Genomic DNA, 56,862 nt, shown 5'->3' with positions numbered 1-56,862 from the left:
GGCGGCCGGCGAGCGTCGGGCCGGTGGTCTGCAGGTGGCAGGCGGCGGTGCCGCCGCCCTCGATGGGCGTCATCTCGGGGGCGACCCGGGAGCAGACGTCCATGGCGTAGGCGCACCGCGTGTGGAACGGGCAACCCGGCGGCGGCGCGGCGGGGTCCGGGAGGTCGCCGCCGAGCAGGATGCGCCCGGTGCCCCTGCGCTTCGGGTCCGGCACCGGGATCGCCGACAGCAGCGCCTGCGTGTAGGGGTGGGCCGGCCGTTCGTAGATGCGCTCCACCGGCCCCGACTCGACGATGTGGCCCAGGTACATCACCGCGACCCGGTGGGAGATGTGGCGGACGACCGCGAGGTCGTGGGCGATGAACAGGTAGGAGAGCCCGAACCGGTCCCGCAGGTCCTCCAGCAGGTTGATGACCTGGTTCTGGGTGGAGACGTCGAGGGCCGACACGGCCTCGTCGCACACGATGAGCCGGGGGTTGATCGCGAGCGCGCGGGCGATCGCCACGCGCTGGCGCTGGCCGCCGGAGAACTCGTACGGGTAGCGGTCGGCGTGGCCGGGGCGCAGCCCGACCAGGTCGAGCAGCTCGAGCACCCGGTCGCGCCGCGCCGCCTTCGACATCCCCTTGTCGTGCACGCGCAGCGGCTCGGCGATGCTCGCGCCCACCGGCGCCGACGGGTCCAGGGAGGAGTACGGGTCCTGGAACACCATCTGCATCTGCCGCCGCAGCCTGCGCAGGGCGGCTCCGCGGTGGGCGGTGACGTCCGCGCCCTCGAACCGGATCGTGCCGGCCTGCACCGGCACGAGCTTCAGCACCGCGCGCCCGGTGGTCGACTTGCCCGACCCGGACTCGCCGACCAGCCCGAGCGTCTCCCCGGGGTCGATGTGCAGGGAGACGTCGTCGACCGCGGTCACGCGGTGCCCGGCCCCGAGGCTGCGCTTGCTGGTGAACGTCACGCGCAGGCCCTCCACCTCCAGCAGGGGAGTCGTCGTCACGGCTGGGCTCCTCGCAGCTCGAGCTCGTCGGTGCGGACGCAGCGGCCGTCCCGGTCCGGGGCGACGGCCAGCAGCGGCACGTCACCCTCGGTGCACTGCGGCTCCGCGTACCGGCAGCGGGGGTGGAAACGGCAACCGTCCGGCATGTTCCACGGCTCCGGCGTCCGGCCGGGGATCGAGGCGAGCCGCCCCTCCCGGGAACCGAGCTGCGGCATCGCGGCGAGCAGCCCCTCCGTGTAGGGCATCCGGGGTCGCTCGAACAGCGCGCCCGCCTCCGCGCGCTCGACCACCTGGCCCGCGTACATCACGACGACCCGGTCGCACACCTGCGCCACCACACCGAGGTCGTGCGTGACGAGCAGGACGCCCATCCCGATCCGGTCCCGCATCGAGATCAGCAGCTCGAGGATCTGCGCCTGGATCGTGACGTCCAGCGCGGTCGTCGGCTCGTCGGCGATGAGGATCTTCGGCTCGCACGCGAGCGCCATCGCGATCATCACCCGCTGGCGCATCCCACCGGAGAACTCGTGGGGATAGGCGTGCACCCGCCGCCCCGCGTTGGGGATCCCGACCACGTCCAGCATCTCGACGGCCCGCGCGGTGGCCGCCCTGCGGCCGCCGCCGCGGTGGCGCCGCACCGTCTCGCCGATCTGGTCCCCGACCGTGAACGCGGGGTTCAGGCTCGTCATCGGCTCCTGGAAGATCATGGAGATCTCGTTGCCGCGCACGTCGCGCAGCGCCCGTTGGTCCAGGGTCGTGAGGTCGCGACCCCGGAACCAGATGCGTCCCCCCGACCGCCTGCCCGGCGGGGTCGGGACCAGGCCGAGTACGGACAGCCCGGTCACGGTCTTGCCGGAACCGGACTCGCCGACGAGCCCGACGATCTCGCGTTCGGCCACCGTGAACGACACGTCGCGCACGACGGTGGCCCAGCCGTGGTCGGTGGCGAAGTCGACGCAGAGGCCGTCGACGTGCAGCAGCGGGCCCACCTCAGTCCGCCTTCCGGGTCTCGCGGCCGAGCGCATCGCGCAGGCCGTCGCCGACGAGGTTGAAAGCCAGGGTCGCGACGGCGATGGCGACCCCCGGCCACACCACGAGCAGCGGGGTCGTCCGGATCTCGGTGAAGCCGCGGCCCAGGAGGTTCCCCCAGCTGGGCGTGGGTGGGACCACGCCGAGCCCGAGCAGGCTGAGCGCCGCCTCGGCCAGCAGCGCCGCGGCCAGCATGAGCGAGACCTGCACGAGCAGCGGGGAGAGGATGTTGGGCAGCACCCGGCGCGCGATGATCCCGGCGGCCGGGGTACCGATGCTCACCGAGGCCTCCACGTAGGTCTCGGCCCGCACTCCCAGCGTCGCGCCACGCACCACGCGGAACAGGCGCGGCGAGTAGACGATGCCGAGGGCGATCATCGCGTTCGTGAGCCCCGGGCCGGTCGCGGCGATGATGGCGATCGCCAGGATCAGCGCCGGGAACGTCATGAGGACGTCGGCCGCCCGGCCCAGCACCCAGTCCGACCACCCACCGAGGTAACCGGCGAGCAGACCGAACGGCACCCCGACGACCACTGCGATCGTCACCGCGATCCCGGCGGCGAACAGGGAGACGCGCCCGGCGTACAGCAGCCGGCTCAGCGTGTCGCGACCGAGCGCGTCGGTGCCGAGCCAGTGTGCGGGGGTCGACCCGGACAGCCGGTTCCGCACGTCGATGGCGTCGGGCTCGAACGGCGCGAGCAGCGGGGCCGCGGCCGATGCGACGACGAGCACGACGAGGACGACGAGGGCGGTGAGCGCCAGGCGGTTGGTGCAGAACCGGCGCCCGAAGCGCCGCAGGCCCGGTGCGGTGACCGGCCGGGGTGGGACGTCTCGTGCTGCATCGACGTTCGTCATGACTGCCGGATCCTCGGGTTGAAGTAGCCGTAGGAGACGTCGACCACGACGTTGACGAGGAGCACCATCACCGCGGCGACCAGCACCACGCCCTGCACGACGGGGAAGTCCCGGCTGAACACGCTCTGGTAGGCGAGCTGCCCCAGGCCGGGGAGCGCGAACAGCTGCTCGATCACGACGGTGCCGCCGATGAGCCGGTTGGCCTCGATGCCGAAGACCGTGACGACCGGGAGGGCGGCGTTCTTCAGCGCGTGCTTGCCGACCACCCGGGCCGGGGCGAGCCCCTTCGCCGTCGCGGTCCGGACGTAGTCCTCGGTCATCACGGTGGCCACCGACGCCCTGGTCTGCCGCGCGATCACGGCGGCCGGGGCCAGCGCGAGCGCCGTGGCGGGGAGGACGAGGTGGGTGAACCACCCCACGGGGTCCTCGGTGAGGGGGACGTACCCGACGGCCGGCAGCAGCGGGTGCTGCAGCGCGAGCAGCAGGACGAGGATCATCCCGACCCAGAAGTAGGGCACGGCGACACCGACGCTGGCCCCGACGGTCGCCACCCGGTCCGTCCACGTCCCCGGGCGCAGGCCGGCGACCGACCCGATGGCGACACCGGCCACCGCCGCCAGGGCGAGGGCGAGGAACGCCAGCGACAGGGTGGTGGGCAGGCGGGCGACGATCGCCGTCCACACCGTCTGGCTCGTGAACAGCGACGTGCCCAGGTCGCCCTGCAGCACGCCGCTGAGCCAGTGCCAGTACTGCACCAGGAACGGGTCGTCGAGCCCGAGGCGTTCCCGCACCGCCTCGATCTGGGCCGGGTCGGGGTTCTGGCCCGCCAGTGCGACGGCCGGGTCGCCCGGCACGAGCACGATGAGACCGAAGACCAGGAAGCTGACGACGAGCAGCAGCGGGATGCTCACCAGCAGCCTGCGTACGAGTAGGCCGAGCACGCGCTCCTCCTGGGGTCAGGGACCGGGTTCGATCCCGACGCCGCGGAACTGGCGCGACGCGTCGGCGTAGATCTCGACGCCGCGCACCGTGTCGTTCATGGCGAACGGCGTGGTCAGGTGGCAGAGGGTGACGTTCGGGTACGCCTCCTCGGTGACGGCCTCGAACAGCTTCGCGTAGGCCGGTGCGCGTTCCTCGGCGGTGGCCCCGTTCATCGCCTCGGCGTGCAGCCGGGTGATCTCCTCGGTGGTCTGGCCACCGGGGTTGTTGAACCCGTCCGCCAGGTAGTAGGAGGCGGTGAGGATGCTCGGGTCCGACTCGGCCTTCTGCTCCGCGAGCGTGGCGTCCACGCTCTTGTTCACCGAGAAGTCCTCGCCGAGCTTCGCGATCTCGACCGGCGTGATCGACATCTGGATGCCGACCTCGGCGAGGTTCTGCTGGAGGACCTCCGCGATCTGCTGGTAGAGGTCGAGGTTGATCACTTCGAGGTCGAACGAGAACCCGTCCGGCAACCCGGCCTGCGCGAGCAGCTGCTTGGCGCGCTCCGGGTCGTACGGGTAGCGCTCCGGCCCGATGTCCGGGTTGGACGCGAAGTAGAACTGCGGGAACAGCTGCACGCCCGGCTCGCAGAACCCGTTCGTCACCGCCGCGACCGCCTGCCGGTCGATGGCGTGGTTGATGGCCTGGCGGACCTCCTTCTTCCCGAACTCCGAGCGCGCCGTGTTGAGGGTGAGGTTGTAGCTCGACAGGCTGGGCGCCTCGCACACCACGAGCCCCGACTCGATCGCCGGCTGGTGCATGCTCGCCCGCAGGAAGGTGACGTCGGCGGCGCCGGTCTGCACGGCGTTGAGCCGGGCGTTGTCGTCGCCCGAGATCAGGAAGACGAGCTTGCCGACGTTGACGGCGCCGGGGTCCCAGTAGTTCGCGACCGGCGTGTACTCGACGCGGTTGCCCGGGACGTAGCTCGTCATCTCATAGGCCCCGGAGCCGCCGGTGGGGGCGATGTCCTCGCCCGGCTTGTCGAACGCCGCCGGGCTCATCATCATCCCGGCCGATCCGCCGAGGACGCCGACGAGCGCACCGGCCCCGCCGCCCGTGACCAGCCGGACGGTGTCGGCGTCCACCACCTCGGCCGCGGTCACGGCCTGCAGCGCGTTGGCGTTGTAGGACCAGGGCTGCTTCTTCCGCTCGATGTTGGCCTTGACCGACTCCGCGTCGAACGGCGTGCCGTCGTGGTAGCTCCAGCCGTCGCGCAGGTCGAGCTCCAGGACCCGGCCGTCGTCGACGAGCCGCCACGACTCGGCGAGCATCGGCTGCGGCGCACCGGTCTCGTCGATGTGCACGAGGCTGTCGTAGACGGGGTAGAGGTACATCTGGCTGTTGTTCGTGGTGATCTTGTCGGGGTCGAAGCTGGTGTTGCCGACGCTGTACATCCAGGTGAACGTCGCGTTCTGGTCCACGCCGTCGGTCAGGGCCGGGCAGGCCGCGGTCTGCGCCTCCCGGTCCACCGGTTGACCTCCGCCGCCCGTGCCGCCGCCGCAGGCGGTGAGCGCGAGCAGCACCACACCGACGATCGCCGGACCGGTGAGCCTCTTCATGCCGTTCCTCCTCGTCGTGCGCCGTTGCACCGGGGATTGCGGTCAGGAGCTGTTGCGTCGCCGCTGGGACCACATCTGGGTGGCCCGCTCGAAGTGGAGCGCCGCCTCCCAGCCGATGCCGGGCGGGCCCAGCTCGGTGCGGAAGGACCGGACCGCCTGGCGGGCGAGCGCGGGGTCCTTCGCGGACCGGGCCGCCAGCTCGAAGGCCAGCTCCTCGACCTCCCCGTCGGGTACGGCGCGCCACGCCATCCCGAGCTGCTCGGCGCGGCGGCCGTCGATCTCCTCGCTGAACAGGCCCATCGCGGCGGTGGCCTCGCGCCCGGCCGTGCGGCCCGCGATCGTGAAGAACCCGCCCCCGGGGTGCAGCCCGATCCGCAGGAACCCGGCCATGATCCGCGCGTTGTCCGCCACCACCCGCATGTCCGTGGCGAGCATCAGGTTGATCCCGGCCCCGACGGCCGCGCCGCGCACGGCCGCGATCGAGGGCACGGCGAGCGCCCCGACCCGCATGAAGGCCCCGTACACGGCGCCCGTGTCGTTGTACGCGGTCTCCTCGGCCTGGTCGACGCCCGGGCGCCAGCGCCGCCGGTCCGCCCCGGAGCAGAACGTGCCGCCCGCTCCGCGGACGACCGCCGCACCGAGCGACTCGTCGGCGTCGATCTCGTCGCACAGCTGCGCGAGCTGCCGGCCCATCTCCGGGGTGAGGCCGTTCTTGACCTCCACCGAGTCGATGGTGAGGACGGCGACCCCGTCCCTGCGCTCCAGGTGAACCTCGCCCATCCGGTCGGCCCTTCCTCTCGTGTCGGCTCCGGTCACTCGCCTGCGGGGACCCCGCCCTCCGCGCCGCGGACGAGCACGTCGACCGCCGTGGCCCCCTCGCCGCGCAGCCCGATGACGAGCGGGTTGACCTCGAACTCGGCGAGCAGGGGGCCCGCCGCCACCGCGGCGTGGCCGACGCGGACCACGGCGTCGACGGCGGCGTGCACGTCCCGCGGGGGCGCCCCGCGGAACCCGGCCAGCAGCGGCCACGCGCGCAGGCCGCGCAGCATCGCCCACGCCTCCTCGGGCGAGACGGGCGCGATGCCGGACGTGACGTCGGCGTAGAGCTCGGTGGTGATCCCGCCGAGCCCCACGGTGACGAGCGGGGGGAAGCCGTCCCGCCCCGCGGTGGCCCCGACCACGAGCTCGGCGCCGGGCGGCACCATCGCCTGGACCAGCACGCCGTCGACCGCCGGGACGCGGTGCGCCGCGGCCGCCGCGAGGAGCTCGTCGAACACGCCCGCGGCGCCGCCCTCGTCGACGTCGAGCCGCACACCCCCGACGTCCGACTTGTGCGCCAGCGTGCCTGCCTGCAGCTTCATCGCCGCCCGGCCGCCGACGGCCGCGACGGCGCCGGGTGCCTGCTCCCGATCGCGTACCACCACCGACACCGGCCGGGCGATCCCCATCGCGTCGAGCAGCGCGGTGCCGTCCGGCTGCCCGGCTCGCGGGGTGAGCAGCGCCCTGATCGGCTCCGGTGCGGGCGCGGTGGGCCGCGGAAGTGTGGCGGCCGGCGGGGTGGGTGTGCGCGGCGGCGCGACGAGCGCCGCGGCGCGGGCGAGGTCCCCGACGGAGCGGAAGACCGGGATCCCGGCGGCGCGGTAGACCGCGCGGCCCTCCGCCGTCTGGTCCTGCCCCGCGAGCCAGGTCACCATCAGCGGCTTGGTGAGCGTGGCAGCGGTGCTCACGAGGTCCTCGGCGAGCGCGGCGCCGGCCTCGCCGACCACCATCGTGAGCACCACGGCGACCGCGTCGACGCCCGGATCGTCGGCCACGATGCGGCAGACGTCGCCGAAGGCGTGCGCGCCGCGGCTGAACAGCTGCGCGGTGACGTCGACCGGGTTGGCGAGCGCGCCGAACGACGGTACGAGCGGCCGGAGCCGGTCCTGGGTGCTGATGCGCAGCTCGGGCAGGTCGAGGTCGGCATCGGTGAGGCGGTCGGCCGCCAGGCTGCCCGCGCCGCCCGACGTCGTCACGATCGCGACCCGCCTGCCCTCGGCCCGCGGCATCGAGGACAGCGTGGCCGCCACCCCGAGCAGCTCGTCCACGTCGTCGACGAGCACGGCGCCGTGCCGCGCCGAGGCGAGCACGAACGCGGTGTCGTCGCCGAGCATCGAACCGGTGTGGGAGGCCGCGGCCCGCCGGCCCGCGCTCGACCGGCCCGACGGCAGCACGACGAGGTGCCTGCCGGCATCGCGCGCCTTGCGGGCCAGCCGCAGGTAGGCGGCGCCGTCGCCGACGGACTCGACGTAGAGCAGGAGGACCCGCACGTCGGCGTCGTCGAGGAGGGTCGAGCCGACCTCGACGAGGTCGAGGTCGGCCTGGTTCCCGGTGCTCGCCCACGCGGTGAGGCCGAGCCCCATCTCGGCGGCCAGGGCGAGGATCGACCCGCCCACCGCGCCGCTCTGGCCGACGTACGCCACCCCGCTCGTGGGGTCGAGCGGCCGGTCGGCGGCAGCGGTGAACGTGGCGACGAGACCCGTCGGCACGTGCAGCAGACCCTGGCAGTTCGGCCCGAGCACGCGCACGCCCGACTCGCGGCCCGCGGCCACGAGCTCGGCCTGCAGCCGCGCGCCCTCGGACCCGGTCTCGGCGAAACCGGACGCGAAGACGACCACGCCCGCGGCGCCGGCCGCGCCCGCCTCCCGGACCACCGACACCGCGGCCGCCGCCGGGACGAGGGCGAGGACGAGGTCGACCGGGCCCGGCACCTGCGCGAGCGAGCCGTGGCACGGCAGGCCGCCGAGCTCGTCGTACCTCGGGTTGACCGGGTAGATCCCACCGTCGAACCCGTGCTCGGTCAGGTAGCGCAGCGGCCGGGCCATGGGGTTGTCCGGCCGGCCCGAGATCCCGACGAGGGCGACGCCGCGCGGCCGCAGCATCCGCTCGATGGCGCCGCGTTCCGGGGCCGTGGGAACCACGGTGAGCGGGGCCGGCCCGCGCTGCACGGGGATCCGCGCGGCGGCCGAGCTCCCGGACGCATCCGCGTCGCTGCGTTGCTCGGGCCCGCGCTGGCTCACGCCTCCGAGTGAAGTTGACACCGATGTCGAAGTCAATACGAAGTCGACATCGACGTCGTATTGCTAGGCTCCGGAGCCCTGCCGACACGACGAACGGACCAGCGGGATGAGCACGACTCCGACGAACGAGCGGACCGACACGGGCGGGACCGGCAGCGTCCGCCGGGCCGCCGTCGGGAGCCAGCCGAACTCCGAGCGGGGCCGGCGCACCCGCCGTCAGCTACTGGTGGCCGCGCGGCAGATCTTCGAGCGGGACGGGTTCCTCGACGCCCGCGTGACCGACATCGCGGCCGCGGCCGGCGCCTCGCACGGCAGCTTCTACACCTACTTCGAGTCCAAGACCGACATCTTCCGGACCCTGTGCTCGGAGGAGATGGACGTCCTCTACGCCAACACCGGCAGCGGCGAGCCGACGGGCGAGGAGCCGGACCCGGTGGAGCGCATCGACCGCTCCAACCGCCGGTTCGTGGAGATCTACAAGGCGAACGCGGCCCTGCTCGGGCTCTTCGAGCAGGTCACGGCCTACGACGCCGAGGTGCGCAAGCTGCGCATGGCCGTGCGCGAGCGCGCGGTCGCCCGCGCACAGCGCAGCATCGCGAAGATGCAGGAGGCGGGCCTCGTCGACCGCGACCTCGAGCCGTTCCACACCGCGAGCGCCCTCGTCACGATGGTCAACAGCACGGTGCACTTCTGGCTGGTGGTGGGCGAACAGTTCGACGAGGAGACGCTCGTGCGCACGCTGACGCAGCTCTGGGCCCGGGCTCTCGGCCTCGGCCGCCCGGAAGGGGGCTACGGGGAGCACCCGCAGCAGCGTCCATGATCGCGACCATCAGCCCTTGGTCACCGCCGCCGGGACCCAGGGCCATGGTTCGAGCGCCATGATCGGCGCGATCGGGACATGAGCCGCATGGGTGCGGTTCATGTCCCGATCCTGCTGATCAGGGCGCTCGCGGAGGCCACCTGCGAGTGCCGGCGCGACGGGGGAGGCGGGCAGGTGGCTTCCAACGGCTCCGCCAGCGGCGAGCGCAGCAGCGTGCGGCCGTCGTCCCAGCGGCGCTGGTGCCAGGCCAGCGGTTTCACCCCGGTGCGCGCCAGCTCGCCGGCGAGCCCGAACCGGTGCAGGATGCGCGACGCGTTGGGGCTGATCTGGATGCCGGCGCCCACCTCGCTCAGCCGGGACGCCTGCTAGAAGACGGTGCGCCTGCCGAGTGCATCAGTGCGTCAGGCCGGTTCGGGCGCGCGTGGTGTCGCGGATCGCTGCGCCCGCGGTCGCGCGCCCGTGCAGGACGAGGGCCCAGGCGAGGCACCCGAAGGCGACGGTGGTGGCGATGGTCCGGACGAGGTGCCAGGCGACCCAGCGGGCCTCGTGGAAGGCGTCGCGCACGGCCGTCGGATCGGCGATGCGGGTGGGGTCGCCCGCGTTCCGGATGATCGCGTTGAGCGGCTCGTGGACCGTCATCGTGATGACGAACGCCGCCAGGTAGAGGCCGAACGCCACCGCGACCCAGGGCAGCACCGAGCGATTCTCGCGCAGGTGGAGGATCGCGGCCGCTCCGGTGAACAACAGCGCTCCCGTGAAGACGAGCATGAACAGGGGGCCCTGGATGGCCCGGTCGAGGCCCTGGAAGGCGCCGACGAACGTGCGGTCGTCGGTCGTGGCGAGGCCGGGCATGATCGTGTGGGCCCAGTCGCCGAACACCCCCGCTGTGAGCCCCGTCGTGACGACGGCAGCCAGCAGTGTGACGATCTGGCGGTTTCGCCGGCTCATGGCGGTCCTCCTCGACGTGGCGGTGATGCACCAGCCACGATCGGCGCACCGGCGGTGGCGATCAACGGCGTAGTGCGCAACGCTCGTTAACCTCGGGATTCACGAACGGCGGAGCAGCGGTGGGGGACCGTGGAGCGGCGCGACATCGAGATCTTCCTGGCGCTGGCCGACGAGCTGCACTTCGGCCGGGCGGCGGAGCGGCTCCGCGTCTCCACCGCCCGGGTCAGCCACGCCCCGCCCTACGAGTGGCGGTTCGTCTGGCCGGCCGCCGCCGAGACCGCCAAGGTCGGGGCCTTCGACCGGGCCGCCACCGAACTGGTCAGGGGCCGGGAGGCGTACCGCAACGGCCGGATCGTCCCTTTCGCCCGGGCACGACGGGACGGGTCCGGTCGTTGAGCCCATGAGACCGCAGGAAATGAGGACACCATGTCGTCGCCCTACGAGCCCTACCAGCGCGATGCCGACACCACGCCGGTCGCGGCTCACTCCGCGAGCAGCCGGGTCGGAGCGATCCTCGCCCACCTGTCGGCGCCGATCGCGGCACTCCTGAGCGCCGGTTCGCTGAGCCTGCTCGGGCCCCTGATCGTGTGGTTGGTGCTGAAGAACGACCCGTTCGCCCGCCGGGCCGCCGCCGGGGCGTTCAACTTCAACCTGAGCTTCTGGCTGCTCTACCTGATCAGCTGGATCCTGATCTTCACCGTGATCGGCGCGGTGATCGGCATCCCGTTGATCATCGTGCTGTTCGTGGTGTCCGCGTGGTGCCACATCAAGGGGGCGATTCGGGCGGCCGACGACCGACCGTACGACTACCCCTTCCAGATCCGGGTGCTGCACTAGCACGGGATCGCGTCCCGAGCATCCGGAGTGCGAGCTCGGCGTAGAAGTCGCCGAGGTCCTCCGGGGAGTCGGCGCCGTCGAGGCGGTACCACCGCACCAGGTCGATCCCCAGCGACAGGATCGCCCGCACCGCGCGGTTGACGTCGGACACGTCGAAGACGCCCTCCCGGCTGCCCCGCTCCACGGCGGACCGCACCAGGACGGCGAACCGTTGCCGCAGGCCGAGGACGGCGTCGAGGTGTTCGGGTGCGAGGGCCGCCAGCTCGTACTGGCAGACGCGCGCCACGGTGTGGTGGCGGGCGTGCCAGGCCACGTGGCCGGCCACCAGCCCCCGGACGAGCTGCCTGCTGTCGCCCTCGCCGGCCCGGGCCTGCAACGCCTCCAGCGCTCGTTCGTGACCCGTCCGGGCGATCTCGAACAGGACGTCCTCCTTCGAGGCGAAGTGGACGTAGAGCGCGCCGGGGCTGAGCCCGACCGCGGCCGTGATGTCGCGGGTGGTGGTGGCGTGGAACCCCTTGCGGGCGAAGCACAGCACGGCCGAGGTCAGCAGGGCGCGGGCGACGGGCGCGGCGTCCTCGGGCCAGAACCGGTCCGGCACCGAGCTGGGTTCGAGGCCGGCCAGGAGTTCGGCGGCGGCAGCCGCCGGAAGCCGCCCGCCGCGGCGACGATCGCTCGGCGGCATCGGTCGACCCTCCTCCCTCTGCCGGGTCCTTGACACGACCCGAGCCTGCGGTAACTATGCGCTCAGTAACTGAACCCGACAAGAAGGCCTTTCGCACTGCCGACGACGACGTACGGGAGACGAGGTCACGATGGGGCAAGGGCAGCCGTCCACCCGGCAGCCGCGGGTCGTGCTCGAGGGGTACTCCTACCTCGAGTGCCCGCGATGGCACGAGGGCCGGCTCTGGGTGTCGGACTTCTACACGAACCAGGTGCTGTCCACCGACGGCCGCGGAGGCACCGAGGTCGTGGCCGAGGTGCCCGGCCAGCCGTCCGGGCTCGGGTTCCTGCCCGACGGGCGAGCGCTGATCGTGTCGATGCGCGACCACCGCGTCCTCGTCCGGGACGGGTCGGGGCGGCTGGAGGAGCACGCCGACCTGTCCGGCGCCGTCTCCGGCGTGCTCAACGACATGCTCGTGGACGACCGCGGGCGTGCCTACGTGGGCAACTTCGGCTTCGACCTCATGGGCGGGGCCCGGTTGCGGTACACGACGCTCACCCGGGTCGACCCCGACGGCACCGTCACGACCGTGGCCGAGGACCTCGGTTTCCCCAACGGGATGGTGATCCTGCCCGGCCGGGTGCTGGTGGTCGCCGAGACGTTCGCCGGCCGGCTGACGGCGTTCGACATCGGCGACGACGGCGCGTTGAGCGGCCGGCGCGTGTGGGCGCAGTTCGGTGAGACGCCGCAGACAGAGGACGTCGGCGAGGCCGTGGAGCTGCTGGAAGTGGCACCCGACGGCATCTGCGCGGACGCGGAGGGGGCGATCTGGGTTGCCGACGCCCTCCACAACCGCGTCCTGCGGGTCCGGGAGGGCGGCGGGATCCAGGAGGAGATCCCGGCCGGGACCGGGGTCTTCGCCTGCATGCTCGGCGGCGCCGACGGCAGAACCCTCTACCTGTGCGCCGCCCCCTCCTTCCCCGAGCACGAACGCCGGCCGGTCCGGGAGGCCCAGCTGCTGGCGGTCGACGTCGACGTCCCGCACGCCGGCCTGCCCTGAGCACTACGAGCGAAATGGAGGGCCCCATGGAGGTGTCCTGCGCATTCCCGACAGCACTGGACTCCCCGGACAACATCGCGCTGGCCGAGCGGCTCGGCTACGCGCGGGCGTGGGTCTACGACACGCCCCAGCAGAGCCCCGACGTCTGGATGACGCTCGCACTGGCCGCCGAGCGGACCGAGCGGATCGGCCTCGGCCCGGGGGTGCTGGTCCCGAGCCTGCGGCACCCGATGGTCAACGCGGCCGCCACCGCCACGCTCGCCGCGCTGGCGCCCGGCCGGGTCGCGATCTCCTTCGGCACCGGGTTCACCGGCCGCCGCGCCATGGGCTACCGCGCGATCACCTGGGCCTACATGGAGTCCTACCTCCGCGCCTACCGCGGGCTCCTGCAGGGCGAGGTCGTCGAGTGGGAGGGCGCGCAGATGCGGATGCTGCACCCCGACGGGCACGCCCCCGCCCGCCCGGTCGACGTCCCCATCCTGGTCGGCGCGCTGGGGCCGAAGGGCCACGAGGTGGCGAAGCGCCTCGGGGACGGCCTCTACGTGACCCTCCAGCTGCCCGACTTCGCGAGCGAGTACTCCTGGGTGCCCTACCTCGTGTGGGGCACGGTGCTCGACGAGGGCGAGGCAACCGACACCGACCACGCGCGGCTCGCGGCCGGACCCGGCTGGGCCCTCGCGTACCACGGCGCGTACGAGTTCGGTGGTCCTGCGGCCGTGCGGGCGCTGCCCGGCGGCGCCGAGTGGATGGACGTCGTGGAGCGGAACCCGGGGGAGCAGCGGCACCTGGCGGTCCACTCCGGACACTGCGTCGAGCTCAGCGAGGCCGACCGGGCGGCGTGGGACGCGGGCGGCCACGCGATGCTGGCGGACGTGACGATGAGCGGCACCCGCGACCGGATCCGGCGCCGGCTCGAAGAGGCCGCCGCCCGCGGCGTCACCGAGATCGTGTTCCAGCCCTGCGGCCCCGACATCCGTTCCGAGCTCGAGCGGTTCCTCGACGCCGCGACCGCCTGATCGCACCACCATCAGCGTTGTCTATGGCGCGGCAGGAACAATCGTTGTTTCCGGAACCGGTCACGCGTGACTAGCCTCCTTGTCGGCGCGAACCCGGACATTCGACCCATATGAAGAGGCGGTGCCGCCGGGGCCGATCGACTGTGTGCTCGAACTCGACGAGGAGTTGCGAATGGTGCAGTTGCGGCCTCGACCGTCCCGCGTCCTCCGTTACCTGGTCGCGGCGGCCGGTGCACTGGTGCTCGCGTCGTGCGGGACCGCCGATCTCGGCCCAGGGCCCGGAGCCGGGGACACCCAGCTCGGGGCGGTGCAGCCGTGGGGCGCGGATCTCGCGGCCGAGGGTGCGCCGCAGCCGGGAGGCTCGCTGCGGATCGGGATGGACCGCGCGGTCTCCAGCTTCGACCCGACGGTCCAGAACACCAATCCCGTCGCCGTCGCGGTCTACGACTCGTTGATGATGCTCACGCCGGAGGGGACGGCGCGGCCCTACCTCGCCGAGTCGATGTCCAGCCCGGACAGCGGCGTGACGTGGCGCCTGGGGCTGCGGGAGGGCGTGCGGTTCGCCGACGGGAACCCGTTGGACGCCGAGGCTGTGATCATCAACGTTCAGCGGCACATCGACACGGTGTCCTCCCCGGCGCACATCTTCGCGAAGCGGATCGTCTCCATGAGCGCGCCGGACCCGCTCACCGTCGAGTTCGTCCTCGACGGCTCCCTGGGGTCGTTCCCCATCCTCTTCGCCCTGCCGATGTCCTGGGGTGCCCTCGGAATGATCATGTCGCCGGCCGCGATCGAGCAGTACGGCGACGACGTCGGGCGCCATCCGGTCGGCGCCGGCCCGTTCCGGCTCGTCGAGTGGTCCCCGGGCTCGAACGCGCTCCTGGAGCGCAACCCGAACTACTGGCAACCGGGGATGCCCTACCTGGACGAGATCGAGTTCCTCCCGTTGTCGGACACCGACAGCCGCTACGCCTCCATCGACAACGGCGACGTGGACGTGATCCTCGCCGCCTACAGCCAGGAGCTGGTGCGGGCACTCCGGGACCCGAGCCTCACCGTCTACTACAGCCCCGGCAACGCCGGGGACCTGATGTACTTCAACGTCACCCGCGCGCCCTTCGACGACCGGCGGATGCGCGAGGCCGTGGTGCGGGCGCTCGACCTGCGCGCGCTCTCCGCGAGCCTCTACAGCAACCAGCTCGTCACCTCGCAGAGCCTGTTCGAACCCGGCAACCCGTTCCACTCCGACGCGGCCACGCAGGCATGGCCGCAGGCCGATCCGGAACGGGCCAGGCAGCTGGTCGACGAGTACCGGGCCGAGGGCGGCACCACGTCGGTCACCGTGAAGTCGACCACCGCGCGCGGGCAGTTCGGCGAGCTGATCCAGGCCCAGCTCGCGGCGGTCGGCATCGACGTGGAGGTGCAGCTCTACGACCTCGCCCAGTACTCCGCCGAGGTCGTGCAGAGCGGGGACTTCGACCTCACGACCACCGTGAGCTCGTTCGACTCGCCGTTCCCGGCCGTGCAGCGGCTGCTCGGCACCGGGGGCAGCGCGAACTACGGCCGCTACTCCGACCCCGAGGTCGACGCCCTGCTCGCGACCGCGGCGAGCACCGCCGACGAGGCCGAACGGACCGCCGCCTACCGGCAGGTGGAGCGGATCGTGAACGAGGACCTGGCGGTCTGCTGGATCAGCCGCGGCTACATCTCCACCATCACGCGCAACCACGTGCGGGGAGTGGTCCGCTACCCCAACCGCGACATGTTCTACGCGACGCTGTGGCGCGCCGACGTGTGAGGTTGATGCGGGGTCACGGCACGAGCCGCCGGATCGCGTCGAGGGTGCGCGGGGTGTGGTCGTCGGTCCGGAGCACGACATCGGTGTACCCGAGGTCCGCGGCCCACCGCAGCCGCGACCGCGCCTCGGCCGGCCCGCAGCGCAGGGAGAACGGCTCGTCGGCCGGGACGTCGTGCCCCCCGACGACGTCCAGGTCGACGGTCACGTTCGTGAGGACCGCCCGCTCACCGCCCGCGTCCCGGTAGCGGGCGACGCCCTCGGCGAGCCCGCCGCCCCGGGCGCCGGAGGCGATCCAGCCGTCGAACTCGGTGGCCGCGCGGGTGATCCACGCGCCGCTCGTCCAGCTCCCGATCAGGACCGGGGGGCCGCCGAGGGTGGCCTCCCACGGCGTCAGGTCGATCCCGTCCACGGGTTCGCCGTGCAGCAGCCGGCGTACGACGTCCAGCTCGTGGCCGAGCCGCGAGAACCGGTCGTCGTAGGTCCGGCCGAACGCGTGGAAGTCGGGGCGGCTGGATCCCGCGCCGACACCCAGCGAGAGCCGTTCGCCGCACACGAGGTGCGTCGTCATCACCCGGTGCGCCACCTCGACCGGGTTCCGGATCCCGAGCTGGAGGATGCAGGTGCCGAGCTCGATGCGCGCCGTCGCCGTCGCCGCAACGGCCAGCGCGGTGAGCGGGTCCGGCAGCACGAAGCCCCGCCCGACGGCGTCGAACACCCACGCGCCGTCGAAGCCGCACTCCTCGATCCGACGCGCCCCGTCGGCGAGGCTGCGCGACGTCAGCGGCCTCCTGCCCGGATCCGTCGCCGGCAGGACCATCCCGACCCTCACGGGGCGACCGCGCCGAGCTGGCGCGACAGCTGCGCGGCACCGTCGACGATCAGCTCCACCCACGCCGTGTCGCTCTTCTGGTCCCACCGGCTCGTGGGGACCGAGATGCTGATGGCGGCGACCGCCTCGGACCTGTGGTCGAACACGGGAGCCGACACGCAGGTGACGTCGGAGTGGGACTCGCCGTGGTCGAAGGCGACGCCGTCGATGCGGATCTTCTCCAGCTCCTGCTCGAGCCGCCGCACGGACGTGATCGTGTGCGGGGTCCAGGCGGGCAGGGGCTCGTGCTCGGGCAGGCGGGCCCGGACGGCGTCGGGCGAGAGGCCGGCCAGGAGCATCTTGCCAACCGCGGTGCAGTGCGCGGGGAGGCGGCGGCCGACGGCCGAGACCATCCGCACCGAGCGGGTGCTGTCGACCTTGGCGATGTAGACGACGTGGTGCCCGTCCAGCACCGCGACGTGGACGGTCTCGTCGCAGCGCGCGCCGACGTCCTCCGCCACCGCGCGGCCCTCCCGGGCCAGGTCGAGCCGGTCGGAGTAGACGCTCCCGAGCTGGAAGACGCGGACCCCGAGCCGGTAGCGGGCGGGTTCCTCGGAGACGCGCTTGAGGTAGCCGCGGGAGACGAGCGTGTTGACCAGCTCGAAGACCGTGGTGCGGGGGAGGTCGAGCCGGGTGGCGAACTCGCGGGGGGTGAGCTCGGAGTCGGTGTCGAGGAACAACTCGAGGATGTCCATCGCGCGGCTGACCGCAGGAACCGTGCGGGCCATGCCGCACCACCTCCCGACGCTGTTCGAAGTATCGGCAGCCGGACGGAGGGGCGAGGTATAGCCACACCCCAACAGCCGGCATCAGCCTACGACATGCCTTGACCGTCGCAGCTCTGGTCGCCTACCGTCCGAACCGGATTATCGAGATACCGTACATGGTGTCGATATTTCGAACATACCGGTCGAACGTGGAGGAGGTCCCCCGGTGAGCCCGGACGACGAGGTCCTGTTCCGCGTGGAAGAGCACGTCGCGTACGTCACCATCAACCGGCCGGAGCGGCGCAACGCCATGAGCACCGCCGTCGCCGGCGAGCTCGTGCGGCGGTTCAGCGACGCGAGCATCGACGACGACATCTGGGCCGTGGTGCTCACCGGCACGGGGGACAAGGCGTTCTGCGCGGGTGCGGACCTGAAGGAGTTCGACGAGTTCGCCCGGCAGGGCAGGCAGATCCCCGTTCCGATGACCGGCAGCGAGCGCAACGTCTTCGAGGCGATCACGGAGACCTACAAGCCGACGATCGCGTCGATCAACGGCCCGGTGCTGGCCGGTGGCTGCGAGCTCGCGCTGGCGTGCGACCTGCGCATCGCCGCCGACCACGCGGTGATCGGGCTGCCGGAGGCCAAGCGCGGGATGGGGGCGAACTTCGCCACCGTCCTGCTGCCGCGGCTGATCCCCCGCGCCGTCGCGCTCGAGATGCTCTACACCGGCGAGCCCCTCAGCGCCGACGAGGCGCTGCGCTGGGGGCTGTACAACCGCGTGGTCGCCTCCGCCGACCTCCGGGACGCGACGGAGAAGCTCACGCGCTCCGTGGTCGCGAACGCCCCGCTCACCCTGCGGCGCTACAAGGAGATGACCACGAAGGGCTGGGAGCTTCCGGTCCAGTCCGCGCTCCGGCTGAGCGTCGGCCCGAACCCGTACCTGTCCGAGGACAGGGAGGAGGGGATCCGCGCCTTCCTCGAGAAGCGGCCGCCCCGGTGGAAGGGCCGGTAGCGCGTTCGAGAACGGCTCCCGCATCGATGGCGAGGCGAAGGAGACGAGCTGGTGCGAGTACCCAGGGCGACGGCCGCCGTCGCGGCGGCCTGCATGGCCCTTGCCGTGACCGGCTGCGGCGCGGACAAGATCGAGACCGCCGCCGCGGCCGAGGAGGGCGGCCCGTGCGTGGTCGAGATCGGCACCCTCGGCCCGCTCTCCGGCCCGGCGGCCGACTTCGGGCTGTCGATGAAGGGCACGGCCGACCTCGCCGCGGCCGAGGTCAACCAGGCGGGCGGGCTCCGCGTCGGCGACCGGACCTGCACGGTGACGGTGCACTCGTACGACACGGGCTACACCAGTGCCGGGGCGGCCAACGCGGCCGGTGACTTCGTCTCCCAGGGCATCCGGTTCGTCATCGGGCCACTGGGTGCCACCGAGGTCACCGGGATGAAGCCGCTCGCCGGCCGCAACGACATGCTCCTGGTGGCGAACGGGTTCGGGCGCGACGCGCTCGAGCCGAAGTACCCCCTCGTGTTCCACGTCGCGCCCGGGCCGTCGGTGTGGGCGGGTCCGATCATCGCCGAGGCGCGCAAGCGGTTCGACTTCCAGAAGGTGACGGTCGTGGCCACCAACGACCAGAGCGGGTCGGACATCGCCGACGTGAACGCCATCCGGTTCCGCGAGGCGGGCCTGCCGGTGACCCAGGAGAGCTACCAGCGCGGCACCCAGGACTTCGCGCCGCTGGTGTCGCGCATCCTCAGCACCGAACCCGACCTGGTCGACGTCGCGTCGAGCCCGGCCGGTGACGCCGGGACGATGATCAAGCAGCTGCGGCAGGCCGGTTACCAGGGGGCCTTCTGCCGGCTCGGCGGGGAGAGCACGGCCGAGATCGCCCGGGTCGCCGGCGGCTACGAGGTGCTGGGGGACTTCTTCTTCTACTCGATGGTCGACCTCGACGACCCCGCGATGAAGGAGCTCTCGGCGCGGTACGAGCAGTTCGCGGGCCGGGAGGCGACGTCGCTGACCCTCGGCTGGATGCCGGGTGCTCGCGCGCTGCTGCGGGCCATCTCGGCGGCGGGCACGACCACGGACACGAAGGCGGTCGCGGAGAAGCTGCGGGCCGATCCGCTCGACGACGCCACCCTCGGCCACGGCGTGTGGACCGGGATGGAGGACTTCGGGATCCGGCAGGAGATGTCGTTCCCCTTCTACGCGGGCTTCGTCCAGGACGGGCAGATGCAGCCGCTGGTGCGCCTGGAGGTGAGCTGATGGGCCAGATCGTCGCGGCGCTCGTGGGCGGGTTGACGCTGGGCGCGCAGTACGCGCTGATGGCGCTGGGCTTCTCGATGATCTTCGGGATCCTGCGCGTCATCAACTTCGCGCACGGTGCCTTCTACGCGCTGGGCGGCTACGTCGGCTACGCCGTCACCGGCCAGCTGGGGATGCCGTTCGTCGTCGGCGTGGTCGTCGCCGTCGCCGTCACCGCGGTGCTGGGCGCCGTCTTCGAGGTCCTCGTCATCGAGCGCCGCATCGACGACCACCTGGCCACGATCGTGCTGACGCTGGGCCTCGGCCTCGCGATCACCGCGGCGCTGCTGATCGTCTTCGGTCCGCGGGCGGTGGCCTACCACTTCCCGATCGAGGGAGGCGTCACGATCGCCGGCGCGGTCGTCCCGTACGGGCGGCTGGTCGTCATCGGCATCGCGGCGGTCGCCGTGGCCGCCGTCCAGGTGTTCCTCTACCGCACGCAGACCGGGCGCGGGCTGCGTGCGATGGCCGACGACCGGGCCACCGCGGTCACCCAGGGGATGCGGCCGAAGATCCTCTTCCCGGTCGCCTTCGGCATCGCCACCGGGATCGCCGGCCTGACCGGGGCGCTGGTGACGCCGCTGTTCGCCCTCTCGCCCTCGATCGGCGACCAGGTGCTCATGGTGTCGTTCCTGACGGTGATCCTCGGTGGGCTGGGAAGCATGTCCGGCGCCGTGCTCGCCGCGTTGCTGATCGGCCTCGTCGAGTCGTTCACCGGCATCTACGTCGGCGGCGAGGTCGCCCCGCTCCTGCTGTTCTGCGTGGTCCTGGTGCTGCTCGTGGTGCGGCCCACGGGCCTCGCCGGCCGGGAGGTGAAGCATGTCTAGCGCCGTCGGTGCCGCGAGCGCCGCCCGCGGAGCGCGGTACACGCGGCTGGTGGGCGCCGAGGTCGTGGCGCTGGCCGTGCTCGTGGTCGCGTTCACGCTGCCGAAGCTGACCGCGAGCCCCTTCGTGCTGTTCTTCACCCCAACGGTGATAGTGGCCGTGCTGGCCACGTTGCACGTGTGGCTGCTCCTGCGCGTCGACCTGCTCTCGTTCGCCTCGCCGTCGTTCATGGCGGTCGGCGGGTACGCGGCGGCGGTGACGGCGTCCCGGCTCACCGACGACGCCGTCGTACTGGCCGTGCTGTGCTTCGCGATCCCGGCGCTGGTCGCGCTGCCCATCGGGGCGATGGTGCTGCGGTTGCGCGGCACGTACTTCGCGCTGGTGACGTTCGTGCTCGCGCAGGTCACGGTGCTGCTCGTCCAGGCGGGCCCGGACTGGCTGGGCGGCAACAGCGGCATCTCCGGCTTCCCCCCGGCCCGGCTGGGCGAGAGCGTGTTCGCCGCGCGCGGCCCGCTGCTGCGCTACTCGGTGGTGCTCGGCATCGTCGGGGTGCTGGTGGTCGTGGCGGTCACCCTCCGGTGGCGGCGCCACTTCGCCGGCATCAAGGAGAACGAGCCGCTCGCCGCGAGCCTCGGCCTGCGCCCGTGGTTGTACAAGACGCTGGCCTTCGCCGCGGGCGCCGGGATCGCGGGGCTGGCCGGGCTCGTGCTGGTCAACCAGATCGGCAACGCCCACCCCGACTCGTTCAGCCCGTTCATGGCGGTCAACCACGTCGCGGGCGCCGTCGTGGGCGGCTCCGGGTCGATCCTCGGCCCGATCGTCGGCGCGGGCATCCTGTCGTGGCTGACCCACGTGTTCGCCGAGCAGGCCGAGTACGCGCAGCTGCTGCTCGGCGTCGTGCTCGTGGTCGTCGTGCTGGTCGCGCGCGAGGGGGTCACCGGGCTCGTCGCGTCCGCGGCGCGGGCCGCGCGCGGGCTGGTGGAGAGCGCCGAGCGTTCGCTCCCCGGCGGGTCCGCCGACGCCACCGGGGAGCCGGTGGCACGGCGTGCCCGCCCGGAGCGGGTCGTCGACGCGCGGCCGGACGAGCCGGCGCTGCTCGAAGTCGACGCCGTGTCCAAGCGGTTCGGTGGGGTGGCGGCCGTGTCCGGGGTGAGCTTCGGGGTGGCGCCGGGCGAGGTGCTCGGGGTGATCGGCCCGAACGGCGCGGGCAAGACCACGCTCGTGAACGTCCTGGCCGGTCAGCTGCCGCCGTCGGGGGGCACGGTCCGGCTCGCGGGCGACGCGGTCACCGGGCTCTCCCCGGGGCGGCTGGCCCGGAAGGGGATCTCCCGCAGCTACCAGCAGACCTCAGTGTTCGCCACGGCCTCCGTGCGCGAGAACCTCGAGCGGGCCCGGGCGTACGGCTCGCGCTGGATGGACCCGGCGGACCTGCGCGGGCTGCTCGCCCGGATGGGCCTCGCGGACCGCATGGACGACCGGGCGGGCGACCTGCCGTACGGGCTGCAGAAGTCGCTCGGCCTGGTGCTGGCGTTGGCCGTCGAGCCACGGGTGCTGTTGCTGGACGAGCCGGCCGCCGGCCTCGAGAGCAGCGAGCGCAGCCGGGTCGACGAGGTCGTGGCCTGGGCGGTGGACCGGGGGTGCGCGGTGCTGCTGGTCGAGCACGACATGGACCTCGTCCGCCGCATCTGCGACCGGGTGCTCGTGATGGACACCGGCGAGCCGCTCGCCGCCGGCCTCCCGGACGACGTGCTCGCCGACCCGCGGGTGATCAGCGCCTATCTCGGGGAACCGGAGGACGAGACCCGGGTGTCGACCGGCGGAGGTGTGTCGTGACCGGCGAACCGCTGCTGCAGCTCACCGGGGTGGACGTCCGCTACGGCGGTGTGCACGCCGTGCACGGGCTCGACCTGGCGGTGGCGGCCGGCGAGACCGCGGTGCTGATCGGCGCGAACGGGGCGGGCAAGTCGAGCGTGCTGCACACGATCATCGGCACGGTCCGGGCCGCCGCCGGCCGGGTGCTCTACCGCGGCGAGGACATCAGCCGCTCCTCCACGAACCACCGGGCCCGCCACGGCATCCGGCTCTCGCCGGAGGGGCGGCGGGTCTTCGCGAACCTCAGCGTCGAGGACAACGTGCTGAGCGGCTGCCACGGGGCGCGCCGCGAGGGCCGCAAGGAGACCGTCGACTGGCTTTTCGCGACGTTCCCGCTGCTGGCGCAGCGCCGGCGCCAGCCGGCGGGCACCCTCAGCGGCGGGCAGCAGCAGATCGTCGCGATCGCGCGGGCGCTGGCCGCCGCGCCGGACCTGCTGCTGCTCGACGAGCCGTTCCTCGGGTTGTCACCGATCGCGATCCGGGACACGAGCGCGGCGATCCGGCAGGTCCAGGAGCGGGGGACGGCGATCCTGCTGTCCGAGCAGATGGCCCGCCCCGCGTTGAAGCTCGCCGACCGCGGCTACGTGTTGCGGACCGGGACGCTGCGGCGCAGCGGGACCGTGGCGGAGATCCGGGACCTCGCCCTGGCGGAGGACTACCTGTGAGACGACGACTGTGAGGGACGGGACGTGGACTTCGAACTGACCGACGACCAGGTGGCCATCCGGGACGCGGTCGCCGACCTGTGCTCCCGGTTCCCGCAGGAGTACTGGCAGGAGCAGGACGCGAAGCTGGAGTACCCGTCCGAGTTCGTCGACGCGCTCGGCGCGGCGGGCTGGCTCGCCGTGCTGATCCCGGAGGAGTACGGCGGCGGTGGCGGGACGGTGGCGGACGCGTCGCTGATCCTCGAGACGATCAACCGGTCCGGGTGCACCGGTGTGCCGGCGCACGCGCAGATGTACACGATGGGCACGGTGCTGCGGCACGGCAGCGAGGAGCAGAAGCGCAGGCTGCTGCCCGAGATCGCGGCGAACCGGCTGCGGTTGCAGGCGTTCGGTGTGACGGAGCCGGACGCAGGCTCGGACACCACCCGGATCCGGACGTTCGCCCGCCGCGACGGCGACCACTACGTGATCAACGGCTCGAAGATCTGGACGTCCCGGTTCCAGCACTCGGACTACCTGCTGCTGCTCACCCGCACCACCCGCTACGAGGACGTGGAGAAGAAGTCGGACGGGCTGTCGGTGTTCCTCGTGGACATCCGCGAGGCGGGCGACGCGATCTCCGTGCGACCGATCCGCACGATGACCTCCCACGAGACCAACGAGGTGTTCTTCTCGGACCTGCGGGTGCCGGTCGAGAACCGCGTGGGGGAGGAGGGCAAGGGGTTTCGCTACATCCTCTCCGGGATGAACGTGGAGCGGATCCTCGTCGCCTCGGAGGTGCTCGGCGACGGCTTCTGGTTCGTGGACCGGGCCGCGGCGTACGCGAGCGAGCGGGTCGTCTTCGGGCGTCCGATCGGGCAGAACCAGGGCGTGCAGTTCCCGCTCGCGCAGGCCTACGCCGATCTCGAGGCGGCGAGCCTCGTGCGGTGGAAGGCGGCGGCGAAGTTCGACCGCGGCGAGCAGCCGGGCTTCGAGGCGAACGCGGCGAAGCTGCTGGCGTCGCAGGCGAACTGGGCGGCGGCGAACGCGGCGATGGACGCCTTCGGCGGGTACGGCCTCGCCGAGGAGTTCGGGATCGAGCGCAAGTTCCGCGAGGCGCGGCTGCCGGTGGTGGCGCCGGTGAACAACAACCTGATCCTCGCCTACATCGGGCACCAGGTGCTCGGCCTGCCGAAGTCGTACTAGGAGAAGAAGATGGATCTCGGTTTGCAGGACAAGGTCGTCGTCATCACCGGCGGCAGCAGCGGGATCGGGTACGAGACCGCGCGGCTGTTCGCCGCCGAGGGTGCCCGGGTCGTCATCGCGGCGCGGCGGGAGGAGCAGCTCGCGAAGGCGGCCGCGAGCATCGAGGCGTCGACCTCCGCGGTGGTCGACACCGTGCCGGCCGACGTGACGCGGCTGGACGACCTCGACCGCCTCGTGGCGTTCGTGCGCGAGCGCCACCAGCGGATCGACGTGCTCGTGAACAACGCGGGCACCGGCACCTACAAGCCGTTCCTCGAGGTGACCGACGAGGAGCTGCGGCACGGGATGGAGATCAACTTCTTCGCGCAGTTCCGGCTGACGCAACGGTTCGCGCCGTTGATGATCGAGCAGGGCTCCGGCGTCGTGGTCAACGTGTCGGGGGCGACGGCCATCCGGGTCACCGCACCGCCGTTCCTGTCGTCGTGCACCGGGCCGGCGAAGGCGGCGGAGAACCGGCTCAGCAAGATCCTGGCCAGCGAGCTGGGCGGGTACGGGATCCGGGTCGTCGCGATCGTCCCGGGGCTGGTCGACACGGAGGAGCGGTTCGCAAAGTGGGGCCGCGAGTTCGGCGGCGGCCACCTCGCCGACGAGGGCGCCACGGCCAACCGCCAGGAGTGGGGCAAGGGGATCGCGCGCCCCGGCCACGAGTGGGGCACCCCGGGCGAGATCGCCGACCTGGTCGTGTTCGCCGCGTCGGGGCGGTCCACGTACGTCAACGGGGCGGTGCTGGTGGCCGACGGAGGGGACGACAAGTCGTGACCGGCAAGCTGCGGATCCAGGCGCTGCCGGCCGGGGTCATCCGGAACTTCCCGGTGGCTGCGGTGCAGTACCAGCGCCACTGGGGCGAGTTCCACGACGTCCCGCAGATCATGTTCGTGATCACCGGGGGCGAGCACCCGATCATCGTCGACAGCGGCACGCCGCCGCCCGAGTACGTGCGCGAGCACCACGGGTACGACTTCCAGCGCAGCGCCGACGAGGACCCGCTCACGACGCTGCGCAGCGTGGGCGTCGACCCGGAGGACGTCCGGCTGGTCGTCAACACGCACCTGCACTGGGACCACTGCGGCAACAACCACCTGTTCCCGAACGCGCACTACATCGTGCAGAAGGACGAGCTGCTCTACGCGGTCGACCCGGCCGCCCCGACGCGCCCCGCGTTCGAGAACACCGACCGGATCTGCCCGCCGTGGGCGGCGGTGATGAACCGCTTCCGCACGGTGCGCGGGGACGCGGAGATCGCCCCCGGCGTCGAGGTGGTCGCGCTGCCCGGCCACACGCCCGGCTCGCAGGGCGTGCTGGTCGAGAGCGGATCGGACCGGTTCCTCATCGCGGGCGACACGATCGACATGCAGGTGAACTGGGAGGGCGACGATCGCCTCCCACACATCCCGTCCGGGTCGTTCACGAACCTGCTGGACTACATGGACAGCTTCGCGAAGATGGACCGCCTCGGCGCGCAGGTCATCCCGAGCCATGATCCGCAGGTCCTGACGACAGCGGAGTACGGCTGATGGCCGGCTCGCTGGACGGGATCCGGGTGGTCGACTCGACGATGAGCGTCGCCGGCCCGTTCGCCACGCTCATCCTCGCCGACCTCGGCGCGGACGTGATCAAGATCGAACGCCCCGGTGTCGGCGACGACACCCGCGGCTGGGGACCGCCGTTCTGGGAGGGCGAGGGCTGCATCTTCTCCGCGCTCAACCGCAACAAGCGCAGCGTCGCCCTGGACCTCAAGGATCCGGCGGACGCGGAGCGGATGCGGGACCTGCTCGCCACCGCGGACGTGTTCGTGCAGAACCTGCGCCCGGGCGCCATGGCGAAGCTGGGGTTCGGCTACGCGGACGTGGCCGAGATCAACCCGCGGCTCGTCTACTGCGACATGACCGGCTACGGCTCCGGCGGGCCGCTCTCCGCGGCCCCCGCCTACGACCCGCTCATGCAGGCGTTCGGCGGGTTGATGAGCCTGACGGGGGAGGAGGGGCGGCCCCCGTCGCGCATCCCGGTGTCGGTGCTGGACCAGGGCACCGGCATGTGGACCGCCATCGCCGTGCTCGACGCCCTCCGCACCCGGGAGCGCACGGGCACGGGCACCCACATCGAGACGTCGCTGCTGAACACCGCGCTGATGTGGCTGCCCTTCCAGATCATGGGCTACTTCGCGGCCGGTGCCGTGCCGCAACGGCTGGGCTCGGGCACCATCGGGATCTACCCGTACGCGGCGTTCCCCACCGCGGACGGGTACGCGATCGTGGCCGCGGGGAACGAGGGTCTGTGGGTGCGCCTGTGCGGGGCGATCGAGCGCACCGACCTGGTGGACGACCCCCGGTACGCCCACAACGCCGACCGCGTGGCCCACCGCGACGAGCTGTACGCCGAGCTCGCGGCGACGCTCTCGGCGAAGGACACCGAGCACTGGGTGCGGCTGCTGGACTCGGTGGGCGTCCCGTGCACGCCGATCCAGACGCTCGACGAGGTGGTCGCCCACGAGCAGGTGGAGGCGATCGGGGCCCTGCCGCACGTCCCGCACCCGCGGATCGAGGACTACCGCACGGTGGCGCTGCCGATCCGCGACGGCGGCGCCTACCCCGAGTTCCGGATGGCCCCACCGCTCCTTGGCGAGCACACCGACGAGGTGCTCGCGGAGCTCGCCGCGAAGAGGGAGGAGGAGCGATGACCGCAGGGACCCGGATGGCGGGCGCCATCCACGGCCCCGACGGCTACCCCGACGTGGTGGTGGTCGAGGAGGGCATGCGCGAGGGCCTGCAGATCGAGGACGCCGGGGTGCCGGTGGACGACAAGGTCCGGCTGCTGGACTCGCTCTCGCGGACGGGCCTGAAGCGGATCGTCGTCGGGAGCTTCGTGAGCCCGAAGTGGACGCCGCAGATGGCGCACATCGACGAGATCGTCGAGCGGTTCACGCCCGCACCCGGCGTCACGTACACGGCGCTCGCGCTCAACGCTCGCGGTGTGGAGCGGCGCGACGCGTACGTGCCGGGGAAGCTGTCGCCGGACGACGAGCGCCCGTTCACCCGGGTGCACCTGTGCGACGTGTTCGCCCGGCGCAACACGAACCGGTCCCAGGAGCAGGAGATCGCGTCCTGGGAGGAGACCGTCGGCAAGGCGGCGGCCGCCGGGGTGGCCGAGGCGGAGATGGGCGTCAACGCCGCGTGGGGTTCCAACTGGCTCGGCCTGTTCCGCCACGAGCAGCGGATGGAGCTGCTCGAGCGCCAGTACGAGCTGTGGACGGGCAACGGCGTGGCGGTCACGAAGGTGTTCCTCGGCGACCCGATGGGCTGGCACCTGCCCGACCAGGTCGAGGAGGACCTGCGCGCCATCACCGAGCGCTGGCCGAGCGTCACGACGTTCCACCTGCACCTGCACAACACCCGCGGGATGGCGCCGATCAGCGCGTACGAGGCCCTCAAGACGCTGGACGACCGGCACACCGTCGTGCTCGACGCCAGCATCGGCGGCATGGCCGGCTGCCCGTACTGCGGCAACGGCCGCGCGGCGGCGCTCACGCCCACCGAGGACCTGATCTACCTGCTGGCCGAGCTCGGCTTCGACACCGGCGTCGACCTCGACAAGCTGATCGAGTCCGTCGCGCTGGCCGAGGAGATCCTCGGGCACCGGCTGTACGGGCACGTCTCGAAGGCCGGGGGCCGGCCCCGTGGCGACCGGCTCTACCCGATGGACATGCCGTTCGTCGAGACGCTCGACCAGGCGCAGCACTTCCGGCTGGGTCCCGACAGCTACGCCGGCGCGCTGTCGCCGTGGAAGGAACCGATCACCTCGCCGTTCCGGAGCGAGGGTTGACCCGGCCGCGCAGCACGCGCGACGCGGTCGCCACCCTGCTCGACCCGGGTTCGATCGCGCTGGTCGGGGCCAGCGCCGACCAGCGCAAGTTCTCCGGCCAGCCGCTGCGCAACCTGCTCGACGCGGGCTACCCGGGCAAGGTCTACCCGGTCAACCCGCGCGGCGGCGAGATCCTCGGCGTCCCGGTGCTGCGCTCGATCGCCGAGCTCCCGCCGGGGGTGGACGTCGGCCTGGTGCTGGTGCCCGCCGCGGCGGCGGTGCGTGCGGTGGCGGAGCTCGCCGAGGCGGGCGTGGCGGTGGCGATCGTCGCGGTGAGCGGGTTCGCCGAGATGGGCACCGAGGACGGCGCCGCGCTGCAGGCCGAGCTGGCCGACCTCGCCCGCCGCACCGGGATCCGCATCCTCGGCCCGAACTGCAACGGCATCTACCGGACGGCCGTGCCCCTGCCGCTGGGCTACAACCACACCCACTCGCAGCGCCTGCCCGCCGGCCACGTCGGCCTGGTGTCGCACAGCGGCGCGATGCTCGGCGGCTTCGTACCCGCGCTCGCCCGGCTCGGCCACGGCCTGTCCACGTTCGTCTCCTGCGGCAACGAGGCGGACCTCGGGCTCGTCGACATCGCGGGGCACCTGCTCGACGACCCGGACACCGAGGTCATCGCCCTCATCCTCGACGGCGTGTCCGACGGGCCGTCCTTCCGGGCGCTCGCCCGGGAGGCGGCGGCGCGCGGGAAGCCGCTCGTCGCGCTGAAGCTCGGCAACTCCGCGCGGGGCACCGAGGCCACGCGGGCGCACTCGTCGCGGCTGGCCGGGGCGGCGGGCGCCTTCGAGGCGGTGTTCGCCGCCGACGGTGTGGTCTCCGTGCCGACGCTGGAGACGCTCGCACTGGCCGCCGCGGTGCTGGCCGACGGCCGCAGGCCGGTGCACCGCGGGGTGGTGGGGGCCAGCACGTCCGGCGCGGGCGCGATCCTGCTCGCCGACCTGCTGTCCGGCACGGGCCTGGAACCCCCGGCCCTGTCGCAGGGCACCGCCGAGGCGATGGGCCGCACCGCCGGGTTCGCGCGGGTGCTCAACCCGTTCGACATCGGGGCGGCCGGTCCGGACACCATCGAGCAGAACCTGCGCGCGCTGGCGAGCGACCCGGCCGCCGGCACGCTGCTGTTCTACCTCACCCCGGTGCCGACGCCGCAGTGGCGCGTCCGCCTCGCGGAGGGCATCGCGGCGGTGGCCGCCGCCGAGCCGCGGCTGCCGATCATCCTGATCGGCCCGGCCCCGCTGCACGACGACGAGGCGGCGATCTACCGCGACGCGCGGGTGCCGGTCACGACGTCCGCGCTCGACGCCGTCGCCGTCGTGCAGGCGCTGACGCGGTCGTACCCGCCGGTCGCCGCGCCCTCCGCGCCGGCCGGGACCGCGGGCGGCGCTGACTCGGGCGGTGCCCTCTCGGAGCACGACAGCCGGCTGCGTCTCGCGGCGGCGGGCATCCCGTTCCCGGCGCAGGAGCTCGTCACCACGCCGGACGCCGCGGAACGCGCGGCGGCCCGGATCGGGTATCCCGTGGTGCTCAAGGCCACCGGCTCGGGCATCGCGCACAAGAGCGAGCAGCACCTCGTCGCGGTCGGCGTGCCCGATGCCGCCGCCGTGCGGGAGCGCTTCGCCGACCTCGACGGCCGGGCCCGCGCCCTCGACCCGGACGGGTACCAGGGCGTCCTCGTGTCCGAGCTGGTGGCCGAGGGCGTCGACGTCGTCGCCGGGGTCACGGTCGACCCCGACCTCGGGCCGTTCGTGCTGGTCGGTGCCGGCGGTGTGCTGACCGAGCTGATCGCCGACGTCGCGATGGCACCCGCACCGGTCGACGAGGGGTCCGCGCGGCGGCTCCTGGACCGGACCCGGGTCAGCAGGCTGCTGGACGGCTACCGCGGCGGCCCGCGCCACGACCGCGAGGCGCTCGTGCGGCTGCTGGTCGACCTCTCCGAGGCCGCCCTCGGCATCGACGACCTGGAGGCCGTCGACCTCAACCCGGTGCGGGTGCTCCCGGCCGGGGTGGTGGCGCTCGACGCACTGATCACGACGACCCAACCGGAAGACGGAGGCACGCGATGAACGAGGACCTGCCCGCGGTGACCCGCGCGGTCGCCGAGCACGCGGTCGAGACCGACGTCTCGGCCGCGCCCGACGACGTGCTCCAGCTCGCGCGGCGCACGCTCATCGACACGGTGGGCATCTCCATCGCGGCGCGGAACGAGGACGCCGTCCGGATCGTCACGCAGGCCGCTGTGGAACCCGGCGCGGCGACATCCACGTTGCTGACCACCGGTGCCCGCGCGTCCGCGGCGGCGGCGGCGCTCGTCAACGGGACGGCCGCGCACGCGCTGGACTACGACGACGTCACCGACCAGATCTACGGACACCCGAGCGTCGTGCTGTGGCCCGCGATCCTGGCCGCCGGCGAGCAGGCCCGGGCCGGCGGCCGGGACATGCTGGAGGCCTACGTCGTCGGGTTCGACGTGGTGACCGCGCTCGCCGACGGGTTCGCATCGCTGCGCGAGCACTACGCGAAGGGCTGGCACTCCACGGCGACGCTCGGCGTGGTCGCCGCCGCGGCCGCGGTCTCGCGCCTCCTGGGCAGCGACGTGGAGCGCACGCGCTGCGCGATCGCCCTCGCAGCGACGATGGCGGGCGGCAGCAGGCAGAACTTCGGCACGATGACCAAGCCGCTGCACGCCGGGCTCGCCGCCCGCGACGCGGTGGTGTCCGCGACCCTCGCCGCGAACGGCTTCACGGCCGATCCCGACCAGCTGGAGGCGCCGCTCGGGTACTTCGCGATGTTCGCCGACCGCTCGCGTCTGTCCGCCGTGCCGGAAGCGCTGCGGGAACCGTGGGCGCTGCGGCGGCACGGCATCAACGTGAAGAAGTTCCCCGCCTGCTACAACACCCAGCGCCTCGCCGACGCGACGCTCCGGCTCGCCGAACGCGAGTCGATCGACGCGGACGAGGTGCGGCGGATCACCGTGACGATGGAGCCGGGCGGCGGGGACCCGCTGATCCACCACCGGCCGGGCTCGGGCCTGCAGGGCAAGTTCAGCGCAGAGTACGTCGCGGCGGCGGCCGTGCTGGACCGGACGCTGGGCCTGCGGACGTTCACCGACGAGGCGGTGACCCGCCCGGACGCGCGGGCGCTGGTGGAGCGCGCCACCCTCACCGAGTCGCCGACGCCGCCGGTCGGTGCCGCCGGGTGGGAGTTCGCCTACGCCGTCGTCGAGGTCGAGACCGCGGGCCGGGGCACGTTCGTGGAGCGGGCCGACGTCCCGCGCGGCGACCGGCGCGCGCCGCTGTCCGAGGAGGAGCTGGAGGCGAAGTTCCGCGACGCGGTCGACTTCTCCGGCTCCGGGTGGGACGCGTCGGCGCTGCTCGCCCAGCTGTGGGACATCGACGCGAGCAAACCGTTCACCGGGATCGCGGCCCTAGGAGCGCCCTGAACAACTCGGGCCTACTGCGCGACGCCCAGGCGGCGCCCTCGCCGCGTTGGACGATCGGGCCGATACAACAGCGGTATCGGCCCGATCGTCCGCCTTGCGATGACACCACCTGGACGCCGCTCGCTACGGCCGGAGTTGTTCAGGACCCTCCTAGGCTGACCGGGGCGCGGCGGGTGCTGCGCGCGGTTCTCGTCGTGCTCACCGGGGCGCTGGTGGCGTGTGGCACCGGCGACGCGGGCGGGCAGGAGACCGGCCGGCGCGCCGCCGCGGCGGTCGTGTCGGCGCTGACGGGCGCGGGCGTCGCCGTGGGCTCGCCGGTGTGGTGTGCGCGGGGCTCGCCCGGCGCACCGGGCGACCCGTCGGTCGTGGTGCTGGCCTTCCACGACGAGAGCCTTCCCGGGCCGCAGGACCCCCGCCGGATCGCGGACGGCGCCGTGGTCGAGGTCTTCGCGACCCCGGAACGGGCGGCCGCCCGGCGGCAGCAGATCGCGGACCAGGTCCGCGTGGCGGGGGAGTTCGGCTACGACGAGGGCGGGCAGCCGCTCGCCCTGGAGCACACCGTCGTGGCCGGTCCGGTCGTCCTGCGCGTCGCCTCCGACGTGAGCGGGGAGCGGTTCGCGGCGTACCGGGCCGCGGCGCAGGAGGCGACGGGCGGAGCCGACCGCGCTGCGCCCCCGGGCTGGGGTACGGCGGAGTGCCTGACCTGATGGCGGGGACCCGGTCGCGTCCTTGACTCGCGTGTTCGCGCGTCGCTAGGGTCCGGTTCACGAAATTTCAGAAGACTTCATAATATGAAATTTCGAACCGCCCCAGATCCCTACACGACGTCGTGGAGGTGCTCGTGGTCAGGAGCAGGGTGCGTGGGGCGGTATCCGCCTTCGCCGCAGTACTGGTGCTGGTGCTTCCGGCCTGCGGCCACTCCAGCGGCCCCGCGGGCGACGGGGCGGGGGAGAGCACCGCCGGCAGCGGAGAAGCCGCCGCCGACTACCCCTCGCAGGATCTCGACTACGTGGTGCCCTACAGCCCCGGCGGCTCCACCGACCCGGTGGGACGCGAGTTCTCCCGGCTGCTGGCCGGCGAGCTGGGGACCCGCGCCACCGTGACCAACCGCCCGGGCGGCGACGAGACGATCGGCGTCTCCTCGGTCGTCGAGGCCGCTCCGGACGGCTACACGCTGGGCCTGACGTCCGCGACCGGCATCATCGTCCAGCCGCTCGTCAACGACCAGCTCTCGTACCGGGAGCCGAGCGACTTCGCGAGCGTCGTCAAGATGGTCGAGGCGCCGAACGCGCTCCTGGTGGCGGCCGGCTCGCCCTTCCGGTCGCTCGACGACTTCATCCAGGCGGCGCGGACGAGCCCGGGCCAGCTGCGCGTCGGCACCACCGGCCGCCTGACCAACAACACCTTCGCGCTGCTGGCCCTCGAGAAGCAGGCCGGCATCGACCTGAACATCGTCCCGTTCAGCGGCGGCGCCGGGGAGGCCGTGCGCGCCGTCCTCGGCGGTCAGGCCGAGGCCGCGATGCCGACCGCGTCGGCGCAGCTCGGGCTCGTCGAGAGCGGCGAGCTGCGCGGGCTCGCCCACACCGGGCGCCCGGCGTACGACGAGTTCCTGCCCGGAGCCGTGGCCTTCAGCGATGCGGGGTTCGACATCCCGTTCAGCTCCGACTACCTCACCATCGCGCCGAACGGCCTTCCGCCGGACGTCGCCGAGAAGCTGACGGCGAGCGCGGCCACCGTGGCGCGGAGCGAGGAATGGGCGCGGTGGTGCAAGGAGAACGGCTACCTCCCCGACCCGCTGTCGGGGCCGGAGCTCGACGCGTGGATCCAGAAGTCGGTCGACGCCAGCCGCGAGGCGATCCAGCTCTCGGAGGGCTGATCCACTCATGACCGGGCTTCCCCAGGCGGTTCTCGCCGACCCCCAGCGCCGAGGCCGCCTCGTTCTCGGGGTGGTCGGCCTCGTCGTGGCCATCGGCTACACCGTCGAGTCGTTCCTGATCCCGGTGGGCGAGCTCGCGGAACCCGGGCCCGGGTTGTTCCCGCGGGGGGTCGGCATCGCGTTCGCCGCGATCTCCGTCGCCCTGATGGTCGAGAGCGCGTTCGGCGCGAACACGGGCGGGCCGGTCGAGGTCCCGCGCGGGGAACAGCTGCGCCTCGTCGTGCTGTTCGCGGGCTGCACCGTCGGGTTCGCGCTCCTGCTGCCGATCCTCGGGCAGTACGTCGCGGCCACGCTGTACCTGATCGTGATGCTGCGCGTGCTGAGCGAGCTCGCGTGGTGGCGGGTGCTGGCCTACGGGGCCGCGCTCGGCGTCGGCGTCTCGGCCTTCTTCATCGAGGTGCTCATGATCCGCCTGCCGGAGGGCATCTGGTGAACGCCCTCGACGGACTGCTCTACGGCCTCGGCCTGGCGCTCACCCCCGGGCTGCTGCTCGCCGCGCTCGTCGGCGCGCTGGCGGGCACGCTGATCGGGGTCCTGCCGGGCCTCGGGCCGGTGGCCGGGGCGGCGCTGATCCTGCCCATCACGTTCGGCTACGAGCCCGCGGTCGGGCTCATCATGATCGCCGGCATCTACCTCGGCGCCCAGTACGGCGGGTCCACCACCTCGGTGCTGCTGAACATCCCCGGCGACACGTCCGCGATCGTCGCCACGTTCGACGGGCACGAGATGACCAAGAAGGGGCGGGCCGGTGCCGCCCTCTCCATCATGGCCGTCGGCTCCTTCGTGGCCGGAACGGTCGGCCTGGTCCTGCTGGTGTCCATGGCCCCGCTGCTCTCGGACATCGCGCTCAACTTCGGTCCGGCCGAGTTCTTCGCTCTCACCGCGGGCGGCCTGATCGCGCTCGCGCGCATCGCGGGCGGGAGCCTCGCGTCCGGCCTCTTCCCGATGATCATCGGCGTGGTGCTCGGGACGGTCGGGCGCGAGGCCGCCACCAGCTACAACCGGTTCACGTTCGGGCTGCTCGACCTGTCGCTCGGCCTGTCCCTCGTCGCCGTCGCGGTCGGCCTGTACGGGCTGTCGGAGCTCCTGTTCATGCTCGAGGACCGGGTTCCGCACCGCAGGCCGATGCACGTCGCGCTCCGGGAGCTCCTCCCGACGCGCGAGGAGTGGCGGCGGGCCTGCGCCCCGTGGGGGCGCGGCTCGCTCATCGGCTTCGTCTTCGGGTTGCTGCCGGTGCCCTCGGCCACGCTGTCGACGTTCACCTCGTACCGGGTCGAGAAGGCGGTGTCCAAGTACCGCCGGGAGATCGGCAAGGGCGCGGTGGAAGGCATCGCGGGCCCGGAGGCGTCCAACAACTCCGCGGCGATCGGGAGCCTCGTCCCGGTGCTCGTGCTCGGGCTGCCGTTCTCGGCCACCCTCGCGCTGATGGTCTCGGCGATGGTCGTGCAGGGCATCCAGCCCGGCCCGCTGCTCATCACGCAGCACCCGGACATCTTCTGGTCGGTGGTCGCCGCGATGTACGTCGCGAACGTGATGCTGCTCGTCCTGAACCTGCCCATGGTCGGGATGTGGGTGCGCGTGCTGCGGACGCCGCGCCACGTGCTCGTCCCGCTCATCGTCGTGATCGCGATGATCGGCGCGTTCAGCTACCAGAACAACATGATCGACATCTACGTGGTCCTGGCCGCCGGGGTGCTGGGGTACGTGCTGCGCAAGCTCGGGTTCAGCCTCGCGTCGTTGCTCGTGGGGCTGGTGCTCGGCCCGCTGATCGAGAAGTACCTGGTGCAGGGCCTCTACCTCGGGGCGGGTGACCCCTGGTACTTCGTCTCCACCCCGCTCGCCGGCGCCATGTGGGCCGTCGTCGTGCTCGTCGTGGTGGCGGGTGCCGTGTCGTCGAAGGTGCGCCGGTCGTCGATCCCGGACGACCAGCCCGTCCGGGAGGGTGAACGACGGTGACGAGTTTCCTGCAGACGCTGGCCAGCGGAGTGCTCGTCGGCGGGCTGTACGGCCTGTTCAGCAGCGGCCTCACGCTGATCTTCGGGATCACGCGCGTGATCAACTTCGCGCACGGCGACTTCGTCACCCTGGGGATGTTCGGCGCGGTGATGCTGTTCACCTCGCTCGGGCTGAGCCCGTTGCTCGGCATCGTGCCGGTCGCGGTCGTGTCGTTCGCCCTCGGTGCGGTCGTCTACCGGCTGCTCGTCCGGCGAACGCTCTCGATCCGAGGCATCAGCGCCGTCGACGCCCAGCACGGGCAGCTCGTGCTGACCCTCGCGGTCTCGATCCTCATCTCGAACCTGCTGCTGATGGCGTTCGGTCCGTCGCCGCGGGCCGTGCAGGGCGTCCTCCCCGCCGTCTACGACGTGTTCGGGGTGTTCATCGCCCAGGCGCGGCTGGTGTCCTTCGTGATCGCGCTGGCGGTGTTCCTGGTGCTCTACCACTTCCTGCAGCGCACCCTCTACGGCAAGGCGATCCGCGCCACGGTCGACGACCGGGACATGGCGGCCATGGTCGGGATCGACCCGAACAAGGTCTACGCCGTGAGCTTCAGCGTGGGGATCATGCTCACCGGGGTGGCCGGCTGCGTGCTCGCCACGTACTACCCCGTGACGCCCACGACCGGCGCCAACTTCCTCATCATCGCGTTCGTCACGGTGGTGATGGGCGGGCTCGGCAACGTCGTCGGCGCGTTCGTCGCCGGCCTGCTCGTGGGCGTGATCCAGCAGCTCACCGCGATCTACGTGGCGGTCGACCTGCAGGACGTGGGCCTGTTCCTCGCGTTCGTGCTCGTGCTGGTGCTGCGCCCGCAGGGCATCCTCGCCGGGCGGGGGGCCCACGCGTGAACGCGATCCGATCGGCCCTGGGAGCTGCACTGCGCTCCACCGGCGTGCTCGGACCGGTGGTGCTGGTCCTCGCCGCGAGCCTGCCGTTCTGGTTCATCCAGACCCAGTTCGTCCTGAGCGTCGTGACGCTCACCCTGATCTTCATGGCGACGTCGCTGGGCTGGAACGTGATCAGCGGGTTCGGCGGGCAGATCTCCTTCGGCCACAGCATCTTCTTCGGCCTCGGCGCGTACAGCTCGGCGATCCTCCAGACGCACTACGGGATCAACGCCTACCTGGCGCTCGGGTGCGGGGTCGTGCTGGCCGTCGTCGTCGCGGTGCTGCTCGGCGTGGTGACCCTGCGGCTGCGAGGCATCTACCTGGCGCTCTCCACGTTCGCGCTGACGCTGGTCTTCGCGATCCTCACCGGCCACTTCGAGGGCTTCACCGGCGGCGAGGTGGGGCTCACGCTGCCCCTGCTCGGCAACGACCCGGCGCGGTTCGCGTTCGAGGACAAGCTCGCCTTCTACTACGTGGCGCTGCTGCTCGCGGCGGTGGCGTTCGTCGTGACGTGGCTGGTGCTGCGCTCGCGCCTCGGCCTGCAGCTGCGCGCCGTGCAGGCCGACCAGGACGCGGCGCGGGCCTGCGGCGTGCTCGTGTTCCGGGTGAAGCTGACCGGGCTCGCGATCAGCGCCGTTCCCTGCGCGCTCGCGGGTTCGGTCTACATCCAGTACCTGGGCTTCATCGACCCGGACAGCGCGTTCGGAGCCGCCGTCGCCACCCAGATCGCGGTGATCGCGTTCGTCGGCGGTGCCGGGAAGCTGTGGGGACCGGTGATCGGCGCCGTGCTGCTCGTGCCGTTGCAGCAGCTGCTGAACTCCGGGCTCTCGGCCTACCCGGCCGGGTTCAACCTGGTGGTGTACGCGCTGGTCGTGCTCGTGATCCTCTGGATCGAGCCGCGCGGCATCATGTCGATGCGGTGGTTGCGCCGCAGGCCCGGGGCCCGCGCGGCACCGGAACCGGCCGCCGCGCCCGACCCGCCACCCCAGCCGGTCGGAGGGGGAAAACGATGAGCGCCCCACTGCTGCGCGTCGACAACATGACCGTGCGCTTCGGCGGCCTCGTCGCGGTGAACGACGTGAGCTTCACGGTGGACGAGGGCGAGCTGCTCGGCATCATCGGACCCAACGGCGCCGGGAAGACCACGAGCTTCAACGCGGTGGCGGGCGCCGTCCGCCCGACGTCGGGCACGATCCGGATCGGCGACCAGCTGATCAGCGGCCGGCCGCCGGAACGGGTGGCGCGCATGGGCGTCGCGCGCACGTTCCAGTCCGTGCGGCTGTTCCGGGCCATGACCGTCGCCGAGAACGTGACGCTCGCGGCGAGCACCGTCTGCCCGACGATGGCGGCGGCCGCCCGCCGGGCGGCGGAGGTGGCCGAGCTGCTGGGGATGGAGGCGCTGCAGGCCACCCAGGTCGACGCGCTGCCGCTGGCGGACCAGAAGCGGGTCGAGATCGCCCGCGCGCTCGCGCTGGCGCCCCGGCTGCTGCTGCTCGACGAGATGATGAGCGGGCTCACCGAGCAGGAGACCCGCGCCATCATCGGCGTGATCAGGAAGCTCAACGACGGCGGCCTCACGATCATCGTCATCGAACACGTGCTGAGGGTCATCATGGAGCTCTCCCACCGGATCCTCGTGCTCGACCACGGGGTGCTCATCGCGCAGGGCCCGCCGCGGGAGGTCATGACCGACCCCCACGTCGTCGAGGCCTACATCGGACGGCAGGCCGCCAAGACCTTCCGGGAACAGCAGTGAGGGCGCGGGCGGCCCGTCCCGCCGAGCCCGCGGCCCTGCGGGTGGATGGGCTCTGTGCCGCGTACGGGAGCATCCGGGCCCTCGTCGACGTGTCGTTCGAGCTGCGCCCCGGCGAGTTCGCGGGAGTGCTCGGGGCCAACGGCGCGGGCAAGTCGACCCTGCTGAAGGCGATCTCGGGCCTCGTCCGGCCGAGTGCGGGCACGATCACCATGGGTGAGGTCGACCTGGTCCGCCTCGCCCCGCACGAGGTTCCCGTCGCGGGGATCGCCCACGTCCCGGAGCGGCGGCGCGTGTTCCCGTCCCTGACGGTGGCCGACAACCTCGCGCTCGGCGCCTACGTCACCCCGCCGGACGTCTCGCGCGCCGAGCTGCTGGACGAGGTCTACTCGCTGTTCCCGAAGCTGCGCGAGCGGGCGGAACAGCTCGCCGGGTCGCTGAGCGGTGGCGAGCAGCAGATGCTCGCGGTCGGCCGCGCCCTGATGCTGCGGCCGCGGCTCCTGATGCTCGACGAGCCGTCCCTCGGGCTCGCACCGGTGATCGTCGAGGAGATGTTCGAGCGCCTGGCGCAGATCCACCGGGAGCTCGACGTGTCGATCCTGCTCATCGAGCAGAACGCGACGCAGGCCCTCGAGGTGATCGAGCGCGCGATCGTGCTCACCACCGGGGAGGTCACGTTCCGCGGCACCCGCGCGGAGCTGATGGACAGCGACTACCTCGAGCGTGCCTACCTCGGACTCTGAGCCGGGTGGCGGCCGTCGGGCAGCGGGAACGCCTCCAGGTAGGCCGCGTAGTCCGGTTCGACGTCGATCTGCAGCGTCCCGAGGATGCGGACCACCGCGTTGTAGAAGGAGATGACCATGACGAGGTCGACGAGACGCGCCTTCCCGATGCGTTCGTGCAGGAACGCCCAGGTCTCGTCGGTCATGCGCATGTCCGTGGTGATCTGGCGTGCCGCGGCCAGCACGGCCGACTCCAGCTCGCCGAGCCCGTGCTCCTGACCGGCGGTGGCCGCGATCAGTGCGGTGACGTCGTCGTCGGACACCCCGAAGTCGTGCCCGATCTTGATGTGGTGGCTCCACTCGTACGGGCTCGCGGTGAGGTATCCGACCTGCAGGATCGCGAGCTCGCGCAGGCGCGGGTCGAGCTCGCACTCGTGGCGGATCCACTTCCCGAACTCCGAGTGGTGGCGCAGGGCGTCGGGGGAGTTGGCCAGCGCGCGGAAGAGGTTGATCGGGCGGCTGAGCAGGGTCCGGTCGTTCTCGGCGAGGTCGGACTCGGACAGGTAGGGCACGAGGGCCATTGGCACTCCGTCTCCTTGACGTTCCGTGGGGTCCTGCCTACCGTTGTTCAGGAATTGCCGCAAGTATTCACTATTTGAAAACTTGTGATCTCGAAGGCGACGAAGGGGTCTGCGACATGGGGCAGCGCGTGGCCGGCAAGGTGGCCATGGTGGTCGGGGCAGGCCAGACGCCGGGGCAGACGGCCGGCAACGGCCGCGCCACCGCGGTGCTGCTCGCGCGGGAGGGCGCCAAGGTCCTCGCCGCCGACCGCGACCTGGTCGCGGCCGAGGAGACCGTCAAGCAGATCGTGGACGAGGGCGGCGAGGCCGTCGCCGTCCGCGCGGACGTCACCAGCGAGGACGACATCGTCGCGATGACCTCGGCCTGCGTGCGGCAGTGGGGGCGGATCGACATCCTGCACAACAACGTGGGGGTGAGCATCTCGGGCGGGGACGCCCCGATCGCGGAGATCGAGGCCGACGCGTTCGCCCGCATCACCGCGATCAACCTCCAGGGCATGGTGCTGACCTGCAAGCACGCGATCCGGGTGATGCGCGATCAGGGCGGTGGAGTGATCACGAACATCTCCTCGCTCGCGGCGTTGATCAACTACCCCTACGTCACGTACCGCACCTCGAAGGCCGGGGTCGTGACGATGACCGAGCACATCGCGATCACCAACGCGGCTCACGGAATCCGGGCCAACGCGATCCTGCCGGGCCTCATGGACACCCCGATGGCCATCGAGAACCGCGTCGGGCGGGACGGCGCCACCCGCGAGCAGGTGATCGCCGAACGCAACTCGCACGTCCCGCTGCAGAACCGGATGGGCACCGCGTGGGACGTCGCCCACGCCGCCCTGTTCCTCGCCTCGGACGAGGCGGCGTTCATCACCGGCGTCGCGCTCGCCGTCGACGGCGGCCAGCGCCTCGCCGCAGGCTGATTCGGGGGGACGGACGTGGAAGACCAGGTGCTGGCCGACCTGCGTGAGGTCTGGCGGATGCGGGTGTTCGAGGAGAAGGTCCGCGAGCTGCGGCTGGCGGGCGACGCGGTGGGGTCGATCCACCTGGGTATCGGCCAGGAGGCGATTCCGGTGGGCGCGGGTGGGCTGGTCCGGGACGAGGACGCGGTGTTCGCGACCTACCGCGGGCACTCGTGGGCGTTGGCGTGCGGGGTGGCGCCCGCGGCCCTGTTCGGTGAGGTGCTGGGCCGGGCGACCGGGGTCAACGGCGGGCGGGGCGGGTCGGCGCACCTGACGGCGCCCGCGCACCGGTTCTTCGGCGAGAACAGCATCGTGGGGGCCGGGGCGCCGATCGCCGCCGGTGCCGCGCTCGCCGGGCGGTACGACGGTTCGGACCGGGTGGCGCTCACGGTGTTCGGCGACGGGGCGATGAACCAGGGTGCGGTGCACGAGGCGATGAACTTCGCGGCCGCGCTGAACCTGCCGGTGGTGTTCGTCTGCGAGAACAACTCGTGGTCGGAGCTGACGCCGATCGAGGAGATGGTGCGCGACCCGCGGTTGCACCGGCGCGCGGCCGCGTACGGGATGCCGGGGGAGCGGATCGACGGCAACGATCCGGCGGTGGTGCGCGAACGGCTCGGCGACGCGTTCGAGGTGGCCCGCGAGGGCGGCGGGCCGACGTTGATCGAGGCGATGACCGCCCGGCTGGTGGGGCACTACATCGGCGACGCCGAGCAGTACCGGCGCCCCGGCGAGCTGGACGAGGCGCGCCGGCGGGAGCCGGTCGTGGTGCTGGGCGACCGGCTGCGCGCGGCGGGCGTGGGCGAGGACGTGATCGACGGCTGCGAGCGGGCGGCCCGGGAGGAGATGGAGCGCGCGGCGGCCGAGGCGCTGGCCGCGCCGCTCCCCGACCCGGCGAGCGCGAAGGAGCACCTCTATGTCTGAGACGGCCGTTCGGGAGACGGAGACCGCCCGCCCGGTCCGGCAGCTGACCTACGGGGAGGCGGTCAACGCCGCGCTGCGGCGCTGCCTGTCCGAGCTGCCCGAGACGCTGCTGTACGGCGAGGACATCGCCGAGGCCGGTGGGATCTTCGGGGTGACCCGTGGGCTGCGCCGGGACTTCGGCGAGCGGGTGTTCGACACCCCGATCAGCGAGTCGGCCATCCTCGGTTCCGCGGTGGGTGCGGCGATGCTGGGCAGGCGCCCGATCGTCGAGATCATGTGGGTGGACTTCTCGCTCGTCGCGTTCGACCAGATCGTCAACCAGCTGTCCAACGTGCGGTACGTGAGCCGCGGCGAGGTGGCGGCGCCGGTGGTGATCCGCACGCAGCAGGGCTCGGCGCCGGGCGCGTGCGCGCAGCACAGCCAGAGCCTGGAGGCGTTGTTCCTGCACGTCCCCGGCGTGCGGGTGGCGATGCCGTGGACCGCGCAGGACGCCTACGACATCATGGTCGCGGCCGTGCACAGCGACGACCCGGTGGTCGTCATCGAGAACCGCACGCTCTACAGCGCGGGCAAGCAGGACGTCGTGCTCGACGGGCCGGTGCAGCCGCTGGGCGGGCTGCGGGTGCGGCGCGAGGGCACCGACGCCACGGTCGTCACGTGGGGGGCGATCACGGCCCGCGCGGTGGAGGCCGCGGAGGTGCTCGCCGGGCGGGGTGTGTCGATCGAGGTCGTCGAACTGCCCTGGCTCAACCCGCTGCCGACCGACGAGGTACTCGCGAGCGTGCGGCGGACGGGGCGCCTCGCGGTGCTGCACGAGGCGAACGTGACCGGTGGTTTCGGCGCGGAGGTCGTGGCCCGCGTCGCCGGCGCGGGTGTGGCGCTGCGCCGCCCGCCGCTGCGGATCGGGCTGCCCGACACCCGGATCCCGGCCGCGCCGAGCCTGCTCGCGGGCCTGCTGCCGGACACCGAGCGGATCGCCGCAGAGATCGAGAACTGGACCCACGAGTAACCGAAGAGCTCCGTTCGACAACGTTGACGAAGGGACACCGCCGTGGCCGTCGTGCTGGGCGTGGACACGCTCTCCTACCACTGCCGTCTCGCCGAGGGCGAGATCTCTCTGGAGGACGTGATGCGCGAGGTCGCCGACCTCGGCGCGGCGTTCGTGCAGTTCAACGCGGTGCACGTCCGGGGCCGCCCGCGGGCGGGACTGGAGGAGCTGCGCGGCCTCGCCGGTGAGCTGGGGCTGGAGATCACGCTGTCCGGGGACGTGGTCGGCCGGGCGGGCGACGGTGACACGGTCGAGTCGGGCGTGGCGCGCATCCGGGAGTGGGCCGAGCTGGCCGAGGCGATCGGCAGCCCGTTCACGCGGGTCTCCTCGGGCTTCTACCGCAACGAGCTGATGGCGTTCCCGGACCGGATCGTGGCCGAGCAGCGCTACGTCACCGAGACGCTGCGCCGCGCCGTCGACGAGGTGCCCGGCGACGGGCGGATCCTGCTGGAGAACCACTCGGACTTCACCGCCGAGGAGTACGTCGAGATCATCGAGGGGGTGGGCGGCGACCGGGTCGGGGTGTTCCTCGACCTGATCAACCCGATCTCCGCGCTGCAGGACCCGCTGACGGTCGTCGCCGCGCTGGCCCCGCTCGCACCGGCGGGCCACGCCAAGGACTTCCGGATCGAGTCGCGCTACGTCGAGGACCGCTTCCACCGGCGCGGGTTCGACGTGCAGTGGTGCTACCCCGGGGAGGGCGTCGCCGACCTGACCTCCCTGATGGGCGTGCTCACGTCGATCGACCGCGCCGAGCCGTACCGGCTGTCGGTCGAAGGGCTGGACAACCACCCCGGCGTGGCCGACCAGCGGGAACGGCTCGCCGCCTCCCTGGCGTTCCTCGGCTCCTTCCTCCCGGCAGGAGCGGTCAGGTGACCGCCCGGCGCATGCTCGGCGCGGCGGCCGCGGCCGGCCTGGTCGTGCTCAGCTCGGCGTGCGGCGGGATCGCCACGCAGGAGAGCTCCGACGCCGCGGTCGAGTGCGGCGACACCGTCAAGATCGGGGCGCCCTACCCGCTCTCGGGGGTCTGGGCCGAGAACGGCCAGAACTCCCTGTCCGGCATGCAGTTCGCGGCCGACGAGATCAACCGGGCCGGGGGCGTCAAGGCGCTGGGCGGGGCGCAGATCGAGATCGTCAGCGCGGACACCAGCTCCGACAACCCGGGGCAGGCCAAGACCGTCACCGAGCAGATGCTGCAGGACGGCACGATGTCCGCCGTCGTCGGCTCGTACCTGAGCAGCATGACCCTGACCACCGTGATCGCCACCGAGACGCAGAAGGTCCCGCTGATCACGCAGTCGTTCGTCGACGAGCTGACGCAGAAGGGCTACCGGTACCTGTTCCAGATCGCCCCGAAGGCGTCCGCGTTCGGCACGGAGACGATGAAGGCGCTCGTCGGTGTGTACGGCGAGCAGAACCGGCCGCTGCGCACGGTCGCCGTCGCCGGCAGCGACGACGCCTCCACGAAGGCGCAGACGGCCGGCATCGTCGCGGGGTCGCAGCAGCAGGGGGTCGAGGTCCTCGACCAGGTGATCTTCCCGAACGCGATCTCCGACGCCACCCCCATCGTGAGCAGGCTCGCCGACGCGCAGCCGGACGTGATCGTGCTCGGCGGCAACGTCTCCGACCTCTCGCTCATCATCAAGGGGTTGCGGGCGCGCGGGGTGACCACGCCGATCGCGTCGTCCGGCGGCGGCGGGGCGCTCACCCCGCAGTTCGCCGCGGCGCTCGGGCCGGACGCGGAAGGGATCATGGCCGCGGCGGCCTGGAACGCCGACCTGCAGCTGCCCGGGGTGCCCGAGGTCGCCGCCGCCTACCGCGACGAGCACGGGGTCTTCATGCCGCAGGAGGCGGGCGAGTCCTGGGCCGCGGTTCACGAGCTCGCGCAGATCATGGAGACGGGTGCCACGTGCGACCCGGAGCGGATCCGCGAGGCCCTGGCCACCGCGGACTTCACCGAGGGCCCGGGATCGGCGGTGCCGCCCGGGAAGGTCGGCTACGACGACACCGGCGCCAACCAGTACATCGTGCCTATCCTCGTCCAGTGGCAGGGGGGCGACCTGCGCACCGTCTACCCGGCCGACGTGTCCGCGGCGGACGCGTTGCCGCTCGGCGGGCCGGGGGCCTGAGCCGATGGATCTGGGTCTGGCCGGAACGCGGGCGCTCGTCACCGCCGCGAGCCAGGGCCTCGGCCGTGCCTGCGCGGCGTCGCTCGCGGCCGAGGGCGCCCGGGTGGTGATCTCCTCGCGCGACGGGGAGCGGCTCGCGGCGTCCGCCGACGAGATCGGGGCGGCCGGCGGCGTCGCGGCCGACCTCGGTGTGGCCGCGGAGGTCGCCGGCCTCGTCGACCGGGCGGTCGAGCTGCTCGGCGGGCTCGACGTGCTCGTCGTGAACTGCGGGCCACCGCCGGCGGTCACGTTCGCGCAGTCCGACGACCAGGCGTGGGACGCGGCGCACGAGGGCGTGCTGATGAGCGCCATCCGGCTCACCCGCGCCGCCCTCCCGCACCTGCGGGCGTCCGGGCGGGGCCGGATCGTCAACCTCACGGGGTACGGCACCAAGGAACCGACCCCTGGGCTCGTCGTCTCCGAGGCGACGCGGGCCTCGGTGACGGTGCTGGCGAAGGTCCTGGCCGACGACGTCGCCGCGGACGGGGTCACGGTGAACAACATCGCCCCCGGCCCAATCCTGACCGGCCGCCTGCGCGAGCTGCAGGGCAAGGCGGCCGCGCAGGCGGGCATCGACCTCGACGAACAGCTGCGCCGCTTCGCCGAGCGCATCCCGGTCCGCCGGGTCGGGCGGCCCGAGGAGGTCGGCGACCTCTGCGCCTTCCTCTGCTCGCCGCGTGCCGCCTTCGTCACCGGCCAGACGGTCGTGGTCGACGGCGGGATCAACCGGTCGATCTGATGGGGGGCATGCGGGTTGCGGTGATCGGGGTGTCGCACTGGCACCTCGATCTCTACCTGCCGACGCTGCTGGAGCTGCCCGACGTCACGGTGGTCGGCGTCAGCGACGCCGACGCCCGCGTCGCGGGGCGGCTCGGTGAGCGGCTGGGCTGCGCCTGGTCGGACTCCCACGAGCGGCTGCTCGACGCCACGTCCCCGGACTTCGTGCTGGCGCTGGGCGAGCACGCGGAGATGCCGGGGGAGGCGGGGCTGCTGCTGGACCGGCGGGTCCCGTTCGCCATGGAGAAGCCGTGCGGCACCGACGCCGGGCAGGTGCGCGCGCTCGCGGAGCGCGCGGCGGCGGAGGGCGCGTTCGCCGCGGTGCCGTTCGTGTGGCGGCAGAGCGAGCTGCTCACCGTGATGCGCGAGCGGTTCGCCGACGCCGACATCGACTACCTGTCGTTCCGCTGGATCGCCGGCACGCCGGACCGCTACCCCGACTCGGGCTGCGGCTGGATGCTCGACCCGGCCCGTTCGGGCGGGGGCTGCACGATCAACCTCTCCGTCCACATGATCGACCTGGCCCGGGTGCTGTTCGGCGACCCCGTCGAGGTGGCCGGTGCGGTCATGGGGAACGCGGCGTACGGGCTGCCGGTCGAGGACCACTCGCTGGTGACGCTGCGCAGCGGTGGGCGCCTGCTGCACGTCGAGACCGGCTACCTGGTGCCCGCCCCGCACTCGACGTTCGACATGCGCTTCAGCGTCAAGGCGCGCGATCACTACCTGATCGCGACGGGTCCCGAGGACGTCGAGGTCATCGGCCCCGACGGCGCCGTCGAGCGGGTCCGGGCGCACACGACGAACGTGCCGCACTACCCGGTGTTCGTCCGGGACGTGCTGCGCCGGGTGCGCGCGGGCGAGCCACCGCTCGCGTCGCTGACCGACATGGCCGCGGCGATGGACCTGGTCCAGGAGGCGTACCGCATGGGAGGGATCAACCGTGGGTGAGCGTGGCACGGGGCTGCTGCTGGTGATGATGGACATCGATCCGGCCTACGAGGACGAGTTCAACCGCTGGTACGACGAGGAGCACGTCCCGGAGCGCCTGCACTGCCCCGGGTTCCGCTCCGGGCGGCGCTTCGTCAGCGTGGAGGGTGAGCCGAAGTACCTGGCCATCTACGAGCTGGACGATCCGGAGGTGCTCGAGACCGAGGCCTACAAGCGGATGCAGCCACCCAGCGCCTGGATGAAGAAGATCTCGCCGCACATCCCGACGTTGGTCCGCAACGTCTACCGGGAGATCACCCAGGAGGTCCCGGACGGTTTCGAGCTGCGCCCGGAGCTGCGGGACGAGGCCTGACGTGGCCGAGCGATCCGATGCGAGCACGCTGCTCTTCCTGCACCCGGTCGGGCTCGACCGCGACTGCGTCGCGTGGCTGGACCTGCCGCCCGTCCGCGCGGTGACGTTCCCCGGCCACGGCGAGCGGCGCCGGGCCCGCCCCGGTCTCACGCTCGCCGACATGGCCGACGAGATCGCGGGCCACCACACCGGCCCGCTCGACGTCGTCGGGGCGTCGCTGGGCGGCATGGTGGCGATGCACCTGGCGCTCGCACACCCCGGCCTGGTCCGCTCGCTGGTGCTGGCCTGCACCACGCCGCGCGGGGACCAGCAGGTGATGGACGCCCGTGCCGGCGACACCGAGTCCCGCGGCGCCGCGGGAATGCTGGACGACACCATGACGCGGTGGTTCACCCCCGGGGCGTTGGAACAGGACCCGGACGCACCGCCGCTCGCGCACGCGCGCGACCGGTTGCTCGCCATGGACCCGGGCGCGCTGGCCGACACGTGGCGCGCGATCGGTCGCCACGACGTGCTCGATCGGCTGGGCGAGATCCGCGTCCCGGTCACCTGCGTCGCGGGCCGCCAGGACCGGTCCACACCGCTGCCCGTCATGCAGGACCTCGCCGCGCGGCTGCCCGCCGCGCGGCTGGTGGAGATGGACGCACCGCACATGGCGTTCCTGGAGCGGCCTCGGGAGTTCGCCGCGGCCGTCCGGGAGCACCTCGCGTGGGTCCGGGGCACTACGGAGGGAGCTCAGCTGTGATCATCGATCTGCACCGCCACCTGTGGTCGATCTTCGAGCGGTACTCGGCCGCGCGGGAGATCGCCGCCCGGGGCGGGGTCGTGGGGATCCACGCCCACTCCGGGGCGCCCGTGCAGGACGTCGAGGTGCGGGCGGCGGAGATCCGCGCCGAGATGGAGAAGGCGGGCGTCGACCGCTCCTGCCTGCTCCTCGCGGACTACGGGCTGCGGCTCGGCGAGGGCGACAAGTCGATCGTGGAGGAGAACCGCCTCGCCACCGACCTCGCCCGCGCCGACCCGGACCACTTCATCGCGTTCGTCGGCGTCGACCCGCGGCGGCCCGACGCGGTCGACATCGTCCGGGACGCGCTCGACGCCGGGGCGCGCGGCCTCAAGATGCACCCCTGCTCGGGGTACTCGCCCGCCGACCCCGTCTGCCGCCCGCTCTACGCCCTCGCGGGCGAGCGCGGCGTCCCGGTGGCCGTGCACACGGGCGCGATGGCCGCGCCGCTGGTCAGCACGTACGCGAGCCCCTTGCACATCGACGAGCCCGCCGCCGACTTCCCGGACACGACCTTCGTGGTCCTGCACGCCGGGCAACGGGCCTGGTTCCCGCTGGCGCTGGACATCGCGCGCTGGAAGCCGAACGTCTTCCTCGAGCTCTCGCTCTGGCAGGGCCTGCTGATCGAGGACGAGGCGCGGTTCGTCGGCCGGATCTCCGAGATCAAGCACGGCATCGGGCTGGGCCGCGTCGTGTTCGGCAGCGACTGTCCCGGCATCTCCAACGTGATGCCGCTGCACACCTGGGTCGACGCCTTCCGCACCCTCCCGGAGACCGCCCGCCGGCACGGGGTCGAGATCACCGACGACGAGGTCGGGCAGATGCTGGGCGGCACCGCGGCGGCCCTGATGGGGCTGTCGTGAGCTCCGGGTCGGAGCCGCAGGCGCGGCGGCTGACCGGGAAGGTCGCGATCGTGACGGGCGGCGGCTCGCGGGCGGCCGGGATCGGCACCGGGCGCGCCGCCGCCATCCTGTTCGCCCGGCACGGGGCGCGGGTGCTCGTGGTCGACCGCGAGGAGGAGGCCGCCCAGGACACCGTCGACATGATCGGCGACGAGGGCGGGGAGGCCGTGGCCCACGTGGCCGACCTGACCTCGGACGACGACTGCGCGGCGATGGGCGCCGCCGCCGTCGCGCGGTGGGGCCGGATCGACGTGCTGGACAACAACGTCGGGACCGAGGGTCCCGGCACCATCCTGGACGTCGACGGGCCCACGTGGGACACGATCATGCGGATCAACGTCTCGACGATCGTGAACGCGAGCCGGGCGGTGGTCCCGGTGATGGCGGAAGGGGGTGGCGGGGCGATCGTCAACCTCTCGTCGATCTCGGCGTTCCGCCCGCGCGGGCTCACCCCGTACACCGCCGCGAAGGGCGCGGTGATCGCGCTGACCCGGGCGATGGCCATCGACCACGCCGCACAGGGGATCCGCGTCAACTGCATCGCGCCGGGCCCGATCTACACTCCCATGGTGTCGGCCGACGGGATGCCCGACGAGCTGCGCGAGCGCCGCCGCACCGCCTCGCCGCTCGCGATCGAGGGCACCGGCTGGGACGTCGGGCACGCCGCGGTCTTCCTCGTGTCCGACGAGGCCCGCTACATCACCGGGGCCGTCCTGCCGGTCGACGGCGGCGTCTCGATCCGGAGCCCCGACCGATGAGTGAGACCGCGAAGTCGGGGACGCGGACGGGGACCCGGATCCAGTCGGTGACCCGGGCCGCCAACCTGCTCATGCTGATCGCGTCGCTGCCGGAGCACGAGCGTTCGGCCCCCCGCCTCGCCGCCGAGCTGGGCACGTCGGTGCCCACCGTCTACCACCTGCTGAACACGCTGGTCGACGCCAAGCTGCTCACCCGGGACGAGCGCAAGCAGTACCGGTTCGGGTTCGCGATGGAGGTGCTGTCCGTCGCCTACGCCCAGCAGACCGTGCCGCCGCCGGAGCTGCTCACCCCGCTGAAGTGGATCACCGAGGTCACCGGGGAGAGCGCCTACCTGTCGGCGTGGCGCAGCGGGAACCCGGTGGTGCTCGCCCGGCTCGAGGGCACCCACGCGGTGCAGGTGACGAACCTGCGTCCGGGCTACCGCGGCGCCGCGAACGCCCGCGCGTCCGGGAAGGTGCTCCTCGGGTTCGCCGAGCCCGCGGACCGCGACCGCTACCTGGCCGTGCACGGGCTGGAACGGGTGACCGACCGGACGATCACCGACGCCGACGTCTTCGCCAAGGAGCTCGTCCGCGTGGTCAAGAACGGATACGCGACGGACGTCGAGGAGTTCTCGGACGGCGTGGCCTGCATCGCCGTGCCCATCTGGAGCGGGGGGATCCTGATGGGCTCGTACACGATCTCGGCTCCCGTCGAGCGCTACCGGCGGCAACGTGGCGAGTACCTGGAGCGGCTGCGGGAGGCCGTGGGAATGCTCGCAGAGGACGAGCACGGGGAAGCGATCGGCAACTAGTCTCGGCGCGAGCGATCAGGAGCAGTCGAGGGAGCCTGCGATGACGGACGAGGAGCGCTGGTCCGCCCGGTCCACGGCGGAGTGGGAGGGCCTGCTGGCCGCCACCCACGTCGGCTTCGACGTGCGCGTGCCCGACACCTCCCGGGGTTCGTTCACGGGCGAGGTCGTCCGCAGGCGGCTGGGCGCCGTCAGCATCGTCGACTGCCGGTGCCACCCGTGGGTCGGCCGCCGGGGCGCGGGTGTCATGGGCGACGAGGGCGAGGGCCGGTTCGGCGTGCAGGTCGTGCTGCGCGGTGCGGAGCGCATCCGCCGCGGCGGGACCGAGCGCGTGCTCTCCGCGGGTGACCTCGGCATCTGGGACGGCACGGGCGGGCTCGGGATCGAGGTCCTCGCCCCGTTCGTCAAGCGGACGCTGGTGTTCCCGCGCGAGCTCGTGCTGGCGGCCAGCCCGCGCCTGGCCGACGTCAAGGACGTGCCCGCGTTCGGGCGCCTCCCGGGTGCCCGGCTGCTGGCCCGCTACACCGACGCCGTCATGGCGGAGCTCCCGGAGATGGACGAGGCCACCCGCGCGACGGCCGGGGACGTCACCCTGGAACTGCTGCGCGCCGCGGTGGAACCGCTGCTGCCCGCGCACCGGGAGGCGCGGCTGGAGGCGCTGCGGGCGCGGGCCCGGCGCGTGGCCCGGGCCCGCCTCACCGATCCCGCGCTGGGGCCGGACGCGATCGCGGCCGAGCTGTCGGTGTCGCTGCGCACCCTGCACGCGGCGTTCGAGGGCAGCGGCGACACCGTGTCGTCGATGGTCCGCCGGGCCCGGCTCGCCCGGTGCCACCAGGACCTCGCCGACGCGAACGGGGGCACCGTCACCGAGATCGCCTACCGGTGGGGGTTCTCCGACGCCACGCACTTCTCCCAGGTGTTCAAGCGCGAGTACGGCTGCTCGCCGCGCGAGGTGCGTGCACGCAGCACCACGTATCGGCGCGCGGAGCCGATGGCCTGACGCACCGGGGGTTCCTAACGTCGCCGCCATGACCGGGAGCGCGGCCGAGGTCCGCATGCCGCGGCTGTCGGAGTCGATGGCCGAAGGCACCATCGTGCGCTGGTTGCACGGGGCGGGCGACGAGGTCGGCGCCGGTCAGGAGATCGCCGAGGTCGAGACGGACAAGGCCGTCGTCGGCCTGGAGGCCGAGGCCGCGGGCGTGTTGGAGATCGTCGTGCCCGCGGGCGGGACGGCCGCCGTCGGCGCGGTGATCGCGCGCCTCGGCGACGGCGCCCCCGCCCCCGCGCCCCTGCCCGCTGCGGCGTCCACGCCCGGGCCCGTCCCGGCGCCCGCCCGGCCGATCGCCTCCCCGCTGGCGCGGCGCCGGGCCCGGGAGCTCGGCGTGGATCTGCACGGGCTCGCCGGCAGCGGACCGCACGGGCGCATCGTGCGCGACGACGTGGAAGGCGCGGCGCGGTCCGCGGAACCCGTCCCCGAACCGGAGCGGGCGCCGCTCGGCCGCATCCGGCAGGCGACCGTCCGCCGCCTCGCCGACGCCGCGGCCGTGCCGGTGTTCACCCTCACCGCGGAGGCCGACGCGACCGGCGCGGCCCGGCTGCGCGCCGAGCTGGCCGAGCTCACCGACCCGGTGCCCACGATCACCGACCTGGTCGTGTCCGCCGCGGGCCGCGCGCTGCGCGAGCACCCCGACATGAACGCCTCGGCATCCGACGGGGCCGTGCTGCGCCACCCCCGCCCGCATGTGGGCGTGGCGGTGGACACCCCCGACGGCCTGATCGTTCCGGTGGTGCGCGACCCCGGGCCGCCGGTGGCCGTCGCCGCCGCGACGCGCGAGCTCGTCGACCGGGCCCGCGCCGGCGCCGCCACCCCGGCCGACCTGGACGGCGCCACGTTCACCGTCTCCAACCTCGGCATGTTCGGCGTGGCCGAGTTCGCGGCGGTGATCGTGCCCCCGCAGGCCGCGATCCTCGCCGTCGGCGCGGTGCGGGAGCTGCCCCGGGTGCGGGCCGGCGCGGTCGTCGCGGTGCCGGTGATGGCGCTGACCCTCACCTGCGACCACCGCGTCGTCGACGGCGCGCAGGCCGCCCGCTTCCTCGCGCGTCTCGTGGCGCTGCTCGAACGCCCGCTGGCCCTGATGATCGAGGAGGGGAAGTAGTGACCGACATCCTGGGCGCCTACTGGACCACCGCTGGACCGGTGACGATCCGCACCGGGCGCGAGTGGAGCCTGTTCGACTGGGAGGAGCGCTGCGACCGGGCCGTCGAGTCCGGGATGACCGGGCTCGGCCTGTGGCACACCGACCTGGTGCACCTGCTGGAGACCCGCTCCCTGGCCGACATCGGCGCGGCGTTCCGCGACCGGGGGCTCGTGGACCTCGAGCTGGAGTTCCTCGACGACTGGTTCGTCGGCGCGGACCACCCCGGCCGGGCGGCCGCCGACGAGCGGCGGCGGCTGTTGTTCGACGCGGCCGCCGCGCTCGGGGCCCACCACATCAAGGTCGGCAACCTCGCCCGGTCGTCGGCGTCGCTCGCCCAGCTCACCGACGCCTTCGGCGCGCTGTGCCGGGACGCCGCCCGGCACCACGACTCGCTCATCACCTACGAGCTGATGCCGTTCGACATCAACACGACCTCGCTCGCCGACGTGCTGCAGATCCTCGACGGCGCAGGCGAGCCGAACGGCGGCATCGCGATCGACACCTGGCACCTCGGGAAGATGGCGATCACCGCGGAGGACCTGCGCGTGATCCACCCTGACCGGCTGCTCTACGTCGAGCTCTCCGACGGCCAGGTCGCGGACATGCCCGACCACTCCATGGAGACCACCCGGTTCCGGCGCCTGCCCGGCGAGGGGGAGTTCGACATCCCCGGCTACGTCCGCGTGCTCGCGGAGATCGGCTACCGCGGCCCGTGGGGCGTGGAGGTCCTCTCCGACGCCCTGCGCGCGTTGCCGATCGAGGAGATGTTCCGCCGCACCGTCAGCACGGCGCTGGCCCAGTTCGAAGGAGTGCGCCCGTGAAACCGGCCGAGATGTTCCGGCACATGATCCGGATCCGCGAGTTCGAGGAGCGGGTGAAGCGCACCTTCACCGATCACCCCGGGGTGATCCGCGGGCACACGCACCTGGCGGACGGGGCCGAGGCGTCGATCGTCGGGTCGGTGGCGACGATGCGGCCGGGGGACCAGCTGGTGTCCACGTACCGGTGCCACGGCTACCCGATCGCGCTGGGCAGCGACACGTCGGCGCTGATGGCCGAGATCTACGGCCGGTCCACCGGGATCTGCGGCGGCTACGGCGGCTCGATGCACCTCGCCGACCCGGAACGCGGGTTCCTCGGCACCTCCGGGATCGTCGGGCAGAACATCCCGCAGGGCACCGGCGCGGCGTACGCCGCGCAACTGCGTGGGCGCGGCGACGTCGTGCTGACGTTCTTCGGCGACGGCGCGTCCAAGCAGGGCGCGTTCCACGAGTCGCTCAACATCGCGGCGGTGTGGAAGCTGCCGGTGGTCTTCGTCATGGAGAACAACAGCTACAGCGCCGGCGTGCGCACCGACCTGGAGGACGCCAACGCCGCCGCGGGCGAGCCGCTCGCCACGAAGGCCCGCGCCTACAGCATCCCGGGCGTGACGATCGACGGCGGCGACGCGCTGCTCGTGCGGGAGACGGTGGCCGAAGCCGTGGAGCGGGCGCGCGCGGGGGAGGGGCCGACGCTCGTCGAGTCGCGGGTCTACCGGCTCTCCGCGCACGGCAACTCGATCGCCCCGCCCGGCGTCCCGCTGCACTACCCCGAGCACGAGGCGGTGACGAAGTACGGCAACGTCGAGGAGTACGAGGCCGCCAAGCGCGGCGACCCGGTGCCGCGGTTGCGCGCCCACCTCGTCGAGAGCGGTGAGCTCACCGCGGACGAGGCCGACCGGATCGCCGGCGAGGCGCGCGCCGAGATGCAGGCCGCCGTCGACTTCGCGCTCGCGAGCCCCCATCCCGATCCCGCAGCGGCGCTGTCACATGTCTATGCGCCCCACGTGTACGCCTGAGGAGGCCGCCGTGACCAGCGTGACGACGCGCGAGATGACCTACATGGCGGCGGCCAACGAGGCCGTGCACCTGGAGATGGCCCGCGACGAGGACGTCGTGCTGTTCGGGCAGAGCGTCGCAGGCAGCCCCGACGACCCGTTCCTCAAGGCCTTCGGCCCCGACCGGGTGCGGGTCACCCCGATCTCGGAGACCGCCGAGATCGGCATGGCGGCCGGGGCGGCCCTGGCGGGCAAGCGCCCCGTCGTCGACTGCACGATGGCCGAGTTCCTGCTCGTCGCGATGGACCAGGTCGTGAACGAGGCGAACCGGTTCCACTACATGAGCGGCGGGCGGGTCACCGCCCCGCTGGTGCTCAAGGCCGGGTACGGCTTCACGGCCGGCTGGGCGGGGCAGCACACCGGCTCGATCTACGGGATGTTCATGGGGGTGCCCGGGCTGAAGGTCGCGCTCCCCTCCACCCCCGCCGACGCGAAGGGGCTGATGGCGAGCGCCATCCGCGACGACAACCCGGTCCTGTTCCTGCACCACTACCTGCTGCTGCTGGAGCAGGGCCCGGTACCCGAGGGCGAGCACCTCGTGCCGTTCGGCGTGGCCGACGTCAAGCGCCCCGGCTCCGACGTCACGCTCGTCGCGACCGGGTGGACGGTGCACCGCGCGCTCGCCGCCGCCGAGCGGCTCGCCGCCGACGGCGTCGACGTCGAGGTGATCGACCCGCGCACGATCGCGCCGCTGGACACGGCCACGATCCTCACGTCGGTCGAGAAGACGGGACGGCTGGTGCTCGTCGACCAGGCGACCCGGCACTCCTCGGTGGCCACGGTGGTCGCGGGCGAGGTGGCCGAGCACGGGTTCTCCGCGCTGCGCGCCCCGATCGTCCAGGTCACGGGGCTGGACGCGTCGATCGCCTACGCGAAGCCGATGGAGGACTACGTGCTGCCGGACGAGGACAAGATCATCACGGCGGTGCGGAGCGTCGGGTGAACGCAGACCAGGCGCGATCGGCACTGCGCACGATGTGGCGGATCCGCGCCTTCGAGGAGCGGGTCGGTCGGCTCAAGCGCTCCGACGAGGTGCACGGCCTGATCCACCTGTCCATCGGCGGCGAGGGCGTGGCCGCGGCGGTCTGCGGGCAGCTGCGCGAGCGCGACGTCGTCTACAGCGGGCACCGCGCGCACGGTCACGTGCTCGCGAAGGGCGCACCGATGCCGGAGACCCTGGCGGAGCTGATGGGCCGCGACGGCGGCCTGTGCCGGGGCATGGGCGGCTCGATGCACCTGGTCGACGTCGCGCACGGGATGCTCGGCGCCACCGGGGTCGTCGGCGGGACGGTGCCGGCGGCGCTGGGCAGCGCGCTCGCCGCCCGGATGCGCGGCGAGTCCACCGAGGGCGGGGACACGGTCTCGGTCGTCTTCTTCGGCGACGGGGCGGTGCAGGCGGGCACGTTCGCCGAGTCGGTGAACATCGCCGCCCTGTGGCGGCTCCCGGTCGTGCTGGTCTGCGAGAACAACGGGTTCGCCGAGTTCACCCCGCGCTCCGCGCACACCCCGGTGGAGCGGGTGAGCGACCTCGTCGCGCCGTGGGGGATCGCCTCGGCGACCGTCGACGGCAACGACGTCGTCGCCGTGTGGGAGGAGTTCGGGCGGCTGCTGGCCGGTGTCCGCGCGGGGGAGGGCCCAGCCCTGCTGGAGGCGCTCACCCACCGCCTGCGGGGGCACTACGAGGGCGATCCCGACCGCTACCGCGCCGCCGTCGCCACCGAGGAGTGGCAGCAGCGCGACCCGGTCCTGCGGCTGGAACGCTCCGGCGTCGAGCAGGGCTGGTTCGACGCCGACGAGGCGAAGGCCGTGCGGGAGGCGGCGCGCGCCGAGGTGGAGGACGCCGTGACCTGGGCTCGGGAGAGCGCGTGGCCGACCCCGGAGCTGGCGGCGTCGCTGGTGTACGGCTCGTGAGGACCACCTACGCGAAGGCGGTGGGCCGGGCCCTCGCCGAGGCGATGCGGGCCGACGAGCGCGTGCTGGTGATCGGCGAGGACGTCTCGGCGGGTGGGCCGTTCACGATCACCAGCGGGCTGGTCGAGGAGTTCGGCCCCGACCGGGTGCGAGACACCCCGATCAGCGAGGCCGCGATCACCGGCATCGCGATCGGCGCCGCCCAGTCGGGGCTGCGACCGGTCCTCGAGATCATGTACATCGACTTCCTGACCCTCGCGCTGGACCAGCTCGTCAACATGGCGGCCAAGGCGCGGTTCATGTCGGGCGGGCAGCTGTCGGTGCCGATGGTGCTGCGCACCCAGGGCGGCGCGGGCCAGCGGGCGGGCGCCCAGCACTCGCAGAGCCTGGAGAGCTGGCTGTGCCACGTGCCGGGGCTCAAGGTCGTGATGCCCAGCCGGGCGGTGGACGCGGCCGCGCTGCTGGCCGCCGCGATCGCCGACCCCGACCCGGTGGTCGTGGTCGAGAACAAGACGCTCTACTTCCGGGCCGAGGAGGTCCCGGACGTGGTGGCCCCGGCGCCGATCGGGCGGGCGGCCGTCCTGCGACCCGGGCGGGACGTCACCGTGGTCGCGCTGTCCCGGATGGTGCACGAGGCGCTCGCCGCGGCCGACGAGCTGGCGCGCGACGGGATCGAGGTCGAGGTGATCGACCCCCGGACGCTGGTGCCGCTCGACCTCGACACGATCGCGGCCTCGGTGGCGCGTACGAACCACCTGGTGGTGGCGCACGAGGCCGTCGGTACGGGCGGCTTCGGTGCCGAGGTCGCGGCGGCCGTCGGCCACGCGGCGTTCGACGACCTGGACGCCCCGGTCGAGCGCGTCGCCGCGCCCTTCCGGCCGATCCCCGTGAGCCCGGGGCTGGAGGACGACCACCTCCCCGGCGCGGCGGACGTCCGTGCCGCCGTCCTCGCCGTGCTGAACCGGAAGGATCGTTAGCTATCTGCGACACAAGATTGGCGACAATATGGTTGCCATCTTGAGGGGTAGGGACTACCGTCACTCCAACTCAATGGGGAGTTGATGAGATCGATGCGGCAGAACAACCGACCGTCGAGGTTCCTCGCGCTCGCCGCGACGGCCCTCGCAAGTGTCCTCCTCGCGGCTTGCGGCGCCGCGCCCGGCATCAACGCGCCGACCGACGTGGAGAGCCAGG

Annotated in this window: 59 protein-coding genes (2 of these 59 cut by a window edge); 46 read left to right on the top strand and 13 right to left on the bottom strand. The window is 72.8% G+C overall.

Annotated elements, in window-relative coordinates; translation table 11 throughout:
- The 7 genes in view from ACU436_RS04545 to ACU436_RS04515 are tightly spaced (at most 42 nt apart) and all read right to left on the bottom strand, a layout consistent with a single transcriptional unit that may run on beyond the window.
- Positions 1–994, bottom strand: the 5' portion of a protein-coding gene (locus ACU436_RS04545) for an ABC transporter ATP-binding protein (RefSeq protein ID WP_459021912.1). 29 nt of this gene lie to the left of the window's left edge; only the first 994 of its 1,023 coding nucleotides appear in the window; the start codon lies at positions 992–994; the stop codon falls past the left edge of the window.
- Complete coding sequence (locus tag ACU436_RS04540; protein ID WP_459021911.1) at positions 991–1,983, bottom strand: ABC transporter ATP-binding protein; 993 nt, start codon at positions 1,981–1,983, stop codon at positions 991–993. The genes ACU436_RS04545 and ACU436_RS04540 overlap by 4 nt, the downstream gene beginning before the upstream one ends.
- Position 1,984: 1 nt before the next feature.
- Complete coding sequence (locus ACU436_RS04535; protein ID WP_459021909.1) at positions 1,985–2,878, bottom strand: ABC transporter permease; 894 nt, start codon at positions 2,876–2,878, stop codon at positions 1,985–1,987.
- Positions 2,875–3,819 carry an ABC transporter permease gene (locus ACU436_RS04530; RefSeq protein ID WP_459021907.1) on the bottom strand — a complete coding sequence of 315 codons (945 nt, stop codon included), beginning with the start codon at positions 3,817–3,819 and terminating at the stop codon, positions 2,875–2,877. The genes ACU436_RS04535 and ACU436_RS04530 overlap by 4 nt, the downstream gene beginning before the upstream one ends.
- 15 nt (positions 3,820–3,834) lie before the next feature.
- Positions 3,835–5,415 (bottom strand): ABC transporter substrate-binding protein, encoded by a 1,581-nt coding sequence (locus tag ACU436_RS04525; RefSeq protein ID WP_459021905.1) that lies wholly within the window; start codon positions 5,413–5,415, stop codon positions 3,835–3,837.
- Between the two features lie 42 nt (positions 5,416–5,457).
- Complete coding sequence (locus ACU436_RS04520) at positions 5,458–6,195, bottom strand: enoyl-CoA hydratase/isomerase family protein (protein WP_459021903.1); 738 nt, start codon at positions 6,193–6,195, stop codon at positions 5,458–5,460.
- 32 nt (positions 6,196–6,227) lie between these two features.
- Positions 6,228–8,474, bottom strand: coding sequence for an acetate--CoA ligase family protein (locus ACU436_RS04515; RefSeq protein ID WP_459021901.1), 2,247 nt, complete (start codon positions 8,472–8,474; stop codon positions 6,228–6,230).
- A 106-nt stretch (positions 8,475–8,580) separates the two neighbouring features.
- Here ACU436_RS04515 and ACU436_RS04510 point away from each other — a divergent pair, with 106 nt between their 5' ends.
- A complete protein-coding gene (locus ACU436_RS04510) occupies positions 8,581–9,294 on the top strand; it encodes a TetR/AcrR family transcriptional regulator (protein ID WP_459021899.1) in 714 nt (237 codons plus the stop codon).
- 98 nt (positions 9,295–9,392) lie between these two features.
- Here ACU436_RS04510 and ACU436_RS04505 read toward each other — a convergent pair whose 3' ends face one another.
- Positions 9,393–9,638, bottom strand: a complete 246-nt coding sequence (locus tag ACU436_RS04505; RefSeq protein WP_459021898.1) for a hypothetical protein — start codon at positions 9,636–9,638, stop codon at positions 9,393–9,395.
- Between the two features lie 49 nt (positions 9,639–9,687).
- The gene (locus tag ACU436_RS04500; RefSeq protein WP_459021897.1) at positions 9,688–10,242 is read right to left on the bottom strand and encodes an anthrone oxygenase family protein; all 555 of its coding nucleotides are present in this window, start codon (positions 10,240–10,242) and stop codon (positions 9,688–9,690) included.
- 129 nt (positions 10,243–10,371) lie between these two features.
- Between ACU436_RS04500 and ACU436_RS04495 the strand changes: the two genes are divergently transcribed.
- Complete coding sequence (locus ACU436_RS04495) at positions 10,372–10,638, top strand: helix-turn-helix domain-containing protein (protein ID WP_459021895.1); 267 nt, start codon at positions 10,372–10,374, stop codon at positions 10,636–10,638.
- A gap of 30 nt (positions 10,639–10,668) precedes the next feature.
- On the top strand, positions 10,669–11,079 hold the full coding sequence (locus tag ACU436_RS04490) for a DUF4870 domain-containing protein (protein ID WP_459021893.1): 411 nt from the start codon (positions 10,669–10,671) through the stop codon (positions 11,077–11,079).
- Here the strand turns inward: ACU436_RS04490 and ACU436_RS04485 are convergent.
- Positions 11,009–11,761: a TetR/AcrR family transcriptional regulator gene (locus ACU436_RS04485; protein ID WP_459021891.1), complete on the bottom strand. Its 753-nt coding sequence runs from the start codon at positions 11,759–11,761 to the stop codon at positions 11,009–11,011. The genes ACU436_RS04490 and ACU436_RS04485 overlap by 71 nt on opposite strands.
- A 130-nt stretch (positions 11,762–11,891) precedes the next feature.
- Here ACU436_RS04485 and ACU436_RS04480 point away from each other — a divergent pair, with 130 nt between their 5' ends.
- The 3 genes from ACU436_RS04480 (at position 11,892) to ACU436_RS04470 (ending at position 15,614) form a co-directional block, all read left to right on the top strand.
- Positions 11,892–12,800, top strand: a complete 909-nt coding sequence (locus ACU436_RS04480; protein ID WP_459021889.1) for an SMP-30/gluconolactonase/LRE family protein — start codon at positions 11,892–11,894, stop codon at positions 12,798–12,800.
- A gap of 26 nt (positions 12,801–12,826) precedes the next feature.
- Positions 12,827–13,816, top strand: a complete 990-nt coding sequence (locus ACU436_RS04475) for an LLM class flavin-dependent oxidoreductase (protein ID WP_459021887.1) — start codon at positions 12,827–12,829, stop codon at positions 13,814–13,816.
- A 172-nt stretch (positions 13,817–13,988) separates the two neighbouring features.
- Positions 13,989–15,614, top strand: a complete 1,626-nt coding sequence (locus ACU436_RS04470; RefSeq protein ID WP_459021885.1) for an ABC transporter substrate-binding protein — start codon at positions 13,989–13,991, stop codon at positions 15,612–15,614.
- Between the two features lie 13 nt (positions 15,615–15,627).
- Here the strand turns inward: ACU436_RS04470 and ACU436_RS04465 are convergent, their stop codons facing one another.
- Positions 15,628–16,443: an LLM class flavin-dependent oxidoreductase gene (locus ACU436_RS04465; protein ID WP_459021883.1), complete on the bottom strand. Its 816-nt coding sequence runs from the start codon at positions 16,441–16,443 to the stop codon at positions 15,628–15,630.
- Positions 16,440–17,210: an IclR family transcriptional regulator gene (locus ACU436_RS04460; protein ID WP_459021881.1), complete on the bottom strand. Its 771-nt coding sequence runs from the start codon at positions 17,208–17,210 to the stop codon at positions 16,440–16,442. The genes ACU436_RS04465 and ACU436_RS04460 overlap by 4 nt, the downstream gene beginning before the upstream one ends.
- A 205-nt stretch (positions 17,211–17,415) precedes the next feature.
- On the opposite strand from ACU436_RS04460, the gene ACU436_RS04455 reads away from it, so the two are divergent.
- From ACU436_RS04455 to ACU436_RS04360, 20 genes are all read left to right on the top strand, one after another.
- Entirely contained in the window at positions 17,416–18,201 is a 786-nt protein-coding gene (locus ACU436_RS04455; RefSeq protein ID WP_459021879.1) for an enoyl-CoA hydratase/isomerase family protein, read from the top strand.
- 51 nt (positions 18,202–18,252) lie between these two features.
- Positions 18,253–19,452, top strand: coding sequence for an ABC transporter substrate-binding protein (locus tag ACU436_RS04450; RefSeq protein WP_459021877.1), 1,200 nt, complete (start codon positions 18,253–18,255; stop codon positions 19,450–19,452).
- Positions 19,452–20,318, top strand: a complete 867-nt coding sequence (locus ACU436_RS04445; RefSeq protein ID WP_459021875.1) for a branched-chain amino acid ABC transporter permease — start codon at positions 19,452–19,454, stop codon at positions 20,316–20,318. Before ACU436_RS04450 ends, ACU436_RS04445 begins: the two co-directional genes overlap by 1 nt.
- Positions 20,311–22,149, top strand: a complete 1,839-nt coding sequence (locus ACU436_RS04440; RefSeq protein WP_459021873.1) for a branched-chain amino acid ABC transporter ATP-binding protein/permease — start codon at positions 20,311–20,313, stop codon at positions 22,147–22,149. The genes ACU436_RS04445 and ACU436_RS04440 overlap by 8 nt, the downstream gene beginning before the upstream one ends.
- Positions 22,146–22,853 (top strand): ABC transporter ATP-binding protein, encoded by a 708-nt coding sequence (locus ACU436_RS04435; protein ID WP_459021871.1) that lies wholly within the window; start codon positions 22,146–22,148, stop codon positions 22,851–22,853. Before ACU436_RS04440 ends, ACU436_RS04435 begins: the two co-directional genes overlap by 4 nt.
- 24 nt (positions 22,854–22,877) lie before the next feature.
- Positions 22,878–24,038: an acyl-CoA dehydrogenase family protein gene (locus ACU436_RS04430; RefSeq protein WP_459021869.1), complete on the top strand. Its 1,161-nt coding sequence runs from the start codon at positions 22,878–22,880 to the stop codon at positions 24,036–24,038.
- Positions 24,039–24,047: 9 nt separating this feature from the next.
- On the top strand, positions 24,048–24,857 hold the full coding sequence (locus ACU436_RS04425) for an SDR family NAD(P)-dependent oxidoreductase (protein ID WP_459021867.1): 810 nt from the start codon (positions 24,048–24,050) through the stop codon (positions 24,855–24,857).
- Positions 24,854–25,612, top strand: coding sequence for an N-acyl homoserine lactonase family protein (locus tag ACU436_RS04420; RefSeq protein ID WP_459021865.1), 759 nt, complete (start codon positions 24,854–24,856; stop codon positions 25,610–25,612). The genes ACU436_RS04425 and ACU436_RS04420 overlap by 4 nt, the downstream gene beginning before the upstream one ends.
- Positions 25,612–26,775 carry a CaiB/BaiF CoA transferase family protein gene (locus tag ACU436_RS04415; protein ID WP_459021863.1) on the top strand — a complete coding sequence of 388 codons (1,164 nt, stop codon included), beginning with the start codon at positions 25,612–25,614 and terminating at the stop codon, positions 26,773–26,775. The genes ACU436_RS04420 and ACU436_RS04415 overlap by 1 nt, the downstream gene beginning before the upstream one ends.
- Positions 26,772–27,917, top strand: coding sequence for a beta/alpha barrel domain-containing protein (locus tag ACU436_RS04410; RefSeq protein WP_459021861.1), 1,146 nt, complete (start codon positions 26,772–26,774; stop codon positions 27,915–27,917). The genes ACU436_RS04415 and ACU436_RS04410 overlap by 4 nt, the downstream gene beginning before the upstream one ends.
- Positions 27,914–30,019 carry an acetate--CoA ligase family protein gene (locus ACU436_RS04405; protein ID WP_459021859.1) on the top strand — a complete coding sequence of 702 codons (2,106 nt, stop codon included), beginning with the start codon at positions 27,914–27,916 and terminating at the stop codon, positions 30,017–30,019. The genes ACU436_RS04410 and ACU436_RS04405 overlap by 4 nt, the downstream gene beginning before the upstream one ends.
- Positions 30,016–31,395: an MmgE/PrpD family protein gene (locus ACU436_RS04400; RefSeq protein ID WP_459021857.1), complete on the top strand. Its 1,380-nt coding sequence runs from the start codon at positions 30,016–30,018 to the stop codon at positions 31,393–31,395. The genes ACU436_RS04405 and ACU436_RS04400 overlap by 4 nt, the downstream gene beginning before the upstream one ends.
- Positions 31,396–31,568: 173 nt before the next feature.
- Complete coding sequence (locus tag ACU436_RS04395; protein WP_459021855.1) at positions 31,569–32,102, top strand: hypothetical protein; 534 nt, start codon at positions 31,569–31,571, stop codon at positions 32,100–32,102.
- 134 nt (positions 32,103–32,236) lie between these two features.
- On the top strand, positions 32,237–33,271 hold the full coding sequence (locus ACU436_RS04390) for a Bug family tripartite tricarboxylate transporter substrate binding protein (RefSeq protein ID WP_459021853.1): 1,035 nt from the start codon (positions 32,237–32,239) through the stop codon (positions 33,269–33,271).
- Between the two features lie 7 nt (positions 33,272–33,278).
- The gene (locus ACU436_RS04385; RefSeq protein ID WP_459021851.1) at positions 33,279–33,764 is read left to right on the top strand and encodes a tripartite tricarboxylate transporter TctB family protein; all 486 of its coding nucleotides are present in this window, start codon (positions 33,279–33,281) and stop codon (positions 33,762–33,764) included.
- Positions 33,761–35,287: a tripartite tricarboxylate transporter permease gene (locus ACU436_RS04380; RefSeq protein WP_459021849.1), complete on the top strand. Its 1,527-nt coding sequence runs from the start codon at positions 33,761–33,763 to the stop codon at positions 35,285–35,287. The genes ACU436_RS04385 and ACU436_RS04380 overlap by 4 nt, the downstream gene beginning before the upstream one ends.
- Positions 35,284–36,174, top strand: a complete 891-nt coding sequence (locus ACU436_RS04375) for a branched-chain amino acid ABC transporter permease (RefSeq protein ID WP_459021847.1) — start codon at positions 35,284–35,286, stop codon at positions 36,172–36,174. The genes ACU436_RS04380 and ACU436_RS04375 overlap by 4 nt, the downstream gene beginning before the upstream one ends.
- Positions 36,171–37,226: a branched-chain amino acid ABC transporter permease gene (locus ACU436_RS04370; protein ID WP_459021845.1), complete on the top strand. Its 1,056-nt coding sequence runs from the start codon at positions 36,171–36,173 to the stop codon at positions 37,224–37,226. The genes ACU436_RS04375 and ACU436_RS04370 overlap by 4 nt, the downstream gene beginning before the upstream one ends.
- Positions 37,223–37,969, top strand: a complete 747-nt coding sequence (locus ACU436_RS04365; protein ID WP_459021843.1) for an ABC transporter ATP-binding protein — start codon at positions 37,223–37,225, stop codon at positions 37,967–37,969. The genes ACU436_RS04370 and ACU436_RS04365 overlap by 4 nt, the downstream gene beginning before the upstream one ends.
- A complete protein-coding gene (locus ACU436_RS04360) occupies positions 37,966–38,709 on the top strand; it encodes an ABC transporter ATP-binding protein (protein ID WP_459021841.1) in 744 nt (247 codons plus the stop codon). The genes ACU436_RS04365 and ACU436_RS04360 overlap by 4 nt, the downstream gene beginning before the upstream one ends.
- On the opposite strand, the gene ACU436_RS04355 is transcribed toward ACU436_RS04360, so the two are convergent.
- Positions 38,694–39,269: a carboxymuconolactone decarboxylase family protein gene (locus tag ACU436_RS04355; protein ID WP_459021839.1), complete on the bottom strand. Its 576-nt coding sequence runs from the start codon at positions 39,267–39,269 to the stop codon at positions 38,694–38,696. The genes ACU436_RS04360 and ACU436_RS04355 overlap by 16 nt on opposite strands.
- A gap of 116 nt (positions 39,270–39,385) precedes the next feature.
- Here ACU436_RS04355 and ACU436_RS04350 point away from each other — a divergent pair, with 116 nt between their 5' ends.
- The 20 genes from ACU436_RS04350 to ACU436_RS04255 all read left to right on the top strand — a co-directional run.
- Positions 39,386–40,192, top strand: a complete 807-nt coding sequence (locus ACU436_RS04350; RefSeq protein ID WP_459021837.1) for an SDR family NAD(P)-dependent oxidoreductase — start codon at positions 39,386–39,388, stop codon at positions 40,190–40,192.
- A 15-nt stretch (positions 40,193–40,207) separates the two neighbouring features.
- Entirely contained in the window at positions 40,208–41,155 is a 948-nt protein-coding gene (locus ACU436_RS04345; protein WP_459021836.1) for a thiamine pyrophosphate-dependent dehydrogenase E1 component subunit alpha, read from the top strand.
- Positions 41,148–42,164, top strand: a complete 1,017-nt coding sequence (locus ACU436_RS04340) for an alpha-ketoacid dehydrogenase subunit beta (protein ID WP_459021835.1) — start codon at positions 41,148–41,150, stop codon at positions 42,162–42,164. Before ACU436_RS04345 ends, ACU436_RS04340 begins: the two co-directional genes overlap by 8 nt.
- Before the next feature lie 42 nt (positions 42,165–42,206).
- Positions 42,207–43,079 carry a sugar phosphate isomerase/epimerase family protein gene (locus ACU436_RS04335; RefSeq protein WP_459021833.1) on the top strand — a complete coding sequence of 291 codons (873 nt, stop codon included), beginning with the start codon at positions 42,207–42,209 and terminating at the stop codon, positions 43,077–43,079.
- Complete coding sequence (locus tag ACU436_RS04330; protein WP_459021831.1) at positions 43,076–44,332, top strand: ABC transporter substrate-binding protein; 1,257 nt, start codon at positions 43,076–43,078, stop codon at positions 44,330–44,332. The genes ACU436_RS04335 and ACU436_RS04330 overlap by 4 nt, the downstream gene beginning before the upstream one ends.
- A gap of 4 nt (positions 44,333–44,336) precedes the next feature.
- Positions 44,337–45,110, top strand: coding sequence for an SDR family oxidoreductase (locus ACU436_RS04325; RefSeq protein WP_459021830.1), 774 nt, complete (start codon positions 44,337–44,339; stop codon positions 45,108–45,110).
- 8 nt (positions 45,111–45,118) lie between these two features.
- A complete protein-coding gene (locus ACU436_RS04320) occupies positions 45,119–46,096 on the top strand; it encodes a Gfo/Idh/MocA family protein (RefSeq protein WP_459021828.1) in 978 nt (325 codons plus the stop codon).
- On the top strand, positions 46,089–46,448 hold the full coding sequence (locus ACU436_RS04315) for a hypothetical protein (protein WP_459021826.1): 360 nt from the start codon (positions 46,089–46,091) through the stop codon (positions 46,446–46,448). The genes ACU436_RS04320 and ACU436_RS04315 overlap by 8 nt, the downstream gene beginning before the upstream one ends.
- 1 nt (position 46,449) lies before the next feature.
- Complete coding sequence (locus ACU436_RS04310; RefSeq protein WP_459021824.1) at positions 46,450–47,193, top strand: alpha/beta fold hydrolase; 744 nt, start codon at positions 46,450–46,452, stop codon at positions 47,191–47,193.
- Complete coding sequence (locus ACU436_RS04305; protein ID WP_459021822.1) at positions 47,190–48,095, top strand: amidohydrolase family protein; 906 nt, start codon at positions 47,190–47,192, stop codon at positions 48,093–48,095. Before ACU436_RS04310 ends, ACU436_RS04305 begins: the two co-directional genes overlap by 4 nt.
- Positions 48,092–48,892, top strand: coding sequence for an SDR family NAD(P)-dependent oxidoreductase (locus ACU436_RS04300; RefSeq protein WP_459021820.1), 801 nt, complete (start codon positions 48,092–48,094; stop codon positions 48,890–48,892). Before ACU436_RS04305 ends, ACU436_RS04300 begins: the two co-directional genes overlap by 4 nt.
- Complete coding sequence (locus tag ACU436_RS04295) at positions 48,889–49,686, top strand: IclR family transcriptional regulator (protein ID WP_459021818.1); 798 nt, start codon at positions 48,889–48,891, stop codon at positions 49,684–49,686. Before ACU436_RS04300 ends, ACU436_RS04295 begins: the two co-directional genes overlap by 4 nt.
- Before the next feature lie 40 nt (positions 49,687–49,726).
- A complete protein-coding gene (locus tag ACU436_RS04290) occupies positions 49,727–50,683 on the top strand; it encodes a helix-turn-helix domain-containing protein (RefSeq protein ID WP_459021816.1) in 957 nt (318 codons plus the stop codon).
- 28 nt (positions 50,684–50,711) lie between these two features.
- On the top strand, positions 50,712–51,839 hold the full coding sequence (locus ACU436_RS04285; protein ID WP_459021814.1) for a dihydrolipoamide acetyltransferase family protein: 1,128 nt from the start codon (positions 50,712–50,714) through the stop codon (positions 51,837–51,839).
- The gene (locus ACU436_RS04280) at positions 51,839–52,702 is read left to right on the top strand and encodes a sugar phosphate isomerase/epimerase family protein (protein ID WP_459021812.1); all 864 of its coding nucleotides are present in this window, start codon (positions 51,839–51,841) and stop codon (positions 52,700–52,702) included. Before ACU436_RS04285 ends, ACU436_RS04280 begins: the two co-directional genes overlap by 1 nt.
- Positions 52,699–53,718: a thiamine pyrophosphate-dependent dehydrogenase E1 component subunit alpha gene (locus ACU436_RS04275; protein ID WP_459021810.1), complete on the top strand. Its 1,020-nt coding sequence runs from the start codon at positions 52,699–52,701 to the stop codon at positions 53,716–53,718. The genes ACU436_RS04280 and ACU436_RS04275 overlap by 4 nt, the downstream gene beginning before the upstream one ends.
- Positions 53,719–53,728: 10 nt before the next feature.
- Entirely contained in the window at positions 53,729–54,700 is a 972-nt protein-coding gene (locus ACU436_RS04270; RefSeq protein ID WP_459021808.1) for an alpha-ketoacid dehydrogenase subunit beta, read from the top strand.
- A complete protein-coding gene (locus tag ACU436_RS04265; protein WP_459021806.1) occupies positions 54,697–55,668 on the top strand; it encodes a thiamine pyrophosphate-dependent dehydrogenase E1 component subunit alpha in 972 nt (323 codons plus the stop codon). Before ACU436_RS04270 ends, ACU436_RS04265 begins: the two co-directional genes overlap by 4 nt.
- Entirely contained in the window at positions 55,665–56,645 is a 981-nt protein-coding gene (locus tag ACU436_RS04260) for an alpha-ketoacid dehydrogenase subunit beta (RefSeq protein ID WP_459021804.1), read from the top strand. The genes ACU436_RS04265 and ACU436_RS04260 overlap by 4 nt, the downstream gene beginning before the upstream one ends.
- Positions 56,646–56,738: 93 nt before the next feature.
- Positions 56,739–56,862 carry the beginning of an ABC transporter substrate-binding protein gene (locus ACU436_RS04255; RefSeq protein WP_459021802.1) on the top strand. 1,505 nt of this gene lie beyond the right edge of the window, so only the first 124 of its 1,629 coding nucleotides appear in the window; its start codon is at positions 56,739–56,741; its stop codon lies beyond the right edge, outside the window.

The organism is Pseudonocardia wallangbongensis (assembly GCF_054486945.1).
This window is presented reverse-complemented; position numbering and strand designations above follow the sequence as displayed.

Excerpts from the sequence above, each read along its gene's own strand:
- ACU436_RS04535 (WP_459021909.1), bottom strand. The coding sequence starts at position 2,878 with ATGACGAACGTCGATGCAGCACGAGACGTCCCACCCCGGCCGGTCACC.
- ACU436_RS04490 (WP_459021893.1), top strand. The coding sequence starts at position 10,669 with ATGTCGTCGCCCTACGAGCCCTACCAGCGCGATGCCGACACCACGCCG.
- ACU436_RS04340 (WP_459021835.1), top strand. The coding sequence starts at position 41,148 with ATGTCTGAGACGGCCGTTCGGGAGACGGAGACCGCCCGCCCGGTCCGG.
- ACU436_RS04295 (WP_459021818.1), top strand. The coding sequence starts at position 48,889 with ATGAGTGAGACCGCGAAGTCGGGGACGCGGACGGGGACCCGGATCCAG.
- ACU436_RS04285 (WP_459021814.1), top strand. The coding sequence starts at position 50,712 with ATGACCGGGAGCGCGGCCGAGGTCCGCATGCCGCGGCTGTCGGAGTCG.
- ACU436_RS04510 (WP_459021899.1), top strand. The coding sequence starts at position 8,581 with ATGAGCACGACTCCGACGAACGAGCGGACCGACACGGGCGGGACCGGC.
- ACU436_RS04480 (WP_459021889.1), top strand. The coding sequence starts at position 11,892 with ATGGGGCAAGGGCAGCCGTCCACCCGGCAGCCGCGGGTCGTGCTCGAG.
- ACU436_RS04440 (WP_459021873.1), top strand. The coding sequence starts at position 20,311 with ATGTCTAGCGCCGTCGGTGCCGCGAGCGCCGCCCGCGGAGCGCGGTAC.
- ACU436_RS04425 (WP_459021867.1), top strand. The coding sequence starts at position 24,048 with ATGGATCTCGGTTTGCAGGACAAGGTCGTCGTCATCACCGGCGGCAGC.
- ACU436_RS04500 (WP_459021897.1), bottom strand. The coding sequence starts at position 10,242 with ATGAGCCGGCGAAACCGCCAGATCGTCACACTGCTGGCTGCCGTCGTC.
- ACU436_RS04475 (WP_459021887.1), top strand. The coding sequence starts at position 12,827 with ATGGAGGTGTCCTGCGCATTCCCGACAGCACTGGACTCCCCGGACAAC.
- ACU436_RS04320 (WP_459021828.1), top strand. The coding sequence starts at position 45,119 with ATGCGGGTTGCGGTGATCGGGGTGTCGCACTGGCACCTCGATCTCTAC.
- ACU436_RS04415 (WP_459021863.1), top strand. The coding sequence starts at position 25,612 with ATGGCCGGCTCGCTGGACGGGATCCGGGTGGTCGACTCGACGATGAGC.
- ACU436_RS04365 (WP_459021843.1), top strand. The coding sequence starts at position 37,223 with ATGAGCGCCCCACTGCTGCGCGTCGACAACATGACCGTGCGCTTCGGC.
- ACU436_RS04485 (WP_459021891.1), bottom strand. The coding sequence starts at position 11,761 with ATGCCGCCGAGCGATCGTCGCCGCGGCGGGCGGCTTCCGGCGGCTGCC.
- ACU436_RS04355 (WP_459021839.1), bottom strand. The coding sequence starts at position 39,269 with ATGGCCCTCGTGCCCTACCTGTCCGAGTCCGACCTCGCCGAGAACGAC.
- ACU436_RS04410 (WP_459021861.1), top strand. The coding sequence starts at position 26,772 with ATGACCGCAGGGACCCGGATGGCGGGCGCCATCCACGGCCCCGACGGC.
- ACU436_RS04385 (WP_459021851.1), top strand. The coding sequence starts at position 33,279 with ATGACCGGGCTTCCCCAGGCGGTTCTCGCCGACCCCCAGCGCCGAGGC.
- ACU436_RS04400 (WP_459021857.1), top strand. The coding sequence starts at position 30,016 with ATGAACGAGGACCTGCCCGCGGTGACCCGCGCGGTCGCCGAGCACGCG.
- ACU436_RS04350 (WP_459021837.1), top strand. The coding sequence starts at position 39,386 with ATGGGGCAGCGCGTGGCCGGCAAGGTGGCCATGGTGGTCGGGGCAGGC.
- ACU436_RS04290 (WP_459021816.1), top strand. The coding sequence starts at position 49,727 with ATGACGGACGAGGAGCGCTGGTCCGCCCGGTCCACGGCGGAGTGGGAG.
- ACU436_RS04525 (WP_459021905.1), bottom strand. The coding sequence starts at position 5,415 with ATGAAGAGGCTCACCGGTCCGGCGATCGTCGGTGTGGTGCTGCTCGCG.
- ACU436_RS04470 (WP_459021885.1), top strand. The coding sequence starts at position 13,989 with ATGGTGCAGTTGCGGCCTCGACCGTCCCGCGTCCTCCGTTACCTGGTC.
- ACU436_RS04325 (WP_459021830.1), top strand. The coding sequence starts at position 44,337 with ATGGATCTGGGTCTGGCCGGAACGCGGGCGCTCGTCACCGCCGCGAGC.
- ACU436_RS04445 (WP_459021875.1), top strand. The coding sequence starts at position 19,452 with ATGGGCCAGATCGTCGCGGCGCTCGTGGGCGGGTTGACGCTGGGCGCG.
- ACU436_RS04520 (WP_459021903.1), bottom strand. The coding sequence starts at position 6,195 with ATGGGCGAGGTTCACCTGGAGCGCAGGGACGGGGTCGCCGTCCTCACC.
- ACU436_RS04460 (WP_459021881.1), bottom strand. The coding sequence starts at position 17,210 with ATGGCCCGCACGGTTCCTGCGGTCAGCCGCGCGATGGACATCCTCGAG.